This is a genomic window from uncultured Draconibacterium sp., assembly GCF_913060805.1.
In the GTDB taxonomy this organism is placed as follows: domain Bacteria; phylum Bacteroidota; class Bacteroidia; order Bacteroidales; family Prolixibacteraceae; genus Draconibacterium.
On sequence record NZ_CAJXTC010000040.1, the window covers coordinates 1 to 45388 of the forward strand.

The 45388-nt window shown below is 41.6% G+C and carries 41 protein-coding genes and 1 tRNA gene; 17 read left to right on the plus strand and 25 right to left on the minus strand.

All coding sequences use genetic code 11. From position 1 onward, the window contains the following. Positions 1 to 398: 398 nt before the first annotated feature. The 4 genes from floA to QZ576_RS18890 are packed head-to-tail and all read right to left on the minus strand — an operon-like array spanning position 399 to position 3579. Positions 399 to 1382, minus strand: a complete 984-nt coding sequence (gene floA / locus QZ576_RS18875) for a flotillin-like protein FloA (protein WP_297099949.1) — start codon at positions 1380 to 1382, stop codon at positions 399 to 401. A gap of 3 nt (positions 1383 to 1385) precedes the next feature. Next, positions 1386 to 1856 carry an NfeD family protein gene (locus tag QZ576_RS18880; protein ID WP_297099952.1) on the minus strand — a complete coding sequence of 157 codons (471 nt, stop codon included), beginning with the start codon at positions 1854 to 1856 and terminating at the stop codon, positions 1386 to 1388. A 5-nt stretch (positions 1857 to 1861) separates the two neighbouring features. Continuing rightward, positions 1862 to 2140 carry an ATP-dependent Clp protease adaptor ClpS gene (locus tag QZ576_RS18885; RefSeq protein WP_297099955.1) on the minus strand — a complete coding sequence of 93 codons (279 nt, stop codon included), beginning with the start codon at positions 2138 to 2140 and terminating at the stop codon, positions 1862 to 1864. Then, positions 2137 to 3579 carry a hypothetical protein gene (locus QZ576_RS18890; protein ID WP_297099958.1) on the minus strand — a complete coding sequence of 481 codons (1443 nt, stop codon included), beginning with the start codon at positions 3577 to 3579 and terminating at the stop codon, positions 2137 to 2139. Before QZ576_RS18890 ends, QZ576_RS18885 begins: the two co-directional genes overlap by 4 nt. Before the next feature lie 154 nt (positions 3580 to 3733). Here QZ576_RS18890 and bcp point away from each other — a divergent pair, with 154 nt between their 5' ends. From bcp to rpe, 7 genes are all read left to right on the plus strand, one after another. Further along, positions 3734 to 4198 carry a thioredoxin-dependent thiol peroxidase gene (bcp, locus tag QZ576_RS18895; protein ID WP_297099961.1) on the plus strand — a complete coding sequence of 155 codons (465 nt, stop codon included), beginning with the start codon at positions 3734 to 3736 and terminating at the stop codon, positions 4196 to 4198. A gap of 35 nt (positions 4199 to 4233) precedes the next feature. After that, entirely contained in the window at positions 4234 to 5241 is a 1008-nt protein-coding gene (gene recA, locus QZ576_RS18900) for a recombinase RecA (RefSeq protein ID WP_297099964.1), read from the plus strand. A gap of 121 nt (positions 5242 to 5362) precedes the next feature. Next, positions 5363 to 7783 (plus strand): bifunctional aspartate kinase/homoserine dehydrogenase I, encoded by a 2421-nt coding sequence (gene thrA, locus QZ576_RS18905; RefSeq protein WP_297099967.1) that lies wholly within the window; start codon positions 5363 to 5365, stop codon positions 7781 to 7783. A 110-nt stretch (positions 7784 to 7893) separates the two neighbouring features. Further along, positions 7894 to 9099 (plus strand): cofactor-independent phosphoglycerate mutase, encoded by a 1206-nt coding sequence (locus QZ576_RS18910; protein ID WP_297099969.1) that lies wholly within the window; start codon positions 7894 to 7896, stop codon positions 9097 to 9099. Between the two features lie 106 nt (positions 9100 to 9205). Then, the gene (thrC, locus tag QZ576_RS18915; protein WP_297099972.1) at positions 9206 to 10519 is read left to right on the plus strand and encodes a threonine synthase; all 1314 of its coding nucleotides are present in this window, start codon (positions 9206 to 9208) and stop codon (positions 10517 to 10519) included. Between the two features lie 165 nt (positions 10520 to 10684). Beyond that, entirely contained in the window at positions 10685 to 11551 is an 867-nt protein-coding gene (locus QZ576_RS18920) for an RNA polymerase sigma factor RpoD/SigA (RefSeq protein ID WP_297099976.1), read from the plus strand. A 9-nt stretch (positions 11552 to 11560) separates the two neighbouring features. After that, complete coding sequence (rpe, locus tag QZ576_RS18925; protein WP_297099979.1) at positions 11561 to 12211, plus strand: ribulose-phosphate 3-epimerase; 651 nt, start codon at positions 11561 to 11563, stop codon at positions 12209 to 12211. Here rpe and QZ576_RS18930 read toward each other — a convergent pair. Further along, positions 12203 to 12454, minus strand: a complete 252-nt coding sequence (locus QZ576_RS18930; RefSeq protein ID WP_297099982.1) for a hypothetical protein — start codon at positions 12452 to 12454, stop codon at positions 12203 to 12205. The genes rpe and QZ576_RS18930 overlap by 9 nt on opposite strands. Before the next feature lies 1 nt (position 12455). Further along, positions 12456 to 14918 (minus strand): ferrous iron transport protein B, encoded by a 2463-nt coding sequence (gene feoB / locus QZ576_RS18935; protein ID WP_297099985.1) that lies wholly within the window; start codon positions 14916 to 14918, stop codon positions 12456 to 12458. Positions 14919 to 15057: 139 nt separating this feature from the next. Between feoB and QZ576_RS18940 the strand changes: the two genes are divergently transcribed. Together QZ576_RS18940 and QZ576_RS18945 are read left to right on the plus strand one after the other, a co-directional pair. Then, positions 15058 to 15810, plus strand: coding sequence for a hypothetical protein (locus QZ576_RS18940; RefSeq protein WP_297099987.1), 753 nt, complete (start codon positions 15058 to 15060; stop codon positions 15808 to 15810). A 190-nt stretch (positions 15811 to 16000) separates the two neighbouring features. Next, a tRNA-Arg gene (locus QZ576_RS18945) sits at positions 16001 to 16077 on the plus strand. Positions 16078 to 16591: 514 nt separating this feature from the next. Here the strand turns inward: QZ576_RS18945 and QZ576_RS18950 are convergent. Then, positions 16592 to 17452: a helix-turn-helix transcriptional regulator gene (locus tag QZ576_RS18950; protein WP_297099990.1), complete on the minus strand. Its 861-nt coding sequence runs from the start codon at positions 17450 to 17452 to the stop codon at positions 16592 to 16594. Between the two features lie 337 nt (positions 17453 to 17789). On the opposite strand from QZ576_RS18950, the gene QZ576_RS18955 reads away from it, so the two are divergent. The 3 genes from QZ576_RS18955 to QZ576_RS18965 are packed head-to-tail and all read left to right on the plus strand — an operon-like array spanning position 17790 to position 22277. Next, positions 17790 to 19310, plus strand: a complete 1521-nt coding sequence (locus tag QZ576_RS18955; RefSeq protein ID WP_297099992.1) for a hypothetical protein — start codon at positions 17790 to 17792, stop codon at positions 19308 to 19310. A 9-nt stretch (positions 19311 to 19319) separates the two neighbouring features. Then, entirely contained in the window at positions 19320 to 20129 is an 810-nt protein-coding gene (locus QZ576_RS18960; RefSeq protein ID WP_297099995.1) for an SDR family oxidoreductase, read from the plus strand. 33 nt (positions 20130 to 20162) lie between these two features. Beyond that, a complete protein-coding gene (locus QZ576_RS18965) occupies positions 20163 to 22277 on the plus strand; it encodes a hypothetical protein (RefSeq protein ID WP_297099998.1) in 2115 nt (704 codons plus the stop codon). A gap of 18 nt (positions 22278 to 22295) precedes the next feature. Here QZ576_RS18965 and QZ576_RS18970 read toward each other — a convergent pair whose 3' ends face one another. From QZ576_RS18970 to QZ576_RS19015, 10 genes are all read right to left on the minus strand, one after another. Beyond that, positions 22296 to 22928 (minus strand): CatB-related O-acetyltransferase, encoded by a 633-nt coding sequence (locus QZ576_RS18970; protein ID WP_297100001.1) that lies wholly within the window; start codon positions 22926 to 22928, stop codon positions 22296 to 22298. Positions 22929 to 23031: 103 nt separating this feature from the next. Further along, positions 23032 to 24180 carry a serine hydrolase gene (locus QZ576_RS18975; protein WP_297100004.1) on the minus strand — a complete coding sequence of 383 codons (1149 nt, stop codon included), beginning with the start codon at positions 24178 to 24180 and terminating at the stop codon, positions 23032 to 23034. A 53-nt stretch (positions 24181 to 24233) separates the two neighbouring features. Next, positions 24234 to 24863: a DUF3575 domain-containing protein gene (locus QZ576_RS18980; RefSeq protein WP_297100007.1), complete on the minus strand. Its 630-nt coding sequence runs from the start codon at positions 24861 to 24863 to the stop codon at positions 24234 to 24236. 195 nt (positions 24864 to 25058) lie between these two features. Then, positions 25059 to 26849 (minus strand): helix-turn-helix domain-containing protein, encoded by a 1791-nt coding sequence (locus QZ576_RS18985; RefSeq protein ID WP_297100009.1) that lies wholly within the window; start codon positions 26847 to 26849, stop codon positions 25059 to 25061. A gap of 85 nt (positions 26850 to 26934) precedes the next feature. After that, positions 26935 to 28353, minus strand: a complete 1419-nt coding sequence (locus tag QZ576_RS18990; RefSeq protein ID WP_297100012.1) for a sodium:solute symporter — start codon at positions 28351 to 28353, stop codon at positions 26935 to 26937. Continuing rightward, positions 28353 to 28577 carry a hypothetical protein gene (locus QZ576_RS18995; protein ID WP_297100015.1) on the minus strand — a complete coding sequence of 75 codons (225 nt, stop codon included), beginning with the start codon at positions 28575 to 28577 and terminating at the stop codon, positions 28353 to 28355. The genes QZ576_RS18990 and QZ576_RS18995 overlap by 1 nt, the downstream gene beginning before the upstream one ends. Before the next feature lie 16 nt (positions 28578 to 28593). Continuing rightward, complete coding sequence (locus tag QZ576_RS19000) at positions 28594 to 28773, minus strand: hypothetical protein (RefSeq protein WP_297100017.1); 180 nt, start codon at positions 28771 to 28773, stop codon at positions 28594 to 28596. Position 28774: 1 nt separating this feature from the next. Beyond that, positions 28775 to 29614 carry a putative beta-lysine N-acetyltransferase gene (gene ablB / locus QZ576_RS19005; RefSeq protein WP_297100020.1) on the minus strand — a complete coding sequence of 280 codons (840 nt, stop codon included), beginning with the start codon at positions 29612 to 29614 and terminating at the stop codon, positions 28775 to 28777. After that, on the minus strand, positions 29604 to 30920 hold the full coding sequence (gene ablA / locus QZ576_RS19010; RefSeq protein WP_297100023.1) for a lysine 2,3-aminomutase: 1317 nt from the start codon (positions 30918 to 30920) through the stop codon (positions 29604 to 29606). Before ablA ends, ablB begins: the two co-directional genes overlap by 11 nt. A gap of 79 nt (positions 30921 to 30999) precedes the next feature. After that, positions 31000 to 31377 carry a hypothetical protein gene (locus QZ576_RS19015; RefSeq protein WP_297100026.1) on the minus strand — a complete coding sequence of 126 codons (378 nt, stop codon included), beginning with the start codon at positions 31375 to 31377 and terminating at the stop codon, positions 31000 to 31002. 169 nt (positions 31378 to 31546) lie between these two features. Between QZ576_RS19015 and QZ576_RS19020 the strand changes: the two genes are divergently transcribed. After that, positions 31547 to 33751, plus strand: coding sequence for a bifunctional alpha,alpha-trehalose-phosphate synthase (UDP-forming)/trehalose-phosphatase (locus tag QZ576_RS19020; protein WP_297100029.1), 2205 nt, complete (start codon positions 31547 to 31549; stop codon positions 33749 to 33751). 64 nt (positions 33752 to 33815) lie between these two features. Continuing rightward, the gene (locus tag QZ576_RS19025; protein WP_297100031.1) at positions 33816 to 35621 is read left to right on the plus strand and encodes a glycoside hydrolase family 15 protein; all 1806 of its coding nucleotides are present in this window, start codon (positions 33816 to 33818) and stop codon (positions 35619 to 35621) included. A gap of 31 nt (positions 35622 to 35652) precedes the next feature. Here QZ576_RS19025 and QZ576_RS19030 read toward each other — a convergent pair whose 3' ends face one another. Continuing rightward, positions 35653 to 36129, minus strand: a complete 477-nt coding sequence (locus tag QZ576_RS19030; protein ID WP_297100034.1) for a MarR family winged helix-turn-helix transcriptional regulator — start codon at positions 36127 to 36129, stop codon at positions 35653 to 35655. 136 nt (positions 36130 to 36265) lie between these two features. On the opposite strand from QZ576_RS19030, the gene dinB reads away from it, so the two are divergent. From dinB to QZ576_RS22565, 3 genes are all read left to right on the plus strand, one after another. Then, positions 36266 to 37348, plus strand: coding sequence for a DNA polymerase IV (gene dinB, locus QZ576_RS19035; RefSeq protein WP_297100037.1), 1083 nt, complete (start codon positions 36266 to 36268; stop codon positions 37346 to 37348). Between the two features lie 135 nt (positions 37349 to 37483). Continuing rightward, positions 37484 to 38491 (plus strand): alpha/beta hydrolase, encoded by a 1008-nt coding sequence (locus QZ576_RS19040; RefSeq protein ID WP_297100040.1) that lies wholly within the window; start codon positions 37484 to 37486, stop codon positions 38489 to 38491. Between the two features lie 41 nt (positions 38492 to 38532). Beyond that, positions 38533 to 38835 (plus strand): GIY-YIG nuclease family protein, encoded by a 303-nt coding sequence (locus tag QZ576_RS22565; protein WP_367270505.1) that lies wholly within the window; start codon positions 38533 to 38535, stop codon positions 38833 to 38835. A gap of 43 nt (positions 38836 to 38878) precedes the next feature. On the opposite strand, the gene pgl is transcribed toward QZ576_RS22565, so the two are convergent. From pgl to mutY, 7 genes are all read right to left on the minus strand, one after another. Then, entirely contained in the window at positions 38879 to 39610 is a 732-nt protein-coding gene (pgl, locus tag QZ576_RS19045; protein WP_297100045.1) for a 6-phosphogluconolactonase, read from the minus strand. 45 nt (positions 39611 to 39655) lie between these two features. Further along, complete coding sequence (gene zwf, locus QZ576_RS19050; RefSeq protein WP_297100049.1) at positions 39656 to 41149, minus strand: glucose-6-phosphate dehydrogenase; 1494 nt, start codon at positions 41147 to 41149, stop codon at positions 39656 to 39658. A 9-nt stretch (positions 41150 to 41158) separates the two neighbouring features. Beyond that, positions 41159 to 41794, minus strand: a complete 636-nt coding sequence (locus tag QZ576_RS19055) for a 4'-phosphopantetheinyl transferase superfamily protein (protein ID WP_297100053.1) — start codon at positions 41792 to 41794, stop codon at positions 41159 to 41161. Then, entirely contained in the window at positions 41794 to 42375 is a 582-nt protein-coding gene (gldD, locus tag QZ576_RS19060) for a gliding motility lipoprotein GldD (protein ID WP_297100056.1), read from the minus strand. The genes QZ576_RS19055 and gldD overlap by 1 nt, the downstream gene beginning before the upstream one ends. A gap of 25 nt (positions 42376 to 42400) precedes the next feature. Next, positions 42401 to 43723: a gliding motility-associated protein GldE gene (gene gldE / locus QZ576_RS19065; RefSeq protein WP_297100058.1), complete on the minus strand. Its 1323-nt coding sequence runs from the start codon at positions 43721 to 43723 to the stop codon at positions 42401 to 42403. Between the two features lie 15 nt (positions 43724 to 43738). Then, a complete protein-coding gene (locus tag QZ576_RS19070) occupies positions 43739 to 44188 on the minus strand; it encodes a single-stranded DNA-binding protein (RefSeq protein WP_297100061.1) in 450 nt (149 codons plus the stop codon). Positions 44189 to 44256: 68 nt separating this feature from the next. Then, the gene (gene mutY / locus QZ576_RS19075) at positions 44257 to 45306 is read right to left on the minus strand and encodes an A/G-specific adenine glycosylase (RefSeq protein WP_297100067.1); all 1050 of its coding nucleotides are present in this window, start codon (positions 45304 to 45306) and stop codon (positions 44257 to 44259) included. Between the last annotated feature and the right edge of the window lie 82 nt (positions 45307 to 45388).

The following is a 45388-nucleotide window of genomic DNA, read 5'->3' on the forward strand; positions in this document are numbered from 1 at the left end:
CTAAACCAATAAAACTAATCAAACCTAAACTTATGAACTAAAACTTATGCTGCAAAGATATGCTGAAAAACATGTTCCGGCATCAAAATGGATCAAAAATCGCTTAGAAATGCATATTTTTTAACAAACGCTTAAGCTTCGGAAAAAATTTTAGAAACATTGGCATTGAATACATTCATGATTCCTGAGAGTCATCAAAGGAATGAAGTTGAAACAATACTCGATAAACTTCTCCCTCACTCCCTATCTTCGCGAAGAGAGGGACGATTGTGTCGAAGGCACAATCAGGGTGAGTAAATAATTTTTGAAGCATAATTTGCTATTGATTTTACTCGTCATTCAGAAAAAAAGCCCGCTACAAATTGCAGCGAGCTTTACTATTTTGTCGTTAATACGTTTTATTGATCGTCTGTTTTGCCTTTGTCTTCGTCGGCAATCGACTCACGCATTGTGGTGTCGGCCATTATGTTTTTGTATTTCATGTAATCCATAATTCCAAGGTTGCCGCTACGGAAAGCCTCAGAAATTGCCAATGGTACCTGAACTTCGGCTTCAATAACCTTAGCTCGCATTTCTTGTGCTGTAGCTTTATTTTCCTGCTCAAGCGCAATTGCCATAGCACGACGTTCTTCCGCTTTAGCCTGGGCAATATTCTTGTCTGCCTCAGCCTGGTCCATCTGAAGCACTGCTCCAATGTTTTTACCGATGTCGATGTCAGCAATATCAATCGATAATATTTCAAATGCGGTTCCTGCATCCAGACCTTTTTCGAGCACAACGCGCGAAATAAAATCAGGATTTTCTAAAACTGCCTTATGTGAATGTGATGATCCGATTGACGAAACAATTCCTTCACCAACGCGAGCGAGAACGGTTTCTTCTCCGGCTCCTCCAACCAGTTGTTTAATGTTCGCACGAACAGTTACCCTGGCTTTTGCAATAAGCTGAATACCGTCCTTAGAAACTGCAGTTACGGGCGGTGTATTAATAACTTTCGGATTCACCGACATTTGTACGGCTTCAAAAACATCGCGACCTGCAAGGTCGATGGCGGTTGCCATATTAAAAGGCAGTTCGATGTTTGCTTTTGCGGCAGATACCAGTGCATGAACAACTCTGGCTACGTGACCACCGGCCAGGTAATGCGCTTCCAAAGCATCGCGGCTTAATTCAACATCTGCTTTTGCTCCTTCAATCATTGCGCGAACAATTACCCCCGGAGGTACTTTCCGGAAACGCATTAAGAACAATTGCAGGAGTGAAATTCGTACTCCTGATACCAACGCTGAAAACCATAATCCTATTGGGATAAAATAGAGAATTATAAAAAGTAATACGATTGCCCCGACTATTAATCCCCAGGCACCTACTGCTTCTACCATGTTTTATTTATTTAAAGGTTCAACTATAATTTTATTGGATTCAATTTTTAAAACCCTGATTTCAGTATTGTGGTCGATGAAAGCACCGGTTGATTGTGCCTCCACGATTTCACCATTCACTTTTACTTTTCCCATTGGCGCTAATCTGCCAATCGATTTGCCGGTTTCGCCCACAACAATTTTCTCCCTGTTAATCAGGTCTACTTTTCCTACAATGTTCTTTTCAAGGATCATCTTTTTCCCGGTTCGCGATTTAAAAAAGTAGAAAATCATTGCAGGGGCGAGGATAAGAACTGCGGCCAGAGTTATAAAACCTGCAAGCGTTCCGTATTCGGCAAAAGCCACATACACTGCTCCTCCTAAAAGAAGAAAACCGCCAATTCCGGCGATGGTAACTCCCGGGATCACTGCAAACTCGATGAGCAGCAGTAACAGGCCGAGAAGAATAAGCAAAATAATTGCAAGAATGCTCATATGTATTAGTCAATAGTTGCGTTTAATTCGCGCTCGATCAGTGCATCTTTCATTGGTTTTAGTGCATCAAAAGCTCCTTTTTTAACATCGCATTTACCTTTGTAATGAACCAGCATTGTACATTGTGTAGCCTGTTCGTAACCATGGTCGCAAATATCAATCAAAGCATCGATCACATAATCGAAAGTGTGCACATCGTCGTTATGCAAAGTCAGGAAATTTTCTTCAACAACTCCTTCTCTGAAATCCCCTTTTGGGATCTTTTTTGTCTCTTTCTGCGTCATTTGTCGTTTGCAATTTCTTTAGCTTCACTCAAAGTTATTCTTTTTCCGTTAAAATACGGCACAACATAAGCATCTTCTACACCTTCTCTACGCACTTGTTCCTGCATTTTTACTGCGTCGTCGTAGTTCGTAAGGTTGCCGGTAGTGTACACTACAATGCCGTTTTCGTCGGTGTAATTCTCAATTTTACGAATATATGATAACTTGTCGAATAATCGTTTTACATAGGCCGGTAATCCGCGGCTGTAGGCGCCCAGCTGAATTTTATAGATCAGTTCGTCTTCTGTTGTTTCGTCGGTTTCGCTGGTTGTTGTTCGGGTTACCGGCGCAATTGATGGTGCCACCAGGATAATGGAATCGGGTTTTGCCGGAGTTGATTGCGAATTATAGGCTGCTAAATATTCATCGGCTTGTTTATGAAATGCTTCTATTTCCTCGTAAGAAGCGTCTTGCCAGAACGTATTTTCTTCCTGTTGCGATTGTAGCAGCAATTCTTCGGCAGCTGCACGAAGCTGAAAAATGCTGGTTTCTTTATCCAGAATTTGTTTCCCCAATGTTTGTCGTTCGGTGTACGAGGTTGTGGCACCGTATTTTTTGCGCAATTCGTCGGTATTACTGATCGTTTGTTCCAGCTCTTCTTGTTTGGCCGTTCCTTCGGTATATAGTTTTAAACCTTTTTTTGTTTTGAAAAAAGTAGTGTCGGGATAAGTAATCTCTGCATTTACGACAAAATTTATCGGCTCCGGCAAAACTTCAGCCGGTTCTTCAATAACTTCCGGCTCGGGTATGATTGAGTCTGTAATTGTAGAGTCAACCAAAACCGAATCGTTTGCGGCAAAAACTTCTGTTGAATCCATGATTTCAGAAGCAATTACTGCCTCGCCAATAACCGGGTTAAATGATTCGGGTTCTGTTTCGCGCGGAACGGCAGCCGGCATTACATCGCTTCCTGCAGTTTCGGCAACTTCTTCGGTTTCTTCCTCTTGCTCAAACGGATTTATTTTATCGCGGCATTGTTGCATTTTTTCTGCAAGACCAACTTCCTGTGCTGTTGCATCGTCGGTTTTATTCTTAAATAGCGTATAATAATTTAATGCCTCCTCGAAACGGTTTTTGGCGTGGTACTGAATACCAATATAATAATCGGTTTTCAAAGGCGCTTCACCCAAACTTCCGTTCAGCAGGTAAATGATTTCGTTGGTTCCGTAATGCCCATTTTCGGTACGGCAGGCACCATAATAGTAATTAACCATCAGGTGATCAGGTTTTTCATCCAGCAACTTTTTCAGGATAACCTCGGCATCGGCAAAATTACCTTCGTCGTATAAACGAATAGCTTGCGATAACGGATTTTCCTGACTGCCTCCAAAAACGCTGTTTGACGCAAACAAAAAAATAGAGAATATTGTTAGTAGTGCTAAAACCTTTCTAAAAATCATATATAAATCGGTTCTGTTTTATGTTTGTAAAGCTACAAAAAATCAAGTTTTTTTCAGAGATTAAATTATACTGAAGTAGCAGCTAAGATAAAGATTTGAACTGAGATTTATCATTTATTAAACTATATTTGTAAAATTGAATAATTCGTAAGACATGGCAAATTTAAAAGTTGGAGATAAGGCACCGGATTTTGAAGGTAAAAATCAAAATGGAGAGAAGATCGCTCTTAAAGATTTTGCCGGAAAAAAACTGATCCTTTATTTCTACCCGAAAGACAACACTCCCGGTTGTACAGCCGAATCGTGTAATTTAAACGACAACTACGATGCATGGCTTGAAAAAGGTTTTGATGTAGTGGGAGTGAGCCCCGACAGTGAAAAATCGCATCAGAAATTTATCGAAAAATTTGGGTTTAAATTTAACCTGATTGCCGATACTGAAAAGGAGATTCTGGAGGCTTATGGCGCCTGGGGACTGAAAAAAAATTACGGTAGAGAATACATGGGCGTTTTACGAAAAACCTTTGTTATTAACGAAGAGGGCGTAATCGTCGAAATTTTTGAAAAAGTAAAAACAAAAGATCACACAAATCAGATTATTGAAACTTTAAATCTATAACCTATCTGAACATGACAAAAGAGGAGAGAGCTCAAATGAATAAGGAAAAGCTGAAAGCGCTTCAGCTAACTATGGATAAAATTGAAAAGAGCTATGGTAAAGGCTCGATTATGCGCATGGGCGACCAGGGAGAACAAGATATTCCTGCGATCTCATCCGGATCGATTGCTCTTGATGTAGCTTTGGGTGTTGGTGGATTTCCGAAAGGCCGTGTAATTGAAATCTACGGTCCTGAATCGTCGGGTAAAACAACCCTTGCCATTCATGCTATTGCCGAAGCTCAAAAAGCCGGTGGAATTGCAGCAATTGTTGATGCTGAGCATGCTTTTGATCCGTACTACGCCCGTAAACTGGGTGTTGATATTGATGAACTTTTAATTTCGCAACCCGATAACGGTGAGCAGGCTTTGGAAATTACCGATAACCTGATCCGTTCGGGAGCTTTGGATATTGTAGTAATCGACTCGGTTGCCGCATTAACTCCAAAAGCCGAGTTGGAAGGCGAAATGGGAGACTCAAAAATGGGACTTCAGGCACGTTTGATGTCGCAGGCACTGCGTAAACTTACAGCCAACATCAATAAAACAAAAACCTGCTGTATTTTCATTAACCAGTTGCGCGAAAAAATCGGTGTGATGTTCGGTAATCCGGAAACAACAACCGGTGGTAATGCACTTAAATTTTATGCATCGGTACGTTTGGATATTCGCCGAATCGGACAAATTAAAGATGGCGACGAGGTGAACGGTAACCACGTTCGTGTAAAAGTGGTGAAAAACAAAGTGGCACCACCATTCCGCAAAGCTGAGTTTGATATTATGTATGGCGAAGGAATTTCTAAATCGGGCGAGATTATCGATTTGGGCGTTCAGTTCAACATTATTAAAAAGAGTGGATCTTGGTTTAGTTATGGCGAAACAAAATTGGGTCAGGGACGTGAAACTGTACGTAACCTGATTATTGACAATCCTGAGCTTGCTCAGGAATTGGAGACGAAAATTATTGAAGCCATTACCGGAAAAGTAACCACCACCACAGAATAGATTAAACTGATATAGACAGAATATACCGGGTGAATTGATTCTGTCGATTCATCCGGTTTTTTTATAAGCATGGATTAAATTGAAGTAAGTTTTACAAATATTAATAGATAAAAAAAATCGTATGAAAGTGTTAAAGTTTGGTGGAACATCCGTAGGTTCCGCCGCGAACATTAAACGTGTAAAAGACATTGTACTAAACCAGAACGACGACGTTGTTGTGGTAGTTTCGGCCCTTGGTGGCATAACCGACAAAATTCTAACGGCAGCACACAATGCTGCCTCTGGTACAGGCGACTTTCATACGGAACTTACGGAAATCAGACAAAGACACGACGAGACAATCAATGAACTTTTTAACGGTTCAGGATCGGTAAAAGAAAAGGTTGATGCATTGCTCGACGAACTGGAAAAATTACTTACCGGAATTACTTTGGTGGGTGAATTAACATTGAAAACACTCGATCGAATTGCCGGTTTGGGTGAGCGAATTTCGTCGCATATTGTTGCCGAATTTATTGGTTGTCCACGAAAAGACTCATCGGAGTTTATTCAAACCGACAGTAACTTTGGTAAAGCCACCGTTGATTTTAGCGTAACCAACGAAAAGATCAAAGAAACTTTTGCCGGTTTTAAAGGAGCGGCAGTTGTTCCGGGTTTTATCTCGAAAAATGCAAAAGGCGAATTTACTACGCTTGGGCGCGGCGGATCTGATTTTACTGCGGCAATTTTGGCTGCGGCACTCGATGTTGAAATTCTGGAAATCTGGACCGATGTAAATGGTTTTATGACTGCCGATCCGCGCGTAATCCGCAAGGCTTACACTATTCCGGAGATCACTTATTCAGAAGCGATGGAACTTTCGCATTTTGGTGCTAAAGTGATTTATCCGCCAACAATTTTGCCGGTTTATCAAAAAGGGATTCCAATTCAGATTAAAAATACTTTCGATCCTGAAAACCCGGGAACCAAGATTGTGAAGGGCGTAAAAAATGGTTTCGATCGCCCGATTAAAGGTATTTCATCTATTTCGGGAATTACGCTCGTTACTCTGCAGGGAATCGGAATGGTTGGTGTTACCGGTATTTCAATGCGCTTATTTACTGCATTGGCCAAGGTGAATGTAAACGTGATTCTGATTTCACAGGCGTCTTCTGAGAATTCGATCAGTGTAGCCATTGAAGAAAAAGCACTGGATTTGGCAGAAGCTGCCATTCGCGAAGAATTTGAAAAAGAAATAGCCGCCGGACAAGTAAATAAAATTGAGCTGGAAAGCAGCGTTTCGGTGGTGGCAATTGTTGGCGAGAACATGAAACACACTACCGGTATTGCCGGCAAACTTTTCTCTACAATGGGAAAAAGTGGGGTGAATATTATTGCCATTGCACAGGGTGCGTCGGAGCTGAATATTTCGTGGGTAGTTAAAAACGAAGACCTGCGAAAAACCTTGAATGTGGTACACGAATCGTTCTTCCTGTCGGAGAATGTGGAACTGAATATTTTCCTGATGGGAATTGGTACTGTTGGCGGAAACCTGCTTAAACAGTTAAAGCAACAACAGGAGCGACTGTTAAAAGAAAATCACCTGCGCTTGAAATTGGCCGGAATTGCCAACTCTAAAAAAATGCTGTTTAACCGCGATGGAATCGAAATCGAATCGTTTAAAGAGCAGTTGGATGCTTCGGAGAAAACATCTTCGTTGCAGGGATTTGTTGATGAGATCAAAGAAATGAATATTTACAATTCAGTGTTTGTGGATTGTACGGCCAACGATGCAGTGGCCGAGCTTTACAAGGAGATTTTAAGCTCGAACGTATCCATTGTTACCGCCAATAAAGTAGCTGCTTCATCGGAATACGATAATTATGCCGAATTGAAAAAGATCGCCAAAAAGAAAGGGATTAAATTTCTTTTCGAAACCAATGTTGGTGCCGGTTTACCAATTATCAATACGCTGAACGACCTGGTAAATTCGGGCGATAAAGTGTTGCGAATTGAAGCCGTTCTTTCAGGTACGCTAAACTATATTTTCAATACTATTTCGGCTGATATTCCTTTGAGTAAAACCATTCAAATGGCGAAGGAAGAAGGTTATTCGGAACCCGATCCTCGTGTTGATTTAAGTGGTGTTGACGTGGCTCGTAAAATTCTTATTCTTGCCCGCGAGTCGGGATACAGAATTGAAATGGAGGATATTTCGATCAACCGTTTTGTGCCCGAAGAACTTTTCGCCGGCACGCTAGAAGAATTTTGGGCCGGTGTTCCTGAGTTGGATGCTAAATTTGAAACGGAGCGTCAACGACTAGAAGCTGAAAATAAAAAGTGGCGCTTTGTAGCGAAATTCGAGAATGGTAAAGCCGAAGCCGGATTGCAGGAAGTAGATTCTACGCATCCGTTTTACGACCTGGAAGGAAGCAATAACCTGGTGATGTACACCACAGAACGTTACCATGAATTTCCGATGCTTATAAAAGGATACGGCGCCGGAGCTTCGGTAACTGCGGCCGGAGTATTTGCCGATTTAATAAAAGTGTCGAATATCTAGAACAAAGTTGCTGCAAAAAACATTCTTATAAAAAACAGTAAAAAAACTTTGAAGACCGGTTGCCAACTGCTGTCACCGGATACCGGTCTTCGCCATATTTTCTGAACAACATGAAACACATTATAATTCTTGGCGATGGCATGTCTGACGAGCCACTCGCAGCCTACGGCGGAAAAACTCCGCTTCAAATGGCGAATAAACCACACATCGATTGGCTGGCAAAAAACGGCCAGTCCGGATTATTAAAAACCGTTCCCGAAAGCATGCATCCGGGGAGCGAAATTGCTAACATGGCAGTTTTGGGCTACGATGTTGAAAAGGTTTTTGAAGGCAGGGGAGTGCTGGAAGCTGCCAGTATGGGAGTTGAACTGCAACCCGGAGATTTGGGTTTGCGATGCAACCTGATTTGTGTGGAAGATGAGAAAATTAAAAACCACTCGGCCGGACATATTTCAAATGAAGAGGCCGAAGAGTTGATCGCATTTTTGGATGATAAACTCGGAACTGACAAGATAAAATTCTATCCGGGTGTTTCGTATCGTCATTTGTTGGTGATAAAAGGTGGAGTGAAAGATTTTGCTTGCACACCTCCGCACGATGTGCCGGGAACACCGTTTGCCGATTGTTTGCCAAAAGCAAAAACCGATGCCGCAAAAGAAACTGCAGACTTGGTGACCGAGTTGATTTTAAAATCACAAGAGCTTTTAAAAGATCATCCGGTAAACCTGAAGCGTAAAGCAGCCGGGAAAGATCCGGGCAATTCTGTTTGGCCTTGGTCGCCGGGTTACAAACCGGCAATGCCAACCTTAAAAGAACTATTTGGAATCGAGAATTCAGCGGTTATTTCCGCAGTCGATCTGATTCACGGAATTGGGGTATATGCAGGAATGAAAGTGATTCATGTTGAAGGTGCAACCGGTTTGTACGACACCAACTACGAAGGAAAAGCACAGGCTGCCATCGATGCGCTTAAAGAAAACGATTTTGTGTATTTGCACATCGAAGCCAGCGATGAAGCCGGTCACGAAGGCGATGTAGAGCTGAAAACAAAAACCATTGAATACCTCGACCAACGTGTGGTAAAATACATTCTGGAAGAAACGGCTAAAATGGACGAGGAAGTGGCAATAGCTATTTTGCCCGATCATCCAACGCCGTGTGCATTAAAAACGCATACCCGCGATGCGGTTCCGTTTACTATTTACAAACCGGGCGCTGAACCCGATGCTGTGGAAGTCTACGATGAATTCGATCCAAGAAACGGAGTGTTTGGTACTTTGGAAGGTGACGAATTTATTCGTGCTTTTTTAAAGTAGACATTCACTTTTGGATAACAAAAGGTGTTAAATTTCTGATATATGTCATGTTTTTGGGGTGTTGGGAGTCTTGTCTTCATCCCAAAATTCTATTTTTGTTGGAGTAATGAGATATTATAGTACAAATAAAAATACCCCTGATGTTTCTTTAAAAGATGCAGTTGTAAAGGGATTGGCGGCCGATAATGGTTTGTTTATGCCCGAGCGAATTGAAAAATTCGAGCCTGCTTTTTTTGATGAGATTCAGAACCTGTCGTTTCAGGAAATTGCTTTTGAGGTGGCCAGTAAATTCTTTGGCGAAGACATTGAAGAGGCCAAATTGAAAGAGATCGTTTACGATACGCTGCAATTTGATTGTCCGGTTGTAAAAGTTACCGATTCAATTTATTCGCTGGAACTGTTTCATGGGCCAACGCTGGCATTTAAAGATGTTGGTGCGCGTTTTATGGCGCGTTTGCTCAATCATTTTCTGGGTAAACAAGAGAAGCTGGTAAACGTTTTGGTGGCCACATCAGGCGATACCGGAAGTGCTGTTGCCAACGGTTTTCTTGGAGTTGACGGCATTCATGTTTATGTGCTTTATCCAAAAGGAAAAGTAAGTGATATCCAGGAGTCGCAGTTTACAACACTGGGACAGAATATTACTGCGCTTGAAATTGACGGTACATTCGACGATTGTCAGCATTTGGTAAAAACGGCTTTCCTCGATAACGAACTGAATGAAAAGCTGGTGTTAACATCGGCAAACTCTATAAATGTTGCCCGTTTTCTTCCGCAGGCATTTTATTATTTTAATGCTTATGCCCGCCTTAAAGAAGCAGGGAAATTGGATGATAACGAATTGGTAGTTTCGGTGCCAAGTGGCAACTTTGGAAACCTTACAGCAGGATTGATCGCATCGGAAATGGGATTACCGGTAAAACAATTTATCGCTGCCAATAACGAAAACGATGTGGTTTTTGAATACCTCAACAGTGGGGAGTATAAACCTCGTCCGTCGGTTGAGACCATAGCTAATGCCATGGATGTTGGTGCACCGAGCAATTTTGCCCGTATTCTTGATTTGTACAAAAACGAGCACCCGGTAATTGCCGAAAAAATTAAAGGTTACCGCTATTCTGATGAAGAAATCAGAGAGGTGGTTTTGAAGGTTTACAACGAATGCAACTATTTATGCGATCCGCACGGAGCATGTGGGTATCAGTCGTTAAGCGAATATTTGTCGGACAATGAAATTGGCGTTTTCTTGGAAACCGCTCACCCGGCAAAGTTCACCGAAACAGTGGAAAAGGTTATTGGAAAAGGCAAAGTAGAATTGCCCGTAAAGCTTGCTGCCTTTATGAAAGGCGAAAAACAAAGTGAGCAAATGACCAAAGAATATGAAGATTTTAAAACATATCTTCTGAATCGGCCGGTTTAAAAGCAGAACTGCAGATGAACTGTTGACCGATTTTTATGTTTTAGTTGATGATGATAGATATAATAGGAAAATTATTAAATTTAGAGTGTTACTTTTATCCCCAAAATGTAATATATATTATATAGATTATCATTTTTAAAGAGAATTAATGTTAACAAGAACTATATGAGACAACTAAAAATTACGAAGCAGGTAACTAACCGCGACACCCTCTCGCTGGACAAGTACCTGCATGAAATTGGAAAGGTGGAGTTGTTGTCTGCGGAAAAAGAAGTGGAGTTGGCCAAACGCATTAAAAAGGGTGATCGCCAGGCTCTGGAAACGCTGATAAAAGCAAACCTCAGGTTTGTTGTTTCTGTCTCGAAACAATACCAAAACCAGGGACTAAGTCTGCCCGATTTGATTAATGAAGGAAATTTAGGATTGATAAAAGCTGCGGAACGATTTGACGAAACCCGCGGTTTTAAATTTATTTCGTATGCTGTTTGGTGGATTCGCCAGTCGATATTGCAGGCCTTGGCCGAGCAGTCGAGAATTGTTCGTTTGCCATTAAATAAAATTGGCTCGATCAATAAAATCAACAAAGCGTTTAACAAGTTGGAGCAGGAATTCCAGCGCGAACCAACCGTTGACGAGGTAGCCGAATTAATGGAATCGAAACCTGATCTGGTAGAAGATTCGATGAATTTTTCAAGCACACATGTTTCAATGGATGCGCCACTTCGCGAAGAGGAAGGAAACAGCCTTTACGATGTAATGCTGAATGAAGATTCGCCTGACCCAGATGAGGAGTTGATGGATAGTTCGCTTCGTAAAGAGATCGAGCGTTCATTATCGACTTTAGGGGAGCGCGAGGCTGAAATTCTGCGGTATTACTTTGGATTAAAAGGATACCAACCGCACACATTGGAAGAAATTGGAGACGTTTTTGGATTAACGCGTGAGCGCGTTCGACAGATAAAAGAAAAAGCAATAAAAAAACTAAAAAACCAATACCGAAACAGGTTACTGAAATCATACCTGGGTAAATAAACGAAACTTATGAGAGCTTTGGTAGCACCCTCCATTCTATCAGCTGACTTTAACAATCTCGGAAAAGATATCGAAATGATCAATCAAAGTGAAGCTGATTATATTCATTTTGATGTGATGGACGGTGTGTTTGTCCCGAATATATCATTCGGGATTCCGGTAATTAAGCATGTAAAAAAAATCGCCGAAAAGCCGCTCGACGTACATTTAATGATCGTTGATCCGGATAAATTCATCGAACCTTTTGTTGAAGCCGGTGCATCAATTATTACCGTGCATTACGAGGCTTGTCGTCATTTACACCGCACCGTTCAGTTAATAAAATCGTTTGGAGCAAAGGCGAGCGTGTGTTTAAATCCGCATACTCCTGTAGCTGTTTTAGAGGATATTATCGGTGATTTGGATATGGTGTTGCTCATGTCGGTAAATCCGGGTTTTGGTGGCCAGAAATTCATTGAAAACACTTACAAGAAAGTAGCTCAGTTACGAGATATGATTGACACTGCAAAAGTAGACTGTAAGATTGAAATTGATGGTGGTGTAAACTACGAAACAGGTAAAAAGCTGCTCGACGAGGGAGCTGATGTACTTGTTGCCGGAAGTTTTGTTTTTAGTGCTGATAATCCAAAAGAAATTATCTCCGGATTGAAATCACTGTGATGACGGTACTACGTTGTCGTGGCACTCTTCAATATTCTTTTCAATAACCTTTCGTGGTAAATCACGCAATGCACAGTCGCCTGCAGCGCATTCGGAGCAGTTGTGTACCATGGTTATTTTGTCCTTCTTAAAATCGGTTGTTTTGGATTTTGCAGCCGGCTTGAAAAAACGACGATACATTTTTAGTCCTGCCCAAAAAACGGCAGCTGCAATAATCAGATATGTCAGAATTTCCTGGATCATATTAAATGAATAACATTCCGATATTATAAGTTACAAACGCAGCAACCCACGCCAATGCAGTAGTGTAAAAAACCGAAAACGCGGCCCATTTCCACGAACCTGATTCGTTTTTAATGGTTGCCACAACGCCAATACATGGGAAATACAGCAAAATAAAAATAATAAATGCCAGTGCGGCTGGTGTGGTAAATACCTCCTGACCTTTATATTTTCCTAGCTGATGAACTTCGTTTTGTAATTTCTGCTGCAGGTTTATGGTTGTTTCGCCATCCTGCGTTTGGTAAAGCACGCCCATTGTACTTACCACAATTTCTTTAGCCGGCAATCCTGCAACTATTGCAATACTCATTTTCCAGTCGAAACCAAGCGGACTCATTATCGGTTGAATCAGCTTTCCTGACCGTCCAAGATAAGAGTTTATCAAACGGTCGGATTCCATCGCATGGTCAACCTCCGCAATGCGTTCTTCTTTTTGTACTTCGGGTAACTCCGAGTTTGTTATTTGCTCAATTTGTGCTTCAAAACCTGCTGTATTTTCTGTTTTGCGCGGGAAATACTCCAGCGCCCAGATGATGATCACCCCCAGCAAAATAATGGTCCCGATCTTTTTCAGATAATGTTGCGTTTTGTCCCACATATGGTACACCACATTTCGGAATGTTGGCAGACGATAGGTGGGGAGCTCCATTACAAATGGCGTCTCTTTATTCTTAAATACCGTTTTGTTGAGAACCTGCGCCGTAATAAACGCAAATAAAATTCCAACGGCGTAAATTCCTATCAATACCCAGGCTTCGTATTTCTGGAAAAAGGCTGAAATAATAAGTATATAAACCGGCAGCCGTGCACTGCACGACATAAACGGAATGATAAGCATGGTAAGAATCCGGTCGCCACGATTTCGCATGGAACGGGTTGCCAGAATCGCCGGAACATTACATCCAAAACCCATTATCATTGGGATGAACGAACGGCCGTGCAAACCAAAACGGTGCATAATATTGTCCATAATAAAGGCGGCACGCGCCATGTATCCCGAACCTTCGAGCAAGGATATAAAAAAGAACAAAATAAGGATGTTGGGTAAAAATACCAGAACACTTCCGGCCCCACCAATTATTCCGTCAACCAGCAGGTCGTTCAGCATTCCGTCGGGGATAATATTGCCCACAAAATTACCCAATGCAACTACTCCTGCATCAATCCAATCCATTGGGTAAGCCCCCAATTTAAAGGTGGTCCAGAAAATGAAAAACAGCAGTGCGGTAAATATCGGAAATCCGAGGTAGCGGTTCGTTAGCACGCTATCAATCTTCTCCGACTGGGTTTTCTTTTCCTTGCGTTTGTTACTGTACGTTTCGCGCAAAGCCCCGGCAATAAAACTGTATTTGGCATTGGCAATAACGGTTTCGCTATCGTCATTTTCCAGCAGTTCTATCTTCTTTATTTCTTTCAGGGTAACTTCCTGTATTTCATCGTAATTAGAGTATTTCGACAGCAGTTCGATTACCTGGTTGTCTTTTTCGAGCAGTTTAATGGCCAGAAAACGAGACGAGATTTTATCCGTAATCGGTTTGTCTTCTTTTATTTTCTGACGAATAGTGCGGATCGACTTTTCAAGCTCCTTGCCATAGTTGATATGGATATGGCGTGAAAAGTTGTCGCGGCCCTCGAAAACTTCAATCACCTTTTCAATTAAGTTATCAAGTCCCTGTCCTTTAGAACTGACCGTTGGAATAAGCGGAATACCTACCAGTTTCGATAACTCTTCCTTGTCGAGTTTAAGTTTGTTCTTTTCCAACTCGTCGAACATGTTCAGGGCCATAATAACCCTTAAATCCATGTCGATTAATTGTGTGGTAAGAAACAGGCTTCGTTCCAGGTTGGTCGAATCCAGTACGTTAATTACAATGTCGGGAGTTTGTTCGTAAATAAATTTCCTTACAAATATTTCTTCTTTCGAATAGGCCGTCAAACTGTAAGTGCCGGGCAGGTCGAAAAAGTTAAACGTATACTCACCACTTTTAAAAGTAGCTTTGTGAATATCAACCGTAACACCGCTGTAGTTTCCAACTTTTTCTTTCGATCCGGAAATAAAATTAAACAGCGTGGTTTTTCCGCAGTTGGGATTTCCAACCAGCGCAATATTGATTGTTTTGGTACGCGCCGACTGGTCGATTAGATCGATATGCCGGTCGATGGTACCTTCAAAATTATCTGTTGATGTTTTTTTGAACTCGGCGGCCGGAATAACCTCAATCTGGTCGGCTTCCGATTTCCGCAGCGTAATATTGTAGTTCAGAATTTTGTATTCGCTGGGGCCTTTAAATGGGGAATTCTTGATGGCCCGAACCTCGTTGCCACGGATAAATCCCATTTCAGTAATCCTCTTCCGGAACGAACCATGACCTAAAACTTTGGTGATAACCACCGGCTCATTATTTCTTGCTTCGCTTAATTTCACTCTCCCCTGCTTTCTGTATTTAATTTAAATAAAAATAAGCGTACAAATATATTTAAATTCCGATGATAAAAAATAAAATATATTTGTTCTTTACATAGTTACAACAAGTGACTATTTTTGTTCGAACGAAGGAGGTAAAATGGAGGAAGATAAATTTTATAATAACATTCAAAAAGCGTTGGACGATCTGCCCGATAACTTTAGTATTCTGGAAGAACAGATAGATGTTGGTATTCAGATGAAATACTTTGAATTTGCCAAGCTGTTGAAAGACATGGATATATCGGAGGAATGTTTTGAGGCCAGAGAAGAACTTTTTGACAAGGAAGTTGATGAAGAACGTAAAAAGGAGATACTGACTGCCATTGCCGTTTACGACGATGTGAAAGCGTACCGAACGCTTGAAAAGTTTGTGGACGAGGCCGAAGGCGACCTGAAACAGTGGGGAACACTGGCTTTGCAGGAAAGCAGAATGCTGATGCATAGCTCGTTACTCGATGAGCAACAGGTGTTTATATCGACCGGGCTGGGTGGAAAAGGTAAGAAATTGCGGTATTTTGTGGTGTTTCTTTCGGTTCACGAAAATGAAATGTTAAGCGAAACGCAACAAAAGCTTCTTAAAGATGAGTTAATATTCGAGCTCAATAAACAGGAAGGAGTGTTTGAATCGATGGACTTTATGGAAGGTTTTTCATCGGCTTTGGTAATGTTGCCGATTACTGCCGAGATAAAAGATACATTTCAGAATGTGATTAACGAATGCAATCAATACGGTGGCTTTTTGCGCGAAGACATGGTGATAACCAATGTTAAGATTCTTTCGCGCGGAGAGATCATTCAACTAATACATCAAAAGAAAAATAAACCTGGCGATGCATTGGAAGAAGAATGAGAATAATGTGGTCATTGACGATAAAAAAAGGAAAAAATACTCGTTATGAGGCTGTTGATTGGCGCTTGAATATTACAGTGGGAAGGGCTGAAGAAAAGGAATTGTAATTAATTTCAAAAAAATCTTGCGCAGATTTGTATTTATACAAATAAGCGCTATATTTGCACCGCTTTTAAAGCAAACAGGTACTGGACTTGTAGCTTAATTGGATAGAGCACCGCACTACGGATGCGGAGGTTGCAGGTTCGAGTCCTGCCAGGTTCACCAGAAAAACAAAGAGTTGTAAGATGTATTTCTTGCAACTCTTTTTCGTTTGCAGCCATCATAAATTTATCCTCTTTACATTATCAGATCCGGTTAATACCAATAACTTATTCGTTAATTAAATCTGTTTCGGTGGTGGGCAAACAGTAGGATACTCACAATGCTTCCAACTACAATGATCAGGTTAACCATTACTTCACCCAATGTTATAATTTGTAATTCTTCCATAACTGTATATTTATAAGATTATTAATTGTTCATTTTAAGAATGTATAATTAGCATGGTAATCAATGTGAAAAAAGAGGCTGTCATAATAACTGCCGCAATGCCTAAATACTTCTCAATTGTTGTTTTCATCTTTGTTTTGCTTTATAATATGAATAATTACATAGGCAAAAGTAAAGCAGAAGCAAGGAAAAGGGTATGACAGAAAATGTCAGATAATTCCGACAAGAAGTTAAGAAATGTTAAGCATGAAGTTGATATTGATCGGTATACTGCTGTTGGAACAAATTTCTATTTCGACAGAAATTCATTAAAATTACCGCTAAGGAAAGTGGCTTTTTGGTCGGGATGATCATCCAAAATCCGCTCCCAGATTACATTAAAACCCATTTCGCGAAATCTTTCAACTTTTAGTTCCTGGTAGGTTGTTCCGGCAAAAATGTAATTATTCAGTTGTCGTTCTTTAAAATAAAAAAGCAGCTTGTTTACTAAATAGAAATTGTTGTCGGTAGAATTCGAGTAAATGGAATAAAAATAAAAAACCATCGGATCTTCGTCGAAATGCCTCGAAAGGTCGTTCATCGTCAATTGATGTTCTTCTTTCTTTCGGTCACGAAGCATTCCGTAAGCCTCATATTTTAATGGTAAAATTGCCAAATGCCCACCATGATATCCTGAATGGTCGCGAATAACAAGGTTCAGTTCGGGCAATAATTTGGCTGCAGTTTTAACTACATCCTGTCGTATCGGTGTTTTATTCTTTTGGTTTTCCTGAATATAGGAGATAAAATTGAAGTCCCTGTCCAGTTCCAGTTTATCAATCCGGCTTGTTTCGTGGGTTATCTCGGTTTTAAAATCTTCTGCGTTTCGTACAACATTCGAAAGCAATGTGAGCGAATACATCCATTTTTTAAAATCGAAATATACCGGCATGGGTAAATTGGTATTCAGATTACGAATAAGCTGATGCGGAACGCCAAAATCCTCAACAAGTAACTTCTCCTTGTCCGATTTTATGAGGCTATCGTTATTCTCCCATCTGATTACCGTGCGAACATCAACATCCATCATGGCTGCAAAATCGAGTTGAGTCAGCTTTCGGTGTTTTCTGTAGTCAACCAGGAATTCTCCGAGTTTATAGAATCTTTTCATGTATTCGAGTTTAAAAGGTGTAGCTAAGTTAAAATAAAATAGTAAACTAACATGCCAGATCCGGTTGTTAATGAATAAGATAGTGGATGTGACTGGATACTCTGCATTATTGTCAGAAAACAGAGGGAATAGAATGATATCGAAAATTATGATTTCGGATAGCCAGGTGAGGGGAGAGTTCCCCTTTTGTTTTTTAAAGAACCAGCCCATTGTTTTTACGCTCAAATCTTCTGAAATCTATTTTTTGCACTAAATAATCATATTTATTTCTGAGCAATTATTTAATGTTGATTTTCCTAAAAATTAGGTAGATTTAGCGTTAGCTAAACTAAAACTTATGCAAAAATCAATACATCAAACTACACTCGTTTTTGTACTCACAATTTTTTTCGTTGGTTCAATATGGGCTCAGAATGATAGAAATACGCCAACATTGAATCTTGCGAACCTTAAACAAGTTGCCGAAGTTGAAGAACGTTATCAGTCGGTAAATGTGGAAATGTGCGAAGTGGTGGGAGGCGACTTCTGGATTCCATACGAGTTGGTGGACGCCGAAAAAGTAAAAGCTGAAGGTTTTGCTGCCTTAAAAAGAACGATCCCGGCAGTAAATCTCTACGATAAAAAGTTGCGAACGCTTGCCGCGGCTTTGGGACCAATGTACATCCGTGTTAGCGGAACCTGGGCAAACACAACCTATTTTCAGGATAATGATGAACCAAAATTGGAAACGGCTCCTGATGGCTACGAAAATGTATTGACAAGAGCCGAGTGGAAAGGTGTTATCGATTTTTGCAAGGCAACCAACTCAAAGCTGGTTACTTCGTTTGCTATCAGTGATGGAATTCGCGATGAGGATGGCAACTGGACGCCGGTACAGATTGAGCCACTTATTAATTTCACAAAATCGTTGGGGGGAGAAATTTACGCTGCCGAAATGTTTAACGAACCTTCGCATGCCGGTCATGGCGGAGCTCCCGAAGGATACGATGCCGCCTGGTATGCCCGGGATTTTGAGTTGTTTAATGATTTTGTTGATTCGGCTTATCCTGAAATGAAAATTCTGGGGCCGGGATCAACCGGAGAAGGAGGACTAATTCCGGGTGGCACCATCTCAACCGATGATATTATGACCGCAACTCCAAATCCTGAATTTCAAGTTTTTACCTACCATTATTATGGTGGTGTATCTCAACGGTGCAGGGGAGGATTAACTCCTGAAAACGCCTTAACAAAAGATTGGCTGAGTAAAACCGAGTTGGGTTTAAAGTATTATGAAAATGCCCGTAATAAATATCAGCCAAATGCACCGATTTGGTTAACAGAAACTGCCGAAGCTGCGTGTGGAGGAAATCCGTGGGCAGCAACTTATGTTGATTGTTTTCGCTATTTGGAGCAGTTGGGAAGGCTGGCGAAAAAAGACGTTCAGATAGTGATGCACAATACACTTTGTGCCAGCGAGTATGCTTTGCTGGAGCAGGAAACTCATGATCCACGACCAAATTATTGGGCAGCCGTGCTTTGGAATAAATTTATGGGAACCAAAGTGTACAATATGGAAACGCAGACTGACGGGCCGGATATTTTTATTCATAACCTAAAGAACTCAAAAAATGGCTTTGCAGTTATGATCGTAAATCCGGAGGATAAAGAAACATCCATTGAAATCCCGGCAAACGCAGAGCGGTATCTGCTAACCGCTGATGAGATTTTAGCAAAATCTGTCCGATTAAATGGCGAGCTTCTCAAACTAAATTCTAACGATACATTACCCGAAATAAAAGGGGAAAAAGTCAAAGCCGGAGAAGTGAAAATTCCGGGACAGAGTATTTTATTTCTTACTTTTAGCAATAACGAATAGACACATAATATGAGATTGAATAAAAAACTAATAATTGTAACCGGCGGTGGTAGTGGAATGGGCCGCAATCTTGTTCTTGCCTTATTAAAAAAAGGAGCTCGCGTGGCAGCTATCGATATCAACGAAAAGGGATTGGAAGAAACAGCGACATTGGTTGCTGAAAAGAAAGAAGCGTTAGCAACTTTTAAGTTAGACATTACTGATAAATTGGCGGTTGAGACTACCATTAGTCAAATCATTTCAGAGATGGGACCGGTTGACGGTATCATTAACAATGCAGGAATAATACAACCTTTTAAAAAGCTGAACGAGTTGGATTATTCGGTCATTGAACGAGTGCTGAATGTAAACTGGTGGGGAACAATGTATATGACCAAAACACTGTTGCCGCACCTTTTAACAAGGCCTGAAGCACATATTGTAAATGTTTCGAGTATGGGAGGCTTTTTTGCGTTTCCCGGGCAAACCATTTACGGTGCATCAAAAGCCGCTGTAAAAATGATGACTGAAGGATTGATACAGGAGTTAAGAGATACAAATGTGAAAGTATCTGTAGTTTTTCCAGGAGCAGTGAATACAAATATCATGTCAAATTCGGGACTTGAAAATGCTGTTGACCCCGAAGAAGCCAGCAAACAAAATATGATGTTGTCGGCCGATCAGGCAGCAGAAATTATCATCACCGGCATTGAAAAAAACAAGAAACGGATTTTTGTGGGGAAAGACGCAAAAATTATGGATATACTCTATCGCCTTAGCCCCAACCGGGCAGTTGGTTTCATCGCTAAAAAAATGGGACATCATTTACCAAAAGACTAATCAAGATTAAAAACTGAATTAAACTATAAACTTATGTCATTTCGTAATACTACCATACTGTTTTTTGTGATGTGCATTTTTGTCAGTAATGCACAGGCGCAGAATTTAGTGAATGCTCAACTTGCATTTGAATCGGCCGAAGCTATTTTTAGCAAACCTTTTATCGATATTGATGAATGGCGCGATGTGCCTGTTCGACATCATTACGTTCATGGTGGTTTTGAAGGAAGCGACACCCGTTTTTCATTCTATTTTCCTGAAAAGGACAACTACGAAGGTCATTTTTTTCAATATGTAACTCCTGTTCCCGACAGTGAAAATCTTTCGCAGGGTGCGGAAGGTGAAGCCGATAAAATTGGCTTTTGTGTTACCCACGGAGCCTATTTTATCGAGACAAACGGGGGCGGTGCTACCTATACGTATGGCTCGAGTGTTGATCCGTTGATCGGGGCTTACAAGGCAAATGCGGCTTGTGCACAGTTTTCGAAAGTAGTTGCAGCCCGGTTGTATGGCGAGCATCGTACTTACGGATATATATTTGGTGGTAGCGGTGGCGCATACCGCACAATTGGCGCCATTGAAAATAATGTGGGTGTTTGGGACGGCGCAGTTCCGTATGTGATTGGTTCACCGATGGCTATTCCCAATATGTTTACCATCAGGATGCATGCGATGCGTATTTTACGCGATGTATTTCCGCAAATCCTTGAAGCAGTGGAACCCGGTGGAAGTGGTGACATGTATGCCGGGTTGAACAATGAACAAAAACAAGCACTTGAGGAAGCCACTAAAATGGGATTTTACCCACCATCGTGGTATGCTCACGAAACGATGGGAATACATGCGTTTGGAGTGCTTTATCCGGGAGTAGCAATGGCCGATCCCACTTATTTTACAGATTTCTGGACCAAGCCGGGTTATTACGGATACGATCATCCGGAGTCGTTTAAAAACGATCGTATGCAACACGAAGCAAAAATTGCTAAGACCTTGACTTTAGCGGAGGGACAAAAAATGGGTTTGCCGGTTGCTGCAATGCCGGGACAGGCGCGTGGAACTGCCGATCAAGCCTGGCAAAATATGGAACAAAAAGAACAAGAAATTCCGGTGGCGCTGCAGCTCGAAACAAAAATGCCGGAGGTTCAATTTCTTGGAGGAGATTTGATCGTAAAAACCGGAGATGCTGCAGGTCAGACAATTCCATTAAGAACGATAACTGACGATGTGGTGGTTTTTGGTGCTACGGCCGAGGATGTTTTATCAAAACTAAAAGTTGGTGATGTGGTTCAGGTTGATAATTCGAATTTTCTGGCGGCACAAACGTATCACCGTCACCAGGTTCCAAAAGATGGTTATCCAACGTGGGATCAGTTTCGCGATGCCGATGGAAATCCGATTTATCCGCAGCGGCCAATGGTATTGGGGCCAATGTTTGCGATGGGCGCTTCGGGCGTAATTCCAAACGGAAGTATAAAAGGAAAAGTGATTGCTTTGGAAAATCTGTGGGATACGGAAGCTTTGCCCTGGCAGGGGGACTGGTACCGGCAGCAGGTGCAAAAAAATCTGGGCGATAAAACAGATGATAACTTCCGGCTTTGGTACACCGACCATGCCAACCATGCTGATTTCCCTTTTCCGGGAGATCCGAACTATATTGTGAGCTACCTGGGCGTTTTGCAACAGGCACTGCTCGATTTAAGCAGCTGGGTGGAAAAAGGAATAGAACCGGCTGCTACTACTAACTACAAAGTGGTTGACGGGCAGGTTATAGTTCCGGAAAGCGCTGATGAAAGAGAAGGAATTCAACCCGTTGCAGATGTAACCATCAATGGATCAAAAAGGGCAGATATTTCTGCAGGAGAGTCGGTTACCTTTAATGCTGTTGTTGAAATACCAAAAGGACAAGGGAAACTGGTTTACGCTGCCTGGGATTTCGACGGTTCAGGAGAATATAAAAATGTTGTGGACCTGGCGAAAGTTAAAATTTCCAGAGATGGTTCACGGGTAGAGTTTTCGCAAAAACAAGTGTTTACTGAGACGGGAACACATTTTCCTGTGTTACGGGTGGCAGCGCAACGGAACGGTGATGCCGAAACTCCATTTGCCAAAATTTATAATCTGGATCGGGTTCGAGTTGTCGTTAATTGAAGCAGACTATTAGTTTACTTACTCAGCGAGCTTGTGAAGTTCTTCGATATCAGTTCCGCTCAGCACTTGTACCGATTGGGTAATTTTTTCAATATCCCAGTCCCACCATTTTAGCTGAAGCAGAACTTCAATTTGTTCTTCTGAGAAACGTTTCCGGATTGTTTTTGCAGGATTGCCGCCAACAATAGCGTAAGGTTCAACATCTTTTGTTACGGTTGAATTTGTTGCAATAATTGCTCCGTCACCGACTTTAACTCCCGGCATAATCGTCGCATTGCTTCCAATCCAGACATCGTTGCCAACTACCGTATCTCCTTTATATGGAAATGATTTTCCGTCCATTGCATTTGCCCAGTCTCCGCCGAAAACAGAAAACGGGTAAGCGGAAATAGAGTCGGAAAGGTGGTTTCCGCCATTCATTATAAATTTAACGCCGGATGCAATCATACAAAACTTGCCAATGATGAGTTTGTCGCCCACAAAATCGAAATGATATTTCACATTTTTCTCAAAGTTGTTTACGTCTTCAAAATCATCATAATACGTGTAATCACCGACAATGATATTCGGATTTTTGATGATGTTTTTCAAGAAACACAAGCGATCGTAGTGGGGGAGTGGAAATGTTTTGTTTTTGTCCGGAATATTCATGATTGTTCGTTTAATGATGGGTATTTACCTGACTGAAACGTAAAAGAAATCATTTAGTTTATGCGTACCAAATTTGGGAGCTAGCATGTCGATTTTATAATGTCTAACTTTTTGATCTTTTTGTTTTTTGAATTAGTGCAAGCACCTTTGCCATTATTACAAGCGATCCTTTAACTTCCTCGGTTTGATTGAGCGTTCCCGCCAGGTAAACATCCAGTTCGGGGCAATAAAACATAAACGACCCGGTGCTTCCCGAATGGCCAATTATTGTAACATCGGGTAGCGTTGGAAACAGCTTTCTGAAAGCGACTTTGCGCAGACCAAATCCGTATTCCATACCACGTGTTTCGGGCACCCAGTTTTGCATTGTTTCCAAAGTTTCAGCAGAGATAATCTTACCCGAAAAAAGCGCATGTTGGAATTTTATCAAACCGCTGCCTGTAGAAACCAATCCTCCGCCGGCCCAATCTGCACTGAGACTTGTAATTGTGCTCACTTCAAAATCGCCGGCAAATGCTTCAGCCAATTTTGATGTATTTTCTAATGGTTCCGATCGCATGTACATCCAGGTGTGAGTCATGCCGAGTGGCTTAAAAAAGTGCTTTTCAAAATAACTGTGCAAGTTAGTCCCGCTCAGTTTTTCTATTATTAAACCGAGCAGAACATACTCAGTATCCGTGTAGTTAAATCCGGTGCCGGGAGCAAATAATGGCTGCATTTTCGTTTTTGCAAACTCAATAGTTTCAATTGGCTGCCAGAATCTGTCCGGTTCATTAAACAGCAACTCCATCATATTGGCGCTGCCGTCAATGGTTTCTCCTTCGAAATAATCGGGCAGACCCGAAGTGTGTTGAAGTAAATGCGCAATCGTTATTTCATCAGAATAATCTACCCCGTTATAAACATGCAAGCCTTGCATAATCGAATCGGGCAAATACATGTTAATCGGATCATCGAATTTTAGAGAACCTTGCTCCACCAGTTGTGCAATGGTGGTGGCAGTAAATGTTTTCCCGATGCTGGCTGTTAAAAACGGATTGTCAGTGCTAACTGTTTCGCCACTCTGAAATGTACCGCCTGCAAAGTTCCATTCGATAGAAAGGGAGGGAGAATATACACTCAAAAACGCATTGTGTATATCGTTCTTATTGATTTCTTCCTTGAATAGTTTTTCGGTTTTCAGCTCTATTCTCTCATTGTTATTTTTATTCGAGCACTGCAAAAAAAATCCCAGCGCAATAAATAGCACCATTACGCCGAACTTTGATTTATTTACTATTGAAACATACATGGCCTGAAATTTACTTAAAATGCGTAACCGATTGAAAATTCGCCCAAAAATCCATTCATAAAAGTATAATCATCGCGAAATACATCGATGGCATCCAAAGCTGCCTGGCTCGAATTGTTCACTTTTAACTCGTCGTAAGCATAACCGTAACCCAATGCAAAGTTCAACGAAAGACCATTCTTCCAAATCCAGCGTTTACCAACATTCAAACCGAGAGTACATTCCGGAAGTTTGAAATCGAAATCTCCGTTTTCCAACGAACCATCGCCTTTAATTTTGCGGTAACGCGCAAAAGCTCCTGCGTAAAACGAGTTCAATCCGCCACCAATGTGGTAACGGTAGTTTAAGATCACCGCTTTCCCGCTCGATTCAATATTGGCATCAGAATAGGTGTCGGGAATAGTTTCCAAATCACCACGTAAAACCAGTCCGTGATTTTCGCCAAAAAGATGCTCAACATTGGCCGAGTAAAATCCGACAACAATTCCTCCCGGGCAAACATTTATGGCCGTGCGTGCCGGACTTATCCATCGCTCCTTTTCTTTTTTTGTGTTTTCATTGCTTTGGGCAGCTGCATTTCCAACAAAAAGTACTGTCGACATCATTAATGCTAAATAAGCCAGTCTTCTTGTTTTTCTCTTCATTGTAGTTTTTCTACTTTGTGTTTTCATTTCAATTAAATTTTGTTTTCTGTTTTTGAATTGTTTTGACACTGCAAAGATGAAGTAGAAAAAAGAGTCAATCGTCCGAATATGTAATTCCGCACTCATTGGTGAGAATCCGTACTTTTGGAGATTTTAGATTTGGAAGATGGATTTGCCCCGGTTAAAGGACAAAAATTATCCTTTTATGCTTTTCAACCAGCTGCCGGGCGTTATGCCTTCAGCCTTTTTAAAGTAGGCGTTAAATACGGTTTTTGAATTAAAACCACTCTCGTAAGCCATTCCCAGAATAGTTAGGTGTGCGTTTTTAGAATCGGTGGCCAGTTGTTTAAAATGAACCAGCCGGAATTGGTTAATAAACTCGTTAAAGTTCATTCCCGTTTTTTCGTTGATGAGGTACGAAAGTTTGTTGGGGTGAAGTTCGAGCATTTCGGCCAGTGTTCGCAGGCTTAGCTGCGCATTCAGAAATGGTTGTTCCGTTTCGATGAAAGTAACCAGCTTTTCTATTTGTTCATCTTGTACCGGAAATTCTGATTCCGCCTTCTCTTCTTTGGCGGGTAGATTTTTAGTCTCTTCTTCAAGTACAAAATTTGAGGTATGTAATTTCCCGAAATCGTCAAATTTATGAAGTGGTTCCAGAGATGGATCTTGCCTGAAATTGATGACTTGACCACGTTTTTGAGTAATATATTTATTCAATAAATCTAAGGCTTCCTGCTGATGCTCGGTATTGGCCAATATAAAAAGTTCGTACGGAACCATTTGTCGTTTGTCTTCGGCCGTAGATTTCCAGCTTTTTAAAGTTGATTCGGGCAAGGTTTTGAGCCCTTTGTTTCGCACATTAAAATAGATTTGTTTTAATTCCGGATTAGGAGTGTTGGTTATGGCTTGTAAAAACTGATCTTCTTTGTTCAACCAGATCAGGCACAAAATCCGGAGTTCACGTGCGAGAATAAAATCGGGATTAATTTCCAATGCCTTTTCAACAAGTTTTAGTGCCGTATCAAATTGACTCTGGTAATAATTAATATGCGAAAGCGTGTAATAATGGTTGGCCGAAAGCGGATCCACTTTCATGGCCTTTTGAATATATTCTTCGGCTTGCTGAAAGTAGCCGTGAGAAAGAAGCAATTCGGCCATGGCCTCCAGTCCGTCGGTAAATTTGGGATGCTGGTTCAGGGTTTCTACCAATTGCTTGTAGGTGGCTTTAAAATCCCATTCCATCCAAAAAGTACGGCCAATAAACGACTGCCCATATTCAGGAAGTGATTTATCGAGATCGCTGGCAATCATAAAATTTCTGATCGCAATTTCAAAACCTTTTTCAGCGGGCATATAACCCCAGGCCGCCAGCAATCCGTAACTCTGCACTAACCCGTAATAAGCCCGCGCATATTTTGGGTCCAGCTGAACGGCAGCTTCGTAATATTTTGTGGCTTCGGCTATTGAATCGGCGTCCCATTTCAATTGTAAGAAATGCCCTTTCAGAAAAAGTTCGTAAGCTTTCATACTCGTTGTGGGCTTGCTTACAAGCTGATCCTGAATATTAAAGTGCCCAAAATTATCGCGAATTTGATTGGCAATAAGCAGACTGATTTCATCCTGAAGTGCGAAAATATCTTCAATTTCGCGATCGAAATTTCTCGACCAGAAATGTGTGCCGTCCGTAGCATTTATTAACTGAGCTGTAATACGAACGCGGCTTTGTACTTTTCGCACACTACCTTCAAGCACCGATGAAACGTCCAATTGCCGGGCAATATCGCGCACATCAATGTTTTGGCCTTTAAACGCAAATGAAGAGGTGCGGGCAATAACTTTTAACCCGTCGATTTTGGTTAAAGCGTTAATAATTTCCTCGGTGATCCCATCGCTGAAATACTCGTTATCCGCATCCGAACTCATGTTCACGAAAGGGAGAACAACAATCGATTTATCGGTATGTATATGGGAAGTTACTTCACCCATTTGGTTGTTAGCTACTTGTTTTATGTTGTATCTAACAAAATAAATGATTCTTGGTTGATAATGTCCGCAAAAATTAAGTAAATAATTATACCGTTAAAGTTTTCTCTTTTTTTACTGATGCAACAAGAATATAAGCCAATAAAGAACCACCAATTCCAAAAATATTGGCATCCAGTTCAAGCGGGAGGTCGAATCCTGACAGGATGAGGAACAGCGTTAACGAACCTCCGGTTAACATGGATAACAGCGCTGCTACCTTATTCGGATTTTTGGAAAACAAAGCCGCCAGAACCGGAATAATCATTCCTGAAACCATAAAAGAGTAGGAGTGGAGCATTAAATCCAGCACACTGGTCATTTTTAAGGCCAGCAACAGTGCGATCGAACCAATTATCAGCGTCAATAACTGCGAAAGAAGTAAACTCCTTTTGCCGTTGTGCAGGCGAAATACGTCGGTTAATAAGTTTCCCGATGCAGCCATTAAACAACTGTCGGCAGTTGACATGATGGCCGAAAAATAGGCCGATAATACAATTCCCAGAAAACCAACCGGAAGTATAGTTTTTAGCAATACCGGAAGTCCCATTTCGGCATCGAGGTTGGCAGCGTTATAACCCGGCAGCAAATGATTTTCCATGGCCACGCGGGCAAACATACCTAAAACTACTCCGATAAAAGCCATTAACGGATATTCAAACAGTCCGGCAATAAACCAGCCACGTTGTGCGGTTTGTGTATTTTTTGCTGCGTAAATCCGCTGATATAGTGTCATCCCGATAAACCAGATCGGTATAATGGTAAACATCCAGTTAACGATTTGCTGCCAGCTTACCGATCGCAGCGATAAAAAATCAGCCGGCAATGTTGCCGTAATAGCTTCGTAACCTCCAATACTTGTATAGGCGAACGGCAAACCCACAAAAATCAGCCCTGCCATAAGAATGATCCACTGTATGGTGTCGGTATAAATTACCGCTTTTAGGCCGCCCAAAACGGTGTAAACAATGGCAATCGTTCCCATAATCAGCAGCGCATTATCAATACTCAGCCCATCAAAAGTAGAGGCCGCCAGTTTAGCGCCTGCCAGAATTTGCGAACTGGTAAATCCCAGGTATCCGATAGCAGAAATCAGCCCGGCAATAAGGGCTACTCTTTTGTCGAAAACGTGTTCGAGGTACTGCGGGAAAGACAAAAAGCCTTTCCGGCGTGCCAGCCCCGAAACTTTTGGAATGAGCAGAACACCGCTAAGCCAGGCGCCCAGCAAACCGGTAAACAGCAGCCAGCTACCTGATAAGCCCATGGTAAATCCCAATCCGCCCAGGCCGATTGAGAAACCTCCGCCAACATCGGTAGCTACCACCGATAAGCCAATGTGAATACTACTGAGTTTACGTCCACCAACAAAATAGTCGTCTGTATTTTTATTTTTGCGCAGAAAATAAACACCTACACCAAGCATTGCCAGTAGGTATACGCAAAAAATAGAGAGATCAATCCACCCCATTATTTAATGTCAACATTAAGTTTGAGGTACGAAGATTGATCAACACGTTTAACAAGACCTTTATTAATAAGAGAATAAATTAACTCCTGGCCTTTTCTGGCCGAGAGTTTTAGGTCTTTGATTATGTCGCCATAAACGTATTTTTCTTTTTCTTCTAAAAGTCTTAAAATGTCTTTTTCAAATTGGTTACTGATTTCCTGAATGTCAATTGTTTTTCTACTCATAAAATTTTTAAACTCATTATTGGTTCTGATTTTCCTGTTCGGTCAATTCGTTAAATCTGCTACAGTTTTTCCATCCTTTCATTCCACGGTTACAAAACACGTTTCTAAAAAGTGGCAAAGGCATATCCTTTGCTTTCTCCTCTCCTTTGTAGAGCGGGCAGGTTTTTGCAAAATGACATCGGTATCCCAGGTTCATATCAGATATGTTTATATAAAATGTTCAAACTTTCAATTTTTCCGGCAATGTGCGTGTTCTTAATCAATGTTCCCGAATAGCAATAATCCATCTTCAGGAAGGTTTTTGTCATTCCAATCGAATTTAGCCGGGCCATTGTGTACAAGGTTGTGATTCCCTGTTCTTTCATCGATTTTTCGAGTGCGTTTAACAGCAACACCGACAGGTTTTTACCACGCTGATCGGGTAGGGTGGCAAAGTCGGTCATTTCGGCATTTCTACCTTCTTCGTCAACTTCGGCCGACGCCAGAGCTACCAGTTTTCCATTCGATTCGGCTCCGAAATATTGCGTTCCGTCCTGAAATGTTTTAAGCACATAACCCGGATTATATATCGGAAAAGGATAAGTTACGAAAACTTCGCGATATATGTCGGTAATTTGCTCATAGTCTTCCTTTTCCAGTTTACGCACTTTTACATCCGAGTGGTTGTTACCATTAGGCGTAATCGAATCCTGTTTTTTCAGCATTTGACTAAGGTTGTTCAGCTTTTCTGTTTCAATATCTAAAAGCCTGTCGGAGTTTAGAAATTTCGAAACAAAAAACGCAGCCACACTGTCGTTGTAAAACGCCGGTATTTGCGCCTCGGCTAAAAAACCGTTCGATAGAAATACCGGGGCGGCGTGCACCGGTATTTTACAAACTATTTTGCTGTACTTGTTTTCTCTTGCCAGCGTATTTATTTCCTCAAGAATTTCTGACGGGTTATCCGTGCTACCCAACTTCATCAGGTAAACACGATCGTTTAACTGCCCGTGTTGAATTATGCTTCCGTTTCCTAGTTTTTCAATTTTATCCTGCATCTTCTTCCCTTCTTATCATTCGTTCGTTGTCTTCGGGTATCAACGAAATGGCATCGTCGGTATCCGATAATAATTTTTCAATCCCAATTGCATCTTCCTCTGCTCCTTCTTCAATTTTAAGGTCGAGGTTGCAATTCTCACAATCCCTGTCGCACATTTTAGGTTCGTACGAATCGGGTTCTTTATATGTTGTTATTACTCCTTCGTAGTTTCGCAATACCACTTTATTGGTCGACCATGAAATAATGTAATTTGGCATTACCGGAATTTTACCTCCGCCGCCGGGTGCATCAACCACATAAGTTGGGCGGGCAAAACCGCTGGTGTGCCCGATAAGGCTTTCCATGATTTCAATACCCTTGCCAATTGGCGTTCTGAAATGTGATAATCCTTCCGAAAGGTCGCACTGGTAGAGGTAATAAGGTCGAACCCGGTTGGCCACTAATTTATGAAGCAGCGATTTCATAATGCGTGGGCAATCGTTTACATCGGCTAAAAGAACCGATTGGTTACCCAACGGAAATCCGCCATCGGCGAGTTTTGCCAAAGCTTCTTTTGATGAGGCCGTAATTTCTTTCGGGTGATTAAAGTGTGTATTGATCCAAAGCGGTTGGTATTTCTTTAAAATATTAACCAGGTTATCGGTAATTCGATACGGAAGTACCACCGGCATTCGTGTACCAATTCTAACGATCTCAACATGTGGTATTTTGGTGATCTCCGACAGAAGCCAGTCAATTTTATCGTCGGGCAACATAAACGGGTCGCCTCCCGATAATAAAACATCGCGTACATGCGGGGTGTTGGCAATGTAGTCGAGTCCCTTTTGCAATTGCTCTTTTGATGGAACATAGTCGATGTCGCCAACTTTACGTTTACGCGTGCAATGGCGGCAATACATCGAGCAAATATTACTCACATGAAATAATACGCGGTCGGGGTAACGGTGGGTAATTCCTTCAACCGGGCTGTCGCTGTCTTCTGATAGCGGGTCTTCCAATTCTGATTTTAAAGTAATAAGTTCTTCAATTCCTCCGAACGACTGTTTAAAAACCGGGTCGTTTTTGAAATCTTGTTTGTTAATTAGCGAAAGGTAATAAGGCGTAATCGACAACGGGAATTTGTCGAATGTTACTTTTAATTTTTCCCGTTCTTCATCATCAAATTTAACGCCTAATAGTTCTTCAAACTTTTCCAATGTTTTTATGGAGTGCCGTAGCTGCCATCTCCAGTCTTTCCATTTCGAAAGTTGTGCTTCTGTTTCAATTTTGTGGGCAATAGTCTGCTGTCTGTTATTATAAATCATAAATATTTATTTACTCAAAAACTACTTCTGAGCATGTTATGAACTAAAGTGATAAATCCAAAATTCCCATCGAGCTGCATTAGTTCGGAACATACATCAGGCGAATGTTGCGGATGTCGTTCTCAACAATTACTTTCTCTGCGGCACTTAGGTTGGGTTCGGGGACGATAATGTGAAGCTTTCCGTGTCGTTCTTTTGTGAAATGCGCGAAAAAGTTCCATTTTTCTGTATTGATATTATTGTTTAGCTGGATTTCGTAAATGTTCGTTTCACCGTTTTTTTCGGTGGTAATAATATCAGGAGTAAAACCATTATCCGCCGATTGCGTTGTAATAGGTGACGACGGGGTATAATTTTTAAGTAACCCGGTCTGTAACGACATTTCGTAGGCTTGTTCTTCCAACTGGGGAACAATTGATTTTGCTACCTGCTTTTTTGTTAAAGAAGTTATATTCATTTTTGAAAATAGTTTCTATGCGAACAAAATTACAAAAAAAAGCCGGCATGCAAATTCGTGCAGGGTTTAAATTGATTGTTAATAATGAATTTACATTCGCGAAACGGAACTTACTACGGATAATAATATATTTGTAAATTAGAAATAATTTCTATAGAAATAATACAATATGAGTAGATTAATTATAGCCTCAAACAGGTTACCTGTGATGATAAACAGAAGCGCAGACGGAATGACTATAACTCCTAGTGCAGGTGGTTTAGCAACAGGTTTAAAATCATATCACAAAGACAGCGACAGCATTTGGATAGGCTGGCCGGGCCTGATGCCCGAAACAAAAAAAGAAGAAGAGGAGGTTACCGGTTTACTGGAAACCGAACAGTGCCTGCCCGTATTTTTAAACGAAGAACTGATTAGTAATTATTACGACGGGTTTAGTAATGCAACGCTTTGGCCTCTGTTTCACTACTTTGCCGAGTTTACCGAGTTTAACGAATCGTATTGGGAATCGTACTGCAAGGTAAACGAAATGTTTGCCGATGCCATTATTGAAAATGCAGAAGAAGGCGACGTGGTTTGGGTACACGATTATCAATTGTTGCTTTTGCCAAATATTCTTCGCGAAAGGCGCCCCGATTTAACCATCGGATTCTTTTTGCATATTCCTTTTCCATCGTACGAGTTAATACGTATACTTCCGTGGCGCGAGCAAATTGTTAATGGTTTGCTGGGAGCCGACCTGATTGGTTTCCATACGTACGATTATGCCCGACACTTTATTAGTTCGGTGAAACGTTTGCTGGGTTACGATGTAGATTTTAACCAGATAAAACTGGAAAACCGCCACGTAATGATCGATGTATTCCCGATGGGTATCGATTATGAGAAGTTCGAGTCTCACGCGTTGGAAATACAAAGCAAACCTATTCAGGATCGTTCGAAAGAGCACCAGGATATCGACCGGTTTTTATTAAGTATGCCAAACCGCAAATTGGTACTTTCTATCGACCGTTTGGATTATACTAAAGGTATTCCGCAACGTTTAAATGCTTTCCGCGAATTTTTGGTGAAACACCCGGATTACCGAGAAAAGGTTTCGCTGATTATGCTTACGGTTCCATCAAGAACAGATGTGGAGCAGTATCAAAATCTGAAAAACGAGATTGATATTTTAGTCGGTAATATTAATGGTGAGTTCGGAACATTGAACTGGAACCCTGTAATTTATTTCTATCGTTCTGTTCCGTTCGTGAATCTGATCGAGTTATACAGCTCGGCCGACGTAGCTTTGCTAACGCCACTTAGAGACGGAATGAACCTGGTTGCCAAAGAGTATATTGCATCAAAAGTGAACAAAAAAGGTGTGCTTATTCTGAGTGAAATGGCCGGTGCATCGAAAGAGCTCGGAGAAGCCATTTCGGTTAACCCAAATAATATTCCTGATACGGCCGATGCAATTTTCAGGGCACTAACCATGCCCGACCGCGAAATGGAGAAAAACATTTCGGCCATGCAGCAGCGTATAAAACGTTACGATATTCATAAGTGGGCGTCGGAGTTTATGAAGGCGCTGAACAATACCATCGAAAAAAAATCGGAGCATCATGCACGAAAAATTACAGCCCGCATAAAAAACAAGATTCTTACGGATTACAACGACAAGAAATCGAAAGTGTTGTTTTTGGATTACGATGGAACTTTGCAACGGTTCTTTACCAATCCGCAAGCAGCTAAACCCGATGAGGAACTGTATAAATTGCTCGATAAACTGGCAGCCGAAAAGGATAATACGCTGACATTGGTAAGCGGCCGCGACAGAGAAACTTTCGACCGCTGGTTTGGAAGTAGGAAATACAATTTAATTGCCGAACATGGCGCCTGGTTAAAAGAGAAAGGCAAAGGCTGGGTTGAACGCAAACCGGTTCATACCGAGTGGAAAGAAAGTATTTTACCGGTTCTTGAATCGTATGTCGACCGCACACCGGGAAGTTTAATCGAGGAGAAAACCTATTCGCTGGTTTGGCATTACCGCAAAGCCGATATTGAATTAGGCGTGTTGCGTGCCCTCGAGTTGGTGCACGATATTTCAAACCTGATCTTTAACCAGGATCTGGAAATACTGGAAGGCAAAAAAGTTGTTGAAATAAAAGTTTCAGGAATTAATAAAGGAACGGCAGCAACCGAATTTTTACATACACATCCTGCTGATTTTGTGTTGGCAATGGGCGACGACTGGACAGATGAATTCTTGTTTAAAGAGTTACCCGAAGAGGCGCATACAATTAAAGTAGGTACCGAAAATTCGGCGGCAAAATATTTCGTGAGCAACTACAAGGAGGTACGAAGTTTTCTGAATGACCTTGTAAAATCATAGTTAAAAATACCTTAGTTAAAAGGCTTTCTGTTAATACTAATTCAAAAATCATTAGGTTGCGGCCATGGATAATTTGAACTACTCGATAATCGGAAATTGCAAAAGTGCTGCATTAATTTCCGACAAGGGATCGATTGATTGGTGTTGTTTGCCCGATTTTAATTCATCGTCGGTGTTTGCAAAAATTCTCGACGAAAATAAAGGCGGGAGCATGGAGTTTCTGGTAGACGACAGTTACGAGATAAGGCAGTCATACATCAGAACAACAAATATTGTATCTACATTTTTTCAGAATGAAGATTCGTGTTTTGAGGTGGTTGATTTTATGCCACGGTACAAAACAAACGAGTTTGGGTACTTTACTCCGCCCGATATTGTTCGGTATATTAAATACAAATGGGGAAAACCAAAATTTAGGATCAGGTATAATCCAAAGGTGGAGTATGCCCGGTTTAATACCAAAACAATTGCCGAAGAGGAATACATTAAATGTTACACCACCGAAGGCGATTACGACTCGTTGTATTTATATACCGATCTCGACAAAGAAGATATTTTGCAGGAAAACGAAATTACCTTAACCGATAATGCGTTTATCCTTATTTCATACGATCAGAAATTGCTGAACCAAACGCTGGAAAGGCAATACCTGAAACTTCAGAAAACAAAAGTTTACTGGCTCGAATGGGCGAATAAGCTAACGTCGTTTAAAAAGTACAACCACGAAATTGTTAGAAGTGCGCTTGTTCTGAAGCTCTTGAGTTACGATAAATCGGGCGCTGTTTTGGCGGCTGCCACAACTTCGTTACCCGAAACAATTGGCGAAGAGCGGAACTGGGATTATCGTTTTTGCTGGATCCGCGATGCGTCGATGGTAATAAAAGTAATGTCGAGTTTGGGGCATCTAAATACCGTTAAGCGTTTTATGAAATTCATTATCGATATTATTCCGGATAAGGATGAAAAGATACAGATTATGTACGGAATAAATCGCGAAAAGGTGCTTGAAGAGGAAACGCTGGAACATTTAAGCGGTTATAAAGATTCGTACCCGGTTCGTATCGGAAATGCGGCCTATATTCAAAAGCAGAATGACATTTACGGAATTCTGATGGACGTTATTTACCAACAGTTTACCGAGTTTAAGATTTCGCTTGAAGACAGTGAGTCGCTATGGACAATTGTGCGTAGCATCGTAAAAACGGTTGCTAATAACTGGACCAAACCGGATAAAGGAATTTGGGAGATCAGAACCGATGACCGTCATTTTACATTCTCGAAAGTGTTGTGCTGGGTAGCTATCGACAGGGCCATAAAAATTGCCGGGTTTATCCATAAAAAAAACTATATGGAGGAATGGCAACCGTTGGCCGACACCATAAAAGAAGACATTTTTGAAAATGCCTGGAACGAAGAAGTTGGTGCATTTACGCAGTCGTACGGCTCGAAAGATCTTGATGCTGCAACGCTGCTGATGCAATCGTATGGTTTTATCGATGGTAAAGATCCACGTTTTGTAAAAACGGTACTGGCCACCGAGCGGGAACTTTGCGAAGATGGATTGATGTACCGCTACAAAAACGAAGATGATTTTGGTTTGCCAACTTCGTCTTTTACTATTTGTACTTTCTGGCTCATCAACTCGTTATACGCCATTGGGCAACGAAAAAGGGCCAAGAAATTATTCGATCAGTTACTGTCGTACAGCAACCATGTGGGGCTTTTTAGCGAAGATATCGATTTTAAAACCAAACGTTTGCTGGGGAATTTCCCGCAAGCTTATTCGCATTTGGCCTTAATCGAAACAGCTATAAACTTCTCGAAAGGAGAGACTACTGAGGACGAACAGATCCTCGATGCGATTCACTAAAAAAGTTGCTTGATGTTGAAAAATTGAGGCATTATTCGCCCAGATCCGAATCGAGTGTGATCAATGGCGAGGCTTCAACTTTTTCGATATCCAGTATTTTAACCAGTGTGTTCAGTCCGGCTTCAACAACTTCCAATTCTTCGTCGCTAAGTTGCAAAAGCTTTTCCGATAATTGTTCGTGAAGCAGCGATGGCATTGTGCTCAGCAACTTGTCGCCGGCCGAGGTAAGAGCAATATTTACCACACGTTTATCCCCCGTTTTGGGAAGACGGGCCAGGTAGCCTTTCTTCTCAAGGCGGTTAATAATACCGCTAACTGTACTCGGATTCAGGTTCAGGAATTTGCGTAGTTCGCCTTGTGTGGTTTGGTAATTATCTGATTCGCGCAGAAAGTTTAGGCAAAGAACCTGCGGAATACTTACGCCGTGTTCTTTCTGAATTTTCTTTGACTCGATGTCTACCGAGCGAACTATCTTTCTGATTTTGATTAAAATGTCTCGTGTTTCCATTCCTTCCGGTACAAAATTTTTGCTAATATATTAAGAAATAATTAGAGCCGCCATGTCGTGGAACAAGGATTAAAGGATTAAAGGTTCAATTAATTCAGCGACTTCGTTATTTTCGCAACGTATCAGGAACGACAAAATGCCGACAGTTAAAAGCCGTAAAATAATACATGTTGATATGGATGCATTTTTTGCGTCGGTAGAGCAGTTGGATCATCCCGAGCTGCGCGGAAAGCCCATTGCCGTTGGCGGAACCAGCGACAGAGGTGTTGTTGCAGCGGCCAGTTACGAAGCCCGGAAATATGGCGTGCGTTCGGCTATGTCGTCGAAAGTTGCCAAACGAAAATGCCCGAACCTGATTTTTGTAAAACATCGTTTTGAGCGATACAAAGAGATATCCGCGCAAATACGCAGCATTTTTCTGGAGTACACCGATTTGGTGGAACCGCTGTCGCTCGATGAGGCTTATCTGGATGTTACTTACGCCAAAAAGGGTTTACCTTCTGCAACATTAATCGCCAAAGAAATTCGCCAGCGCATTTTGGAAGAAACAGGTTTGACCGCATCGGCGGGCGTTTCGTACAACAAATTTCTGGCAAAAGTGGCTTCTGATGTCAATAAGCCCAACGGAATGTTTGTGGTAACTCCGGATAAAGCACAGACGTTTATCGACCAGTTAGAGATCCGAAAGTTTTTCGGAATTGGAAAGGTAACGGCCAAAAAACTCAATGATATTGGTGTGCGATATGGTCGCGATTTGAAATTGATAGACAGGCTGGAGCTCACCCGAATGTTCGGCAAAGCAGGAAATTACTACTACGATATTTGCCGAGGTATCGATAATCGTGAGGTGCAGCCATCGCGCGAAAGAAAGTCGGTAGGTGCTGAAAATACCTTTCTGCACGATTTGTTTTTAGAGGATGAACTGAAAGAGGAACTATTGGTAATTGCCGAGAAAGTGTGGGAGCGCGCCGATCGATCGGATGTAAAAGCAAAAACGGTAACCCTAAAATTTAAATATGCCGACTTTGAGCAACACACCCGAAGTAAAACAATTGAGCCGTACATAAACACAAAAGATCGGTTTATAACCGAAAGCCTGAAACTGATGAAATCGGAAGGTGGTTTTGTAAAAGGAATCCGCTTGCTCGGGCTTACGCTCTCCAATTTTTTGCACGAGCAAGAGGGCGAAATCGGCGTTCAGTTGGTGATTGAATTTTGATAAACACCGGACAAAAACTAGTTCCTGAATTACAATATTTGCTTTAACTCTCGTATCTTTCCAACTAATTAGTATTAACACAGACCGACCGGAACGAATACTTCCGACTTCGAGCTTCTGACTTCATGCTTTATTATGAAACGAATAAAACGCTTTTTACTGATAGTGATTCTTTTGGCGATTATTACTTATTTCCTGGGGCCAAAACCACCAAAGCCTGAGCTGAATAAAGACCTGCCATCGCTATCGGCAAGCATCGCAAACATTGAGACATTTGTGCAGCGGAAAGAAGCTGCTTTTTCGATTAAACCTGATAATGAAAGCCGCATTATCTGGGCAAATGATTCGATAAAAGAGCGCACCGATTATTGTGTGTTGTACTTGCACGGATTCTCGGCTTCGTGGTTCGAGGGGCACCCGGCACACGAGCGTTTTGCGCAACATTTTGGTTACAACTTGTACATTCCGCGTTTACACGATCATGGTTTGGTTACCGAGGATCCTTTGATTGACATGACTCCCGATAAATTATACGCGTCGGCAAAAGAAGCACTAATGGTTGCACGCAGTCTGGGCCGAAAAGTGATTATCATGAGCACTTCAACAGGAGGAACGTTGGGGTTAAAACTGGCGGCTGATTTCCCCGAATATGTGGACGGACTGATTATGTATTCGCCAAATATAAAAGTGAAAAACAGCTCGATGGTTGTATTGTCGAAACCGTGGGGATTACAAATCGGGCGAAAAGTAATGGGCGGTAAATACCGTATTTCTGACGAGGATCCGCAGTCGGAAGATTGCAAATACTGGAACTGTAAATACCGAGTGGAAGCACTGGTTTATTTGCAGCAACTGCTCGATGCCACCATGACAAAAGAAACGTTTAGCCACGTTACAGTACCGGTATTTCTGGGCTATTATTATAAGGATGATGAACACCAGGATCAAACAGTTAGCGTTGATGCAATGCTTGATATGTTTGAAGAACTGGGAACATTACCCAATCAAAAAGTGAAAAAAGCCTTTCCTGAAGCCGGCGATCACGTTATAGCATGCGAACTTACTTCCGGTAGCGTGGAAAAAGTAATTGCCGAAACCATCCGTTTTGGAGAAGGTATTTTAGGATTGAACCCGACCCGCTAGCTGTCATTTCGAAGGAGGAACGACTGAGAAATCTCCAGCCTATGAAAGACCACAATTATTTTGTATACATCGTTACTAACAAAAACAAAACGGTTTTATATATAGGCGTTACCAATGATCTGCAAAGACGAGTATTCGAACATGAAAATGGATTAATACCTGGTTTTTCGAAAAAATATAATTGTAATTTCCTCGTTTTTTATGAGCACTTCAAACAGGTTGAACATGCCAGTGACAGGGAGAAAGAAATAAAGAAATGGAGGAGAGAAAAGAAAAATAATTTGATCAGAAAGTTTAATCCAAGCTGGAACTTTCTGAATCAAAAGATCTATTCCTCCTTGTGACAGATTTCTCCTTGTGCCTCGTCGAAATAACAGATTCTTATTTTTACTGAATTTGCGCAGCTGCCTCTTGGTCTAAAAACCAGGTTAATGTACCGTTGGTTGGCGTAATGTAGTAGGCCGGTAACAACTGGGCTGCATCATTGTCGTTCATAATTTCCGAAACCCGCAAAGCTTTATTCGAGCCTGTTACCAGGAAAAATATCTGGTTGGCATTATTCAACACGTTGCCGGTTATTGTAACGCGTTTTTGCCCGGTAAGCGGATGAACGGCAACGGCACAGCTTTGTTCGTCTTCAAACAGTTCCATCTGGTCGGGGAAAATTGAAGCTGTGTGTCCGTCGTCACCAAGACCAAGAATAATCAGGTCGAAAACCGGATTTTTACCGCGCGAATTTAAGCTTTGTTCCATCTCTTGCGAGTAGCGCAGTGCCTCCTGCTCCGGATCTTCCTCGCCTTTTATACGGTGAATGTTTTCTTCAGGAATGGAAATATTTGAAAGCAGGTAGTCAACTGTCATTTTATAGTTGCTTTGCTCGTCGGTTGGAGGAACACAGCGCTCGTCGCCCCACCACAAATGAATACGTTCCCACGGAATTCGTTCGGCGTATTTTTTACTGATCTTTTTAAAAAGTCCTTTTGGAGAATTTCCGCCAGACAGTGCGATATCGAAGACTTCCTGATTCGAATTTTGTACCATCTTAATGATTGCCTTCGCGATGGCTTTGTAAACATCTTTCGGTTTCGAATAGATTTTTACCTCTGTAAAAGTTTCCATGTCAGATCGTTTGTTGCTGTTAGTTAATACTATGCAATATGCAGATTAAAGTTCACAATACAAGCCGTCGTTGTGTAAATTTTTACATGGGTAGCGCCAATCTCCGTTCGCGATCAGTTTAGCGGAATCTTCCGGTCCCCAACTTCCGGCGGGGTAACCATAAATTGGAATTTCAGGATTGGTTTCCCAGGCGTTAATTATGGGCTGTACAAATTCCCAGGCCGCTTCAACCGCATCGCCGCGCGAATACAGTGTGGCATCGCCCTGCATACAATCCAGCAGAAGGCGTTCGTAGGCAGCAGGAACTTTTTTGTCGGCCAGATCCGAGTAGTGGAAATCCATGTTTACCGTTTGTACCTTGAACCCAGCTCCCGGAGTTTTCATGCCAAATTTCAGCAGAATTCCTTCATCAGGCTGAATCCGGATAATAAGCTGGTTGTTACTGTTGGAAGTGGCATTGCCAAATAAGTGATGCGGTACTTTTCTGAAATGGATAACGATTTCAGTAACGCGCGTCGGTAATTTTTTTCCTGTGCGAATATAAAACGGTACGCCTGCCCAGCGCCAGTTGTCGATGAAGAATTTAAGTGCCACAAAAGTTTCGGTACGCGAAAACTTGGCAACACCGGGTTCATCGCGGTAACCGGCTACTTTTTTGCCTGCAATTGTTGAGGCGGTATATTGGCCGCGAATAACAAACCGCGACACTTCATTTTCTTTTATCGGTCGTAAGGACTGAAAAACTTTTAGCGTTTCATTTCTTATGGCGTCGGCTTCCACCACAACCGGAGGTTCCATAGCCACAAAACCGGCTACCTGCAGCAGGTGGTTCTGCAACATATCGCGCAAAGCCCCGGAGCTCTCGTAATATCCTCCACGACCTTCAACTCCCAGACTTTCGGCCGATGTAATTTCCACACGTTCGATGTAGCGTCGATTCCAAAGCGGCTCAAAAATTCCGTTCGAAAAGCGGGTAACCAACATGTTTTGCACTGTTTCTTTACCCAGGTAATGATCGATACGGTAAATCTGTTCCTCCTCGAAATAATTTAGTAACTGTTTATTTAACTCTTTTGCCGATTTTAAATCCGTTCCAAAAGGTTTCTCAACAATCAATCGTCTGAAATTCGTTTCCGATTTTGAAAGACCATTCTGGCAAAGCATTTTCGGAATTACCGGGTACAGCGATGGGGGAGTTGAAAGATAGAATACGTAATTCTGCTCAATCTCCAGTGAGCCGGAAATTTCATCGAGCCGCTCTTTCAGCGGAATAAAATCGTCGGCCTCATTATTCTGAACCGATTGGTAAAACAATAGCTTTTTAAAATCCTCGCGGCTTTCGTGGTCTGGAATAAATTCATCAGCCCGGTTTCTGAATTCTTCGTCAGAAAGTGCCGAACGGGAAGCACCCAGCACCGCAAACTTTTTGGGTAACAAATTTTGTTTGTAAAGCTCGAAAAGTGCGGGAATTAATTTGCGTTTTGTGAGGTCTCCCGAGGCCCCGAATATGATGAGAATTTGATCTTCTGCTTTCTTCATGGTTAAATTTTAATGTTGAACGCAATAAACCAGAATATTGTTTTTAATAATGCGAAAAAATAATTCGTAGCTCACTTCCTTGTCAGGATGCCGCAAAGCCCCTGAGAAATTGGATTGCGCATTATAATCGAACGGCGTAATTTTAATTTGCTCGTTAAACTGAACACCTTGAATTCCACAACATTTAAAAATAGCTTCTTTTGCCGACCAAAGCAATATTTTTACCAATTGCGGATCGTTACTTTTTTCAATAAATTCGATTTCAGCAGGACAGGCAAAACGGGTAACTACTTTATCGATATTCCGATGACGTTGCTCAACGTCGATTCCAATATTTTTATCGGATAGAATAATGGCCGCCAAATCAGCAGAATGAGTGATGCTGATGTTTAAATCGGAATTTATTAACGACGGTTTGCCAAATTTATCCCGGTGAATAGTTGGTGTATTTTCGGGTATCAGGTTCTGAAGAAGTATGCGGGTAGCCAGAAATTCTTTTTGGCGATTTTCGGTTTTAAACGATTCCAAACGCTCCGTGTCGGCAGGATTTAATTCGACTGTTTTTAATAAATCATCAGCTGTTTCTTTTAACTCCCATACACCGATTGTGCCGTTTTGGTTTGCTATTTTTTCAATGAGCGGCATTATTTCCAGCTTGTGGTTTCAATCATGTGAATCACGTCGGGTTCGATAAAGTTGATTACCGGACTCAACGAATCAATGTCGGGCACTTCGCGAATGTAAAACGCGCCGCGTAAAAAATGCCGGGTGCTGTCGGTTAAAAAAAACTGCATCGGCGATGCCGCATTTCCTTCAATGGCATAAATGGTTCCGTACACTTTTTTTGCCGGATTCATAAATAAACGCTCGTCAATTGCGTCGGCTTTTATCGAGTGTTTGTAGGCCAGCGTGCGCGTTTCTTCCATTAGCTCAGCCAACAGTTTGTAGTCATCTTTTTGGCTGTTCAGGTCGTAATACGAAATGTGTATTTCCACTTTATTTTCGGGCACTGCAACATTTATCCAGTAAGGTTTTTCGCGGTTTCTCGAGTCTTTTTCAATCTTTGCGTAATCCGGTATTTCAAAATCGTACGGAAACGAACGGTTGAGTGCCGTGTAACTTTTTTCAGGAAAGTCGATGCGGAAGTAGCCTCGCGGTTTGGGCGTGTAATCATCTTTACAAGCCACTAAAAACATCAATAAAACCAGTGTATATGCGAATCTCATCTTCCTAAAATTTTAGTCACATTTACTACTGATTCACAACCACCTTGATCTGCTTAATCCGGCGGTTATCAACCTCTTCAATGGTAAATGTGAACGTTTTGCATTTTACTTGTTCTTTTAACGAAGGAATCTCGCCTTTTATTTCAAGAATAAGGCCGGCGAGCGTATCGGCGTCACCTTTAACTTCGTCGAAAATGGTGTCGTCGCAATTTACAACCCGGTAAAAATCGCCTAGTAAAATCTTGGCGTCGAACAAGTAAGAGTTTTCCGATAGCTGAGTGAAGAAACTCTCTTCATCATCAAACTCATCGGTAATATCGCCAACAATTTCTTCCAGAATATCTTCCAACGACACAATGCCCGAAGTGCCTCCGTACTCATCAACCACAATGGCAATGTGCACTTTGGTTTTCTGAAATTCTTCCAAAAGCGAACTGATCTTCTTGGTGTCGGGCACATAAAACGGCGGCCGAATCAAAGTCTGCCATTTAAACGTTTTGTTTTTATGGCTGTGCTGAAGAATATCTTTAATGTATAACAGACCACTAATTTCGTCGAACGAATCGATGTAAACCGGAATTCGCGAGTAGCCCGAGTCGTTTATAATTTCCAGAACTTCGTCGAAATTCGCTTTTATATCGATTGAAACCACATCAACACGAGGAGTCATAATCTCTTCCACGCTTTTGTTTCCGAATTTTACAATTCCCTCCAGAATCTCTTTTTCGTCCGAAAGTTCCTGGTCAGATGTCAATTCAAGCGCCTGTGAAATCTCATCCATCGAGATGTTCTTTTTGTGTTTCAGCAATCGGCGGTTTACAAATCCGGTTGAGTAGATCAATATTGCATTTATCGGGCGGAATAACTTTTCGAGCGTTTGTAGCGGCAATGCCATAAAACGGGCAAAGCGTAAAGCAAAATGCGTTGCATAAACCTTCGGGAAAATCTCGCCAAAAAGCAACAGGAAAAACGTAATAAGTACCACCTGGAAAATAAATTGCAAGGTTGGTGCATTTACAAACGACACTAAATTGTTTGAAATAAAGGCCGTTAGAATAACAATTCCAATATTTACAAAGTTGTTGGTTACCAGTATGGTAGCCAGAAGTTTTTCCGGGCTTTCGAGGTTGTGTAATACGCGCTCGTTGTTTTTGCCTTTGTGCCTCAGCTTATGCTTGTCGCTGGCCGACAGCGAAAAGTAAGCCACTTCCGATCCGCTTATCAGTGCTGAAGTAAATAGTAGAAACAATACGATTACAATTGAAACTATAATTCCAGGACTGATAGGGTGTAATTGAATTTGCCAGGAGCCGATAGCGGCTAAACTTAAAAGCGGTTCTGTTTCCAAATTTAAAAGTTTTGGTTAGAATGGAAGATCCTCGTCTCCCTCCGGTTCTTCAATGTCGGGTTGCGAAACCTGCGGAGTTGATGCAGCACCGGAGTTTTGCATTGCGCCGCCCTGGTCTGGTGAACCCTGGTTATCGCCGCGGTTACCAAGCATGGTCATTTGGTCGCCATAAATTTCAGTAATGTAACGTTTGTTACCGTCTTTGTCGTCGTACGAGCGGGTTCTTATGCGTCCCTCGATATACAACTGGCGGCCTTTGGTGACGTATTTTTCAGCCACTTCTGCCAATCCTCTCCACAATACAATATTGTGCCACTCGGTTGTGGTAACACGCTCGCCGCTTTTCGAGTTATAACTTTCTGATGTTGCCAATGGAAAATTAGCTACTGCAACACCCGAATCGAGGTGACGTACTTCTGGATCTTTTCCTACGTTTCCAACAAGAATTACTTTATTTACTGACATAATCTAAAATTTATATGGTTAACATTTTCAGGTCGTTACTACGCTGTAATTATTCACCGGTTTTTTATTTATAGTCCCAATCCGGCCTCGTGTAAAAACTGTTCAACCAGTCGGGATACAGCAAATTTAGAAATATCTTTTTTATTTACCCGAATTAGAGGCGACGGATTATTAAAATTGCCCTGAACTTCAAGATATATCAATTTTGCGTGAATAATTTGGTGGCTCAAAACATGCTTTTTTTGCCCACTTATACTTTTAATATTAACCTGCAACGATGTAACCGGATGATCTGCTTCGAACAACTCCGAATCAGACAGTGCTTTTTCATGCTCAACCAGCGGTAATTGATACAGGTTTTGCCAGATATCGTTGCCCGATCTTTTATCCAAAAGAATCGAATCGCCCATATCATACAAATAATAGTAGAAATAGCGGTGCCGTTGTTTGGTCTTCTTTTCTTTAATTGGTAATTGACTAACAAGACCGTTTTTAAAAGCAAAGCACGAATCAACAACCGGGCAGTTCCCGCACTTTGTCGATTTCGGAACACACTGCAAAGCTCCAAACTCCATAAGCGCCTGGTTGTGCATGCCCGGATCCTGTCCCCGAATCAATTCTTCGGCTAGTTCCTGAAACTCTTTTTTGCCTGCCGAGGAGTCAATCGGTGTCTCAATTCCATAATATCTCGAAAGTACCCTATATATATTACCATCAACTGCAGGATAGGGAAGGTTGAATGCAATAGATGAAATTGCCGCTGCGGTGTACGGCCCAACGCCTTTTAATGCTAAAATGCTTTTGTAATCGTTAGGGAAAGTTCCGTTGTACTGTGCTGCAATAATCTTGGCAGATGCATGCAGGTTGCGGGCTCGCGAATAGTAACCTAGTCCCTGCCAGAGTTTTAGTACCTCGTCTTCGTGGGCATTGGCCAAATCATTAACAGTTGGGTAATGCTCAACAAAACGATAAAAGTAGTTTTTGCCCTGCTCAACGCGCGTTTGCTGAAGTATGATTTCCGAGAGCCAAATCTTATACGGATCGCGGTCTTTTCGCCATGGTAAATCACGCTTATTTATATTGTACCAAGTGTAAATGTTGGTATGAAAATTGTCCATTCTACGCTAACTGGTTAAAAATCTTACAGAAAAACAAAAATAATTTATTTGAAATGCTTTCCGGTTTTATAATATTTTTTAT

Coding starts and splice junctions, on each gene's coding strand:
- floA (WP_297099949.1), bottom strand. CDS start 1,382: ATGGTAGAAGCAGTAGGTGCCTGGGGATTAATAGTCGGGGCAATCGTA.
- QZ576_RS18880 (WP_297099952.1), bottom strand. CDS start 1,856: ATGAGCATTCTTGCAATTATTTTGCTTATTCTTCTCGGCCTGTTACTG.
- QZ576_RS18885 (WP_297099955.1), bottom strand. CDS start 2,140: ATGACGCAGAAAGAGACAAAAAAGATCCCAAAAGGGGATTTCAGAGAA.
- QZ576_RS18890 (WP_297099958.1), bottom strand. CDS start 3,579: ATGATTTTTAGAAAGGTTTTAGCACTACTAACAATATTCTCTATTTTT.
- bcp (WP_297099961.1), top strand. CDS start 3,734: ATGGCAAATTTAAAAGTTGGAGATAAGGCACCGGATTTTGAAGGTAAA.
- recA (WP_297099964.1), top strand. CDS start 4,234: ATGAATAAGGAAAAGCTGAAAGCGCTTCAGCTAACTATGGATAAAATT.
- thrA (WP_297099967.1), top strand. CDS start 5,363: ATGAAAGTGTTAAAGTTTGGTGGAACATCCGTAGGTTCCGCCGCGAAC.
- QZ576_RS18910 (WP_297099969.1), top strand. CDS start 7,894: ATGAAACACATTATAATTCTTGGCGATGGCATGTCTGACGAGCCACTC.
- thrC (WP_297099972.1), top strand. CDS start 9,206: ATGAGATATTATAGTACAAATAAAAATACCCCTGATGTTTCTTTAAAA.
- QZ576_RS18920 (WP_297099976.1), top strand. CDS start 10,685: ATGAGACAACTAAAAATTACGAAGCAGGTAACTAACCGCGACACCCTC.
- rpe (WP_297099979.1), top strand. CDS start 11,561: ATGAGAGCTTTGGTAGCACCCTCCATTCTATCAGCTGACTTTAACAAT.
- QZ576_RS18930 (WP_297099982.1), bottom strand. CDS start 12,454: ATGATCCAGGAAATTCTGACATATCTGATTATTGCAGCTGCCGTTTTT.
- QZ576_RS18940 (WP_297099987.1), top strand. CDS start 15,058: ATGGAGGAAGATAAATTTTATAATAACATTCAAAAAGCGTTGGACGAT.
- QZ576_RS18950 (WP_297099990.1), bottom strand. CDS start 17,452: ATGAAAAGATTCTATAAACTCGGAGAATTCCTGGTTGACTACAGAAAA.
- QZ576_RS18955 (WP_297099992.1), top strand. CDS start 17,790: ATGCAAAAATCAATACATCAAACTACACTCGTTTTTGTACTCACAATT.
- QZ576_RS18960 (WP_297099995.1), top strand. CDS start 19,320: ATGAGATTGAATAAAAAACTAATAATTGTAACCGGCGGTGGTAGTGGA.
- QZ576_RS18965 (WP_297099998.1), top strand. CDS start 20,163: ATGTCATTTCGTAATACTACCATACTGTTTTTTGTGATGTGCATTTTT.
- QZ576_RS18970 (WP_297100001.1), bottom strand. CDS start 22,928: ATGAATATTCCGGACAAAAACAAAACATTTCCACTCCCCCACTACGAT.
- QZ576_RS18975 (WP_297100004.1), bottom strand. CDS start 24,180: ATGGTGCTATTTATTGCGCTGGGATTTTTTTTGCAGTGCTCGAATAAA.
- QZ576_RS18980 (WP_297100007.1), bottom strand. CDS start 24,863: ATGAAGAGAAAAACAAGAAGACTGGCTTATTTAGCATTAATGATGTCG.
- QZ576_RS18985 (WP_297100009.1), bottom strand. CDS start 26,849: ATGGGTGAAGTAACTTCCCATATACATACCGATAAATCGATTGTTGTT.
- QZ576_RS18990 (WP_297100012.1), bottom strand. CDS start 28,353: ATGGGGTGGATTGATCTCTCTATTTTTTGCGTATACCTACTGGCAATG.
- QZ576_RS18995 (WP_297100015.1), bottom strand. CDS start 28,577: ATGAGTAGAAAAACAATTGACATTCAGGAAATCAGTAACCAATTTGAA.
- QZ576_RS19000 (WP_297100017.1), bottom strand. CDS start 28,773: ATGAACCTGGGATACCGATGTCATTTTGCAAAAACCTGCCCGCTCTAC.
- ablB (WP_297100020.1), bottom strand. CDS start 29,614: ATGCAGGATAAAATTGAAAAACTAGGAAACGGAAGCATAATTCAACAC.
- ablA (WP_297100023.1), bottom strand. CDS start 30,920: ATGATTTATAATAACAGACAGCAGACTATTGCCCACAAAATTGAAACA.
- QZ576_RS19015 (WP_297100026.1), bottom strand. CDS start 31,377: ATGAATATAACTTCTTTAACAAAAAAGCAGGTAGCAAAATCAATTGTT.
- QZ576_RS19020 (WP_297100029.1), top strand. CDS start 31,547: ATGAGTAGATTAATTATAGCCTCAAACAGGTTACCTGTGATGATAAAC.
- QZ576_RS19025 (WP_297100031.1), top strand. CDS start 33,816: ATGGATAATTTGAACTACTCGATAATCGGAAATTGCAAAAGTGCTGCA.
- QZ576_RS19030 (WP_297100034.1), bottom strand. CDS start 36,129: ATGGAAACACGAGACATTTTAATCAAAATCAGAAAGATAGTTCGCTCG.
- dinB (WP_297100037.1), top strand. CDS start 36,266: ATGCCGACAGTTAAAAGCCGTAAAATAATACATGTTGATATGGATGCA.
- QZ576_RS19040 (WP_297100040.1), top strand. CDS start 37,484: ATGAAACGAATAAAACGCTTTTTACTGATAGTGATTCTTTTGGCGATT.
- QZ576_RS22565 (WP_367270505.1), top strand. CDS start 38,533: ATGAAAGACCACAATTATTTTGTATACATCGTTACTAACAAAAACAAA.
- pgl (WP_297100045.1), bottom strand. CDS start 39,610: ATGGAAACTTTTACAGAGGTAAAAATCTATTCGAAACCGAAAGATGTT.
- zwf (WP_297100049.1), bottom strand. CDS start 41,149: ATGAAGAAAGCAGAAGATCAAATTCTCATCATATTCGGGGCCTCGGGA.
- QZ576_RS19055 (WP_297100053.1), bottom strand. CDS start 41,794: ATGCCGCTCATTGAAAAAATAGCAAACCAAAACGGCACAATCGGTGTA.
- gldD (WP_297100056.1), bottom strand. CDS start 42,375: ATGAGATTCGCATATACACTGGTTTTATTGATGTTTTTAGTGGCTTGT.
- QZ576_RS19070 (WP_297100061.1), bottom strand. CDS start 44,188: ATGTCAGTAAATAAAGTAATTCTTGTTGGAAACGTAGGAAAAGATCCA.
- mutY (WP_297100067.1), bottom strand. CDS start 45,306: ATGGACAATTTTCATACCAACATTTACACTTGGTACAATATAAATAAG.